The sequence below is a fragment of the Flavobacterium hibernum genome (genome assembly GCF_000832125.1).
Lineage (GTDB): Bacteria > Bacteroidota > Bacteroidia > Flavobacteriales > Flavobacteriaceae > Flavobacterium > Flavobacterium hibernum.
Genome location: NZ_JPRK01000023.1, coordinates 1 through 57,671, shown reverse-complemented (window position 1 = coordinate 57,671; position 57,671 = coordinate 1). Strand labels below are relative to the sequence as shown.

Sequence of the window (57,671 nt, the reverse complement as noted above, 5' to 3'; positions counted from 1 at the left end):
TGTTTCGGCTTTAGAAACTCGTGGTCATTATGATTTTCCTGACGGAATTAAAGCTTGGCCTGTAAAACATGGTGCTCCGTTTGATGGAAATGCAGATTGGACGGTTTCGGCTTACGATCAGGTAAAATCGTATTGGGGCGCAACGCACGAGGAGAACTGGAAAACGATTAAGAAACAAGATTTCATGGCGGGAACTTTTATCTGGACAGGTTTTGATTATATTGGTGAACCAGATCCGTATCCGTTTCCTGCGAGAAGTTCTTATTTTGGAATTGTAGATTTGGCTGGACTTCCAAAAGATGTCTATTATATGTACCAAAGTGAATGGACAACAAAACCTGTTTTGCATATTTTTCCGCATTGGAACTGTAAAGCCGGTCAGGAAATTGATGTTTGGGCGTATTACAATAATGCCGATGAAGTCGAATTATTCTTAAACGGAAAATCTCTCGGAAAAAAATCAAAGCAAAACGACGATCTTCATATTTCATGGAAAGTGAAATTTGAGACAGGAACTTTAAAAGCGATTTCGAGAAAAGACGGTAAAGTAGTTCTCGAAAAGGAAATTCATACAGCAGGCGAAGCTTCAAAAATTGATTTAAAGGCAGATAAAATAACCATCAAAAATGATACTTACGATTTGGTTTATGTAACTGTTTCTACGGTTGACAAAGATGGAAACGTATTACCGAATGCTACCGATTTAATTAATTTTGAAGTTACTGGCGGAGGAAAATTAGTTGGCGTTGATAATGGTTATCAGGCTAATTTAGATTCTTTTAAAGCCAATTCTTGTAAATTGTTTAGTGGTAAATGTATTGCGATTATTCAATCGAACGGAAAAAAAGAGAATATTCAGTTGAAAGCTTCGACAGGGAATGGAATTTCGGTTGGTTCTCTTAATATAAAAGTTGAATAATTAAAATTATAGTATAGATTATCTTTAAAAAGTATCCTTTTAAAAGAGCAAACCCTTTTAAAAGAGCAAACCCTTTGTAAAAGTTTTAAACTTTAACAAAGGGTTTTTTCATAATGTTTGTCATTTCGAGGAACGAGAAATCTCACGCGTTGTTCGATAAAGTGTTGTGTAAGCTCAAGTGCGATTTCTCGTTCCTCGAAATGACAAAATTGTGATGAATTAATCTTAATTTAAGTTTTTCTTAATTGGACTTGTATAATTTATATGGTTTTATTTTTTAGAACTAACTTATCCAGTTTCGGTATTGTACAATTATTTTCCATTTGCCGTTTATCTTTTTTAAGAATATAGCTTGTCCACTTCCGCATCGTCCGCCACATTCGTAATCTAGTTCTACATAAGCATTTTGTTTGTCAGCAGAGAGAATTGGTATTGTCATTTCATAAAATCTTAATCGTTGCCCTTTTTTGCGTGGAATTTTGGTTTTTTCAATTGTGGTCGTATTTAATTTTTCGACTATAGAGTTTCCAATTTTTAGTTTTTCCGGATTTGAATTTTGTTCTAACAGATATAAAGAATCTTTAGATGAAAAAAAGGTGTGCCCTTTTATTTTACTGGGTATTAATAAAGTAATATAAATACCATCAGAAAGAGGAAGTGCTATAAAATCTTTATTATTTTTAGGCGGAATAGATATTTTCAGTTTTCTAAGTTCACTACAAAACATAATAGAATCTTCGCTTTTTGAAAAAACATCTAAACTATCTTGAATTATGATAGCTTCTACAATTTCATTAATATCTTTAGTTTGCTCAATAGCGACGATGGTTTTGTCTTTTTTGTTTTGACAATTGCAGAATGCAAAAATGATAATTGTATAGAGAATTATTTTTTTCATTTACGGTTTAATGTCTTAGTTGAATTTAATCTATTTCGATAGCTTAAAGTAAATGTAAAGAATTAATTTTTGTTGTTTAATAAATAAAAAAAAACATTCCGCTTCAAAACTGAAACGGAATGTCTAATTAAAAAAAAAATCCAAGTAATAACAATTATTATAGTTGTCATTTCTGACAATGTTATTTTTTAGAATACACCAATGTAATGGTTTCCAGGTTTGTTTACTAATTTAGCACCTTTAGTAACTGCTCCTGTTGGAATATCAATAACATAAATGTTTCCGTCTTTTCCAACTGGTGTAACGGCGATGTATAAATCATTTCCATCAACTACAAAACCTTGGTATTGACCAAAATCAATAGCTGAATCATAAGCAATACCTTCTACTTTTGTAACTGTTTTTGCATTTAAGTCAATTCTAGCCACAAAACCTTGTTCTCCTGTTTCTGTTGCAGTATAAAGTGCATAAGCAATTCCGTTTCCAGCATATCTCCAAGCATCGATATAAGATCCTTTTACGCCCAAAGCAGTATCTAAACTAAGAACATAAGAGTTGTCGTATTGGTTGTTTTGGTTGATTTTTAAAATGTAAGAACCATTTTTTGTATCTCTTTGAGTGGCTTGGTAAATGTTTCCATCAGTCCCTACGAAGCTATTAAAACTACGGAAACCACTTGTATCTCCAAAAGCTACTGTAGAAGTAATGATTTGTGGATTCTCTAATGATGGATAATCAACGACTACAGATTTAGAACCTAAACGATCGAAAGTAGTTTCAAGTGCTCCTGTTGCAGGATTCGTTTTACGCATCCAAGTACCAATAATCAATTTGTTTCCTGCTTTGTTCAAAGTTGGAGCATCTAAACGAAATAGGTGATGTCCTTGTGCTTCTTCCTGAGCTGTTAACGGAAGTTCGTATTGTTTAAATCCTGTAATTAAAATGTTTTTTAGGTCTAATGCTAGAACTGTTGCGCTTCCTCTTGTGTATTTATACGTTTTATCTGCATTGGTAACAACCAATGGAGTAGTAATGTTTACAGCTACACCTGTTTTATCTCCGTCAAAAAGTTTTGCCCATCTTGGAGACGTTCCTGCATATTGCGAAATATTTACTGTTGTTCCTGATTGAGTAAAACTCTTAGCTCCGTTAACTTTATAAGTCATGAATTCTCCTCCGTTACTTCCCGTATAAGTAATATTAAAAAGAGTACTTCCGTCTACAGATGATTGCAAACGAGCAGTTCTGTTAGATTGAACCGGCATTCCGCTTTCGTAAACATTAATAGAAAAGTTAGGATCTTTTGCGTTTTTCTTCGTAACAGCATAAACCATAGTTCCACCGTTTCCGTCACCTGGTGCGTCTTGCATCAATGCTCCCGAAACCGTAATCCAACGATCTTGTGTTTCTGGATTTACAGGATCTGTACCTTTTTCGTCATTACTGCTACAAGCTGTAGTTAATGACAATGTGCCTAAAACTAAACCACATGCAAGTAGTTTAAAAGTACTTTTTCTCATATTCATTGTTTTAAAAAAATTAGATATTATAAATTATTTATGGTATAATTCAACTTTATGTAAAAGGCGCGTCCAGGTTTTTGAACGGCATAATTGTCATAAATTTGTTTGTCCAGTATGTTTTTAGCATCAAAACTGACTACAAATTGTTTGTTTGGAAATGCATAACTCAAACCTAAATCCTGTACAAATTGTGCCGGAGTTCTATAACTTTCCAGTTCAAGCCATAGTGTATAAAACGGATCTACATAACCACAGTTGTAGTATACATTCATTTGAGAATTTTCTTGTATCAGATTCTTAAAGTTGTATTGTGCATTTGCATTTATAGTAAAATAAGGCTCGTTTGGTATTTGTTTGTTATAATTATCTAGTTGCCCTCCGTTGTTATCGTATTGCATTTTGAACAACGAATTGAACTTAGACATATTAAAGGACACAAATAATTTGTCTTTATAAACATAATCTACCGAAGCTTCAAAGCCAATAGATTGTGCTTTTCCTAAATTTTCGAAAGGCAATGTTTGTATTGCATCATTTAAACGAGAACTTGTAGTTCGAACAATTTTATCTTTTGTATCTCTTAAGAACCCAGAAGGAGCAAAGGAAATTTTATGTTCATTGATCATATAAGGACCAAATCGTAAACCAACATTCAGGTTATTACTGATCTCTGGTTTTATAGTAGGATTGGCAATTATGTTTTCTCCCGGGCTACCGAAAACTTCATTTTCAGAAGGCATTCGTACTGCTTTTTCTGCCGATGTCAATAACATTATTTTGGGTTGAACCGCATAAGAAACAGCCATTCCATAACCAAAAGTTGTAGTTGTATTTGAGAAAACAGTTTCAGTAACTTTGCTTTGTCCATTTTCAGTTACAATAGTAGGGTCCCTTTTTTCAATCTTTTGTTCGTAGAATTTTCCAAAAACACTAGTTCTAAGGCGAGAGTCAAACGCTTGTAATTCATAGGCTAATGATGAAACCATTTTTTGCAGATCTCGCGTTTCCTGAAACGTTCTTTCCAATTCAGATTTTAATTCATCGTAATCCTCTCTGTCTACCGTGTTGAACATGGTACTGAATATAATTTTGTTATTACGATCCAGATTATAATTAAATCCACCTCTAACACTTAATATATTTCTTTGAATGTGGTTGATCGTTGGCGCACCTTGCTGAGCTCCAAGAGGAGACAAAATTGGTCCGCCATAAAGTCCAATTGCTTTTTCTCCGTTCCAGTTATAATTCCATTTTACAGTATCATTTACAACTTGCTCTCTTTTGCTGTATGCACCCGTTAAGTTGAAGTCAAGACCTTTTATCAGAAAATCTTTTTTATTATAATTTAAAGTCAAAACATTTGCTTCAGATTCGGTAAAACGACCTTTGTACGGTTTTGTCATAAATTGACCGTGTTGTATTTGGTTATAATCCTGAGATCCGTTATAGCCAATTAAAAAAGTATCTGCCCATTTTACATCTGTAAAACCTGCTTCAACTCTTGCTCCGTAAGATCTGTAAGCATCGTTAAATCTTTTGGCTCTAACATATTCATAGCGTCCATTCGGCAGGATATTGTACACAAATTTTCCCCAAACTTCGTAGTCATTATCAGAGTAATTGTAAAAACCGGATCCTTTTACAGTAAAACCAGATTCACCTCTATAAGTTGCGCTTAAATTAGATTGAAAAGTATTAAACGAACCATATGATGCCGATGCGTTTAGCATGTTTTTAGCTCCCTTTTTTAATATTACATTAATTGCACCACCCAAAGCATCATCGGCCAAATGCGCAGGAATAACCCCTTTGTACACTTCGATACGCTCGATTAAAGCCGGTGGAATACTATTTAAATTAAAAGAAGAACCATATGTAGAAATTGGAATTCCATCAATAAAAATTCTAACAGAGTTGCCAGACATTCCGTTTAAGTTATAATCAACGCTAGAACCTAAACCTCCGTTTTGACGAATTCTAACTCCAACAGAGCGATCCAGTAAATCATTGGTTTGTAAATTCCGTTTTGCCGCTTCTTGTGTTTCAATAACATTTACTGCAAAACCTTTATTGATAATCTCCTTTTTTACAGATGTCTTTTGTATCACTACTTCTTTTAAAGCTTTAGGTGAATTTTTCTCAATTATTACATTTATTTGTTGAGATGAACTATTAAGAAGTACATTTACCGTTTTGGTTTTGGCTTCTATGGAAGAAATTTCTAGAACGTAATTTCCGTATGCTAATCCTTTTATTTCAAACTGACCGTCGTTGTCTACAATTACAAAATTTTGAGTTCCTGAAATCAAAACTGATGCTCCAAAAGCCGACTCGGCATTTTCGAAAGTTACTTTTCCGGTAATATTTCCATTTTGAGACCAACCTTGAAAAAAAACGAACAAGAACACAAATAATAAAAACCTCATAACAACTTTACTTATCAATAGAATTGCAAACTTATACCATTGTTTATATTTAATCTAAATAAACGAATTAGAAGATCATTAGAATTACATTAGAATTTCTAATGTTGGATTTTATAACTTTTATGGGGAATATTTTAGTAATTTTGAATTAAATTATTTCTTTATTCAAGTGTTTGTATTGTAGTGAAATATGTTGTTTTTATTAATCAAATACATTTAGTAGTTTAATGAAAGAGTGTTTTTATATAGATGAAGTTTTAGCTTTAAGAACACAGTTTAAAATTGTCTGAGATTACTTTTTTTAGAGACCAAAATTCAATTTACCTCGATTATGCTTTCACACAAAATACTCCATAACGAATTTGATCCTCCCGAAGAATTACAAGATGTAATAAAGTGCTTTTGGTACGAGAAAAGAAATCCCGAAAAGGAACAGTTGAGTTTGGAGGTTTTGCCGGATAGTTATGCCGAAATTATTTTTTATTTTGGAAGTGAATTGAGTATTTCTTACAATGGAGATTTTCAAATTTTGTCGTCGCCATTTATTATGGGTTTGCTTAATCAGCCCTTTACTATAAAGGCAGATAAAGGCTTAGAAATTATTGGCATCAGATGTTTTCCCTGGGCGGTATTTGATTTGCTTGGATTGCCATCTGGAAAAGCAGGATTACAAATATTTGATCATCCAATAGGGAAACTTCAAATGGTATTAAATGAATTGATTGAAGCGAGTAAAATCGATGAAGCAATTGATGTTGTAAAGGAATGTTTTTTGAACCTTAAATCTCAAATTTCGAGCGATAGTATGCTATATAAAGCCGGACTTGCCATGCGAGAGTCTGGCGGAACGTTACCAGTAAGTCAGGTAGCAAATGCTGCACACGCAACGATTCGTACGCTAGAACGCAATTTTAAACAATCGTCTGGTTATACCGTAAAAGATGTTTCGGGTTTAATGCGTTTTGAGCAAGTACGTAATCAATTGTTACTGAATACTGATTTGAATATATCAGCTTTGGCTCATGAATTGGGCTATACAGATCAATCTCATTTAAGCAGAGAATTTAAACGTTATAGTGGCACAACGCCCGCGGCATTTGCAAGAAAGACAAAAAAGGAAATTTCAAACATTGATTTTGTCGCATTTATACAATCTTAAACGAATAGCATTGTAGAATTTTGTACTTCAAAATGAAACGTATAAATAATGTTATTAAAAAATAAAAAGATTGCCATTATTGGAGCAGGACCAGTTGGTCTAACAATGGCAAGATTACTACAACAAAATGGAATCGAGGTAACGGTTTACGAAAGAGACAAAAACGCTCAAACAAGAATTACGGGAGGAACACTCGATTTGCATAAAGGTTCTGGACAAGAAGCTATGAAAAAGGCTGGATTGCTGGAACGTTATTATGAAATGGCGACGCCTATGGGAAGAATTGTGGCTAACGATCAGGCCGAAATTTTGTTTTCTAAAGAAACTACAATCGTAAATCAATATGATAATCCTGAAATTAACAGAAACGATTTACGACAACTTTTACTTAAAAGCCTCGAAAAAGATACGGTTGTTTGGGACAGAAAATTTAAAGATTTTAGAGAAGACAACGGAAAGTGGATTTTGCATTTTGATAATGAATTTACAGCAATTGCTGATTTCGTTATTGTTGCCAATGGCGGAATGTCTAAGGCCAGAAAATATGTTACTGATGCTGAGATTGAATACACCGGAACGCTTATTTTGCAAGGCGACGTAATTGAGGCTGAAACGTCATGTCAGGATTTTTACCAATTGTGTAACCATAACATCTTGATGGTGGCAAAAGACGGTAATTTACTTGTTGCAAACCCAAAGAACGGAAGTGTTTTGAGTTATAGCGTTATTCTGAAAGATCAGGAAGCATTGGGATTGGATTTTGGAAATACAGAAAACATTAAATCCTTTTTATTGAGTAGATTTTCAGATTGGAGTGAATCTTATAAGGATTTATTTCGTTCGACAGCATCATTTGTGGCATGGAAAACAAGAAAAATAACACTAGATACATCTTGGAAAACCAATCGACTATTGCCTATAACACTTATTGGAGATGCCGCGCACATTATGCCGCCTTTTGCCGGACAAGGTGTAAATACTGGATTAATGGATGCTTTGATTTTGTCTGAAAATCTTACAAATGATAAGTTCAGAACCATTGAAGAAGCGATTAAAGACTATGAAGACAGAATGTTTGTGTATGCAAAAGAGGCTCAACTTGAAACATCTTTGAATGAGGAAAAAATGCTTAATCCTGATTTTTCATTCGAAAAATTGTATCAATAAAAGGATTAAAGTTTAGCTTTGAATTTCTTGATTTTAAAGTTTTTTGACTTCACCAATTTTCCGTTATCGGTAATCATTACACAACTGTATTCGGGATATTTTTTAAGTAAAAGCAAACCTTGAGTTTGTCCTAAAACCATAAGCGAAGTGCTTAAACCATTTGCAGTTTCGGCATTTGGACCAAAAACAGATACGCTGCATAAACCTGTGACAGGGTAGCCTGTTGCAGGATTAATAATGTGCGAATATCGTTTTCCGTTAAAAACAACAAACTTTTCATAACTTCCAGATGTTGTTACGGCTCCATTGTTTAAAGGAACTACAGCAAACAAATCATCAGGATGAAAAGGATTTGTCATTCCAATATTCCAGTCTTTGCCGTTAGGTTGTTTTCCCCAAGCCGTCATATCTCCGGATCCGTTAACGATTCCGGCTTTAATGCCTTTTGCCAGCATCATATTTCGGCATTTATCTGTTGCATATCCTTCGCCCAAAGCACCAAATCCAATTTTCATTCCTTTTAATTTTAGGAAAATAGTCGATTGTACAGAATCTAAAATGATATTTTTATAGCCTACTTTTTCGACAGATTTTTTGATGGCTTCCGCCGAAGGCATTTCGGTCATCGAACCATCAAATTTCCAGATTCTGTCCATTGCCGCAAAGCTTACGTCAAAACCACCTTTTGTAGCTTCAGAAAACTGTATTGCTCTTTGTGCTAATTCAAAAACTTCACGATCTACTTTTACAGGTTTAATTCCTGCATTCTGATTGACTTCAGAAACTTGAGAAGTTGATTTCCAATCGGATATTAGATTTTCAATTCGTGTGATTTCGGCAATTACCTCATCGATATTTTGTTCTGCCGAAAGTGAATCTTTTGCAACAATGGTTATGTCAAAACGTCCTCCCATAAGCAAAGTCGTTCTTTTTCGTAAAACTTGTGCGTTACTTGATAAGCTGCACATTATTACAAAAATGAATAAGAGTTTAAGAGTTAATTTTTGAAGTGACATAATTTTTTTAACTTTTTGGGTGTCGTTTTTTCTCTCGCAGATTATGCAGATTCTTATTCCAATCTAAAATCTATAATCTTCAATCTAAAATTAGTAACAATCCGTTAATAACTGACCATTGTTTTTATACTCTAAAATGCTTTTGGTTTCGTTTTCTAAACATAAATGATCAAGAATTGACTCAACATCTTTTTGCATTGCCAATGATCCGCAAATCATGATTACGCCACCTTGTTTCAATAAATCGATAAAAAATGCGGCATCACGTTTAATCAAATCCATTACATAAAAATGTTCTGCTTGTCGTGATAAAGCCAAATGAAAACTTTGAAGTTTTTGCTTCTCCATCATTTCTGATGTAAACTCTTTATAACCTAAAACGGTTTCTGTTTCCATTCTAAACCCAGCATACAAATGAGTTTCTGTTTTAGTTTTATTTTGCTCAATCATTCCAAGAAAAGGAGCAATACCGGTTCCGTTTGAAATTAGCGCAACTTTTGATGCTTTTTCAGGAAAATGAAATGCTTTATTATTGATGATTCTTGCTTTAATAACATTTCCGGGAATCAGATTGTTTAAAAACTCAGAACCTATACCATGCGGATGTAATTTTACAACCAATTGGATATTTCCGGAATGATTTCCAATAGAGTAGAGGCGTTCTCTGGTGTCGTTTGCCGGATAAATGGCAAGTAAATCTCCCGAATTGAATTTTGCTCTCATGTTAGCTCTTAGCGTCACAATAAAAGTTTGTTCCGTTTCAGAAATTAGTGTTTTATTCAAGACCATTAATTTCTGTAAACCTTTTGGAACGTGGTTGTACAATGATGGAGTGGTAGATAATGGAATTCCTGTTTTGGCACTCCATAATTTTATCCAATTTACAAATTCCTCAGCCGATTTATCGTTTACAGTTTGTACGTCTAAGAAACGTTCTGTCCAATTTTGATTGTCTAATGCTGTATCAATTTGATATGCAAAACCACAAAAATCAGGATAAGCTTTTGAACCAAAGCCAACTACAGAATAATTAATTTTTTGTTGTTGACCATCAGGTTTTAAAAGTGAAATAAATTTATTTCCGTTAGACGGCGCATCTCCTAATCCGTGAGTAGAGGAGAAAACAATAATATGTTTTGCCTTTGGAAAAGCGGTAAAACGGTTCAATTCGCAAACAAAAGCTTTTTGTCCGTTGGTAATTAATTGTTTCAAAATTGCATTGGCAAATCGAAGCGAACTTCCGTTCTCTGAGCCTACAAGCAAAATAAATTCGCTTTCATTGGCTTTGAATTTGTTTTTAATACGGCTTGCTCTTCTTTTTAAAGTAATTGCAAAACCAGAATAGATAAAAAAGAGAATATTAATACTTGCAATTGCCAGGATAAAAGCCCAAATTCCATTTGCTCTTCCGGTGTGTAGATCAAGACTTAAATCTGATAATTGAACGGTCATTGCAGTACGTTTTTCAGTAACAATTGCTCCTGTAACCTGATTAACCTCGATTTCTTTGTCTTTTAATTGAATAATGTAATATTCTTCGGGATCATCTGTAAAAGGGAATTCTATTTTTTTTACATCAGCCAAAAGAGTAGTGGCAAAGATTGAAGTTGTTTTTCCTTTTGGAGCTTCTACAGTTTCAGTTTTTTCCTTTTTCTCTTTTTCTTTACCCATGAAAAAGTTAAATCTCTCCAATGATAAATAAGTACCGGAAAGCGCGATAATCAAAATAGGAATAAGAGCTAGTCTTCCTAAAACTACGTGATAATATTGTGCAAAATACTCTTTGATTACTTTAGAGAAAAAATTGCGAATTCCTCTTTGTCGGTTCAAAACCAAAGCAAATCCCGAAATAGCAATTAATAGTAATAAAAAGGAAATAACGCCAACCAAAAAACGGCCTGTTTCATGTAGAAATAATGAACGATGTAAACCGGTTACCCATTGAATAAATTCGCTTTTTTTAATGGGTGTACCCAGTTTTTTTCCGGTTTTTGGATCAATATAAGAATTGATGTCATTCCCGTCGTCATCGATTGCTTGTAAGGTTACAAACTTATTATTATCGACACTTAATTCAGTTATTTCAGGATAGTTTTTTTTGAGAACGGTTAAGGTTTCACCCAAATTTATTTTGTCGAAATTTTCTACTCGGTACGGAAGTGTTTTTTCTTGCATGGCATCAACTGCCAGAATAATTCCGGTTACAGATGCTAATATTAAAAATAAAGAAGAGAACAAAGCCAGAGCCAAGTGTGTGTAACGCCAAAAAGAAAGAGTCATTGAGTGTAATCTATTGAAATGTAATTGCGATGTTTTTGCTACAGATTAAAAAGATTATTTTGGAGTACAAAAAAATCAGTGTAATCTTTTTAATCTGTGGCAACTTTGTCAAAGTTTGGTAAGAATGATAAAGTATTAGATTTTATTTAATCGTACGTATCTAATATAACCTTTACCTTCTGTTTTGTCTGCTAAACCTTCTGTTGTTAAAGGAATTTCAAGATCGCTAACATAGTATTTTTGATCTTCTACTGCCGATTCAAATCTTAATTTGTATCCTTTATTGATTTTAGAATCGTCAATTTCGATTGTAGTAATGCTACGGTCTCCACCTGTTACAGATGCACCCGTTTTTGCGCTGATATCTGCTGGTTTTGACGTTTGAAATTTATTCCATTCTTTCAATGATTTGTACCATTTTTTATCGTCGCCCATTACATAAAGTGTTTTTTCGTAATCTCCTTTAGGACTAATTAACGAAACAACGATATAAGCACCTTCTCCCATGTAATTAGACATTTGAAGCATACATTTGTATTTGCTTTGCGCTGAAGATTGAAATGAGATAAGACAGATTAATGCGCCTGTAAGGGCTATTTTAAATATTGATTTCATATAGAGAATTATAATTGTTTTTTAGTGAAATGTATGATTGCCAAAGACTATTTCTAATCCTTGGCAATTTCTAATTATTATTTTAAAAAATCAACAGAGATGTTGTTTTTAGTTAACGACTCATTTTCTTTTGCCAAAGCATAAGCACTTTCGTCAAATTCAGTATTAATGTCTTTTTTGGCACCAATAGAAATTAGGTATTTCAAAATTGCATCATCTTTTGCAACCATTGCAGCTTTGTGTAAAGCCGTTAAACCATCTTTGTTTTTAGCATTAACATCGATATTTAAACTTGCTAGTTTTTTCAATAAAGTCAAGTCGTTTTTAGCAATAGCAAAGTGGTATAAAGTACTTCCGTCTTTTTGAGCAGCAGCAAGATTTAATCCTTTTTCCTGAAGTAATTTTACTTTAGCATCAAAAGGATCTTTTGCAGCATTTTCTCCACGACCCGCAGGACGGTAAGATTGTACTAAATAAACTCCTAAATTATTTCCGTCTTTATCTTTAACATTAACATCTGCACCTTTACTTAAAAGAGTTGAAACTGCTTCTGGAGTTCCTGATCGTACTGCCATTGTCAATGCCGATTCTCCTTTAAGGTTTTGTAAATTGATGTTTTTTGCTACTGAAAGTAATTTTTCTAAAGAACCATTTTCTCTCGCTCCGGCAGCAATCATAAACGGCGTATTTCCGTCATTGTTTACTTTATTTGCATCTACACCTTTTGCAAGGAAATAATTAATTATTTCAGTTTGGTTTGGTTTATTTGCTAAAATATGAAGCACATTATCTCCTGATTTGCTTGTAGCTGTAGGTTTTAATTTTACATCTTCAACCAAATATTTGTACGTTTCAAGCGTATTAGTTTCTCTACGTGAACCTTGAGCAGCGATAAGAAGCGCATTATCTGTAGCTTTTACTTTTCTGTCTAATAACTTTTTTAAAAGTGCGATGTTTCCAGTTCTTGCAGCATAATCAAAAGCCGTACTTCCGTTAGCATCAACGTCTTTAAGAGACAATCCTTTAGTTATAAAATAATCAGTAAGCGTAAGATCTTTATCAGATGCGATTGCCATTAACAATAAGTTAGCGCCATCAGCGTATTTTTTCTTAGGATCTATACCAGCTTTAAAAAAAGCATCATAAAGAGCCGTATTGGTTTGTCCGCTAGAAGCAGCAAAAGCAAGTGGAGTAGTTCCATGGCTGTCTTCAAGATTAATATCTGAACCTTTAGAAATTAAATATTGAACCAATTCTGTATTTCCTCTATAAGCAGCCCAGTGCAAATAAATACGATTATCGTGAGTAGATTTATTAAGTGGATTTCCCGGTTGGTCTAACAAGAATTTGATACTTGCTAAAGGAGCATCATTATTAATAGCAATAACAGTAGGGTCAAAAGCGTTCGCATTTGGCTGAGCAGGATTATTTCCTTTTTCAATTTCTGCTTTAATTGTATTGACGTCTGGTGCTGATTTCCAAAAAGATTGTTCTAGTAAGATGTTTTTTTGCTGAGCACTAACAAACAAAGAAGCGACTAATGCTAAAGAGATAAAAAAATTCTTTTTCATATTTAGGTATTTATTGTTTTTGAGAGTTTATTGTGGTTGTTTAATGTAATAGATTTAATTTAGAATAGAATTCTATTTAGAATAAATAAAAATAACGCAAATGTAAAAATTAATATTAGTAAATCAAGTTTATTTGGTCAAGAAAACGCCAATTCTAACGTAATTTTAATGTTGGAGTAAAAATTACACTTATACTTTACTGTAAAATGTTTTATTTAGAATTGTGTCACTTTTAGACGCTAAAAAGCCTGATGCGAAAAATAATTTTTCGTATCAGGCTTTTTATTAGAAGTTAGTAAAGTATTGACTTAACTTTTTTGAGTCTTTTTTCTTCCTTCAATATTAGGTAGAAAACCAGTTAAAACCCCAATTAAAGGTAAGAAAGAACAAATTTTAAAAACATATTCTATACTAGTAGTATCGGCTAGTTTTCCTAGAATAGCAGAACCTAATCCGCCCATACCAAAAGCCAATCCGAAGAAAAGTCCAGCAATTAAACCAACTTTACCAGGCACAAGTTCTGTTGCATAAACCAAAATTGCCGAAAAAGCCGATGATATAATTAAACCAATAAGTACAGATAAGATACTTGTCCAGAAAAGGTTGGCGTAAGGTAATAATAAAGTAAACGGAGCAACTCCTAAAATCGAAATCCAGATGATATATTTTCGACCAAAACGATCTCCTAATGGTCCGCCAAATAAAGTTCCTGCTGCTACTGCACCAAGAAATGCAAAAAGATAAACTTGAGATTCTTGTACTGACAAATGGAATTTATCAATTAAATAAAAAGTATAATAACTTGTCATACTTGCCATATAAAAGTATTTTGAAAATATTAGAACCAATAAAATACCCAATGAAATTATAACTTTTTGTTTAGAAAATGCATGATGAGTCTCTTCTGTAACAGTAGATTTATTTAACGCTCTTAGATTTAAATGTTCTTGATACCATTTTGCAATTCTGGAAAGAATTACAATTCCTAGAACAGCAATAATACAGAACCAAATAATATTAAACTGTCCGTAGGGAACAACAATTAACGCTGCCAATAATGGTCCAACGGCACTTCCTGCATTTCCTCCTAATTGAAAAATAGATTGTGCTAATCCTTTTTTTCCTCCTGAGGCCAGATGCGCAACTCTCGAAGCTTCCGGATGAAATATTGACGATCCAATACCAATTAAACTTACAGCAAATAAAAGATTTGTAAAACTAGAAGCGATAGAAACCGCTGCTAAACCAATTAATGTAAAAGCCATCGCAATTGCCAATGAATATGGACGTGGTTTTCTATCGGTATAAAAACCAATAAAGGGCTGTAGAATTGACGCTGTAAGTTGATAGGTTAGGGTAATTAATCCAATTTCGGTAAAGGTTAAACTAAATTTATCTTTTAAAATAGGATAAACTGCCGGAATAACTGCTTGTAATAAGTCATTGATGAAATGCGAAAGACTAATGGCAAATAAAATTGAAAAAACAGTTTGTTGTGCCAACTGTTTCGAATGGTTAATGTTGTTTGTTGAGCTTGTATTTGTCTCCATAATAAAAATAAAAAAAATCAGATCATCTGATGAATTTGGTTAAAAATTAGTAATTACTCTGTCCTACGATTTTTGCGGCTGTATTCCAGGTTTCTTTTTGATCTTTTGCGATAATATTTGTTAAAAGTTGTTCGTGTATATCATACGTTTCTTGAAATACTCTGGTGTCAGGATAAAGATGCAGAAACTCTTTTTTTAAATGCTTTGATACAGATTTATATAAATCAGATAAAATTTCATTTTTAGAAGCCTCGGCAATTGCGATGTGAAATTGAATATCCGCTTCGACACATTCTTCAAGTAAACCTTCGTTGGCAGCTTTCATTCGGTCCGCCAAATGCTGTTTCATTACAAGGATATCATCATCCGTTCTGTTAATCGCAGCTTTTTCAGCAATTTTTAATTCTATTAATTGCCTAACCTCATCTAAATCCTGAAGAGTTGCCCGCATCAGTCTTTTGTCCATCGGTTCCTGAGTGCTGTTAATTTGCTCTACAAAAGTTCCAACACCTTGCTGAATGCGAAGTAAACCAGAATTGGCGAGTATCTTCATCGCTTCTCTAATGGAAGAGCGTCCCACACCAAAACTTTCCATAAGAGCTGCCTCAATTGGAAGTTTTTCGTTGATTTTGTAATACCCCAATGCAATTTGCTCTTCTATTTTAGAAGCAACTTCCTGAGCAAGAGATTTTTTTTGAATTAAGGTTTTCATTTGTCATATCATCTGATGACTGCAAATATAGATAATTATTTTATGAAATGAATTTTTGCATCATTTATTTTTAAGATGCGTAAATTTAGGTAAGTTTAAACAAGATCATATTTATATAAGATTTTAAATTATTCTATAAATCTTTTGAGCTTAATTAATTTATAAATAAAATATTTTAAAACATAATGTCACCCTGAGCGTCCCGAAACTTCGGGAGAAGGCGCTGCTATTGGAACGTGGGCTTCGACTTCGCTCAGCCTGACAAACCAGATCAATTATTTTTTTTAGTATTGTACGTCAGACTGAGTGAATTCGTAGTCTTGCAAAATAATTTAACAAACGTGGGCTTCGACTTCGCTCAGCCTGACAAACTAGATCAATTATGTTTTTAAAGTCTTGCATGTCAGTCTGAGCGAAGTCGAAGACCCGTTCCTATTTGAAGTACTTTCAAGTAAGTTTAGCTAGAACAGAGTGAAATAGACTCAGTCTAACACTCAAAGCTTAATTTCTACAATCAGATCATAGAATTGTTTATAATTCAAGTAATTGTATAACTTTTGAGATAAATTGTATAAAATTTTTTAATTATAATTTTAGAAATTTGATTTAAATGCCCAACTATTAATTTTAAATCTACTAAACATGAGAAAAATAAAATACATCGCTATTCTCCCAAGTCTGTTATTTGCATTCTTTAGTTGTTCAAACGACAAAGAAACCGGTACTAATCCAGGAACTGTAACGGATCCTGTCGAAGGAACTGCTGCAAATACAACTTATAAACCTGCCTTTTCCGGACAAACTCGTATAAATGGTGTTCAAACAACCACACCTTATCAGGCAGATGTAATTACAAGTGCGCTCACAAGTCCGTGGGGAATAAAGGCGCTTCCGGACGGACGTTTATTGGTTACTCAAAAAACGGGTACTATGCGCATTGTTACTGTTGCTGGAGTAGTAAGTAATCCAATTACAGGTATTCCTGCTGTTAACTCTGCGGGTCAGGGAGGTTTATTAGGTTTATGTCTGGATCCTGAATTTGCCACGAACCGAATGATTTATTGGGTTTTCTCTGAAGTAGTTGGAGGCGGAAATAATACTGCTGTAGCAAAAGGTAAATTATCAAACGATGAGAAAACGATAGAAGGCGCAACAGTAATTTATCGTGCAATTCCTGCCAATGCAAGTACGCTTCACTACGGTGGTCGTATACTTTTTGACAAAACAGGAAATCTTGTAGTAAGTACAGGAGAGCGTTCTGTTCTTGAAACGCGACCTTTGGCACAATCACTAACATCTGGTTTAGGAAAAGTGGTCAGAATTACGAAAGACGGACAACCTGCACCTGGAAATCCTTCATTTGGTGTAACGGGTGCTTTACCGGAATTGTATACTTACGGACACAGAAATCCGCAAGGATTGGCACTTAACCCAAATAACGGAGAGATTTGGCTTGCCGAGCACGGACCACGTGGCGGTGACGAAATTAATCGTTTAAAACCCGGTTCTAATTATGGTTGGCCAATTATTACGTACGGAATTGAATATAGCGGAGAAAAAATTGGTGCAGGAATTCAGCAACAAGATGGTATGGAGCAGCCTGTTTATTATTGGGATCCCGTAGTTTCGCCAAGCGGAATGACTTTTTATACCGGTAATCGTGTTCCTGAATGGCAAAATAATCTTTTTATTGGTGCTTTAAGCGGAATGCATATTGTACGTCTTGCGATCGAGAATAATAAAGTAGTGGGAGAGGAAAGACTTTTGGCTTCAGAAAATCAAAGGTTTAGAGATATTACTCAAGGTGTCGACGGAGCTTTATACGCTATTACTGATGGTGGTAAATTGTATAAAATTGACAAGAAATAATTTTCAGGATTTAATCTGAATGAAATAAAATGGCGCTATTTGGCGCCATTTTTTGTTATGCGAAAAACGGTTTAACTATATTTGAATAGATTAAATAATAAAAACGTTTGAAGAATACCATTTCGACATATTCGCTTACACATCATAAAAGTTTGTTTTCGGGCGTAGAGAACGATGAGGATTACTTTTATATTCAGGCGCAAGATCATCCTTATATTAGTGAACCTTACAGAGCAGAAAGTTATGCAGTTGAGTTTCTTAGAAAAGGTAGTATTGTAATGCAAACCCAATTGGAGAAAACGGTTATTCATGCTCCCGCAATTATTGCATTAAGCCCTTCGGTGATTCGGAGTTTTACAAAAGATAGCGACGAAATCTTACTTGATATTCTATTTTTTAAGCAGCAGTTTTTTCTCGAAAATCAGGCGAATATATTTTTTCTGTCGCAATATGAGTTTTTCGAAAATAGCCAAATGCATGTATTTAACCTGGAGCAAAAAGAAACAAAGAAATTCGAACAGGTTTTTAATTTGATTAAAGAAGTTTTTACCTCAAATGCGAATCATAAACCAGCTATTATAAGAAGTTATCTTTATATATTGATTTACGAACTGGATGGAATTAAACAAATCTTTTCTACTGAAAAGGTTCAGAATCCAATATTCGAAAGATTCAAACAACTTTTGTTCAAAGATTTTTTAAGTCAAAGATCTGTACAATATTATGCTGATTCTTTGAATGTAAGCCGTAAATATTTATCTGAAATTATTAAAACGAACAGTGGAAAAACGGCGAGTAATTGGATTGATGATATTGTGATTCTTGAGGCTAAAGTTTTGTTGCAGAACAAAGATTTGACAATTAACCAAATAAGCGACATTTTAAATTTTTTGAATCAGTCTATTTTTGGTCGGTTTTTTAAAAATCGTGAAGGTATTTCTCCTTTAGAATACCGAAAAAAACTTCCGACTTAATGAACAAAGTTGCCGACATTTTGCTCTTTACTTTAAATGAAAATCTGCCCAATTTTGCTTAAAAAAGTAAAGCATGGTTAAAGTTGCAAAATTTGTAGTTATCATTAATGATAATGTGGTGTGGATGGAAAATAAAGCCATTCAGTTTTATTCTGATTTATTTGGTCAAAAAGCATTAGGCAAAAAATATGTTGAAGAATATCTTTCGCATCAAAAGTTATTCAAAATCCAAAATGATTTTTCGGTTGAAATGTTAATGGTTTACGATGGAGATAATCCGTTGTCTTTTATGAAGCTGAATTCATCCAGACTTTCAAATCAAAATCTTGGAGCCAATAAAGCAATTGGTATCGAGCATATTGTTTACTTTAATCCAGACGAAGCTGAAGCACTTTTTAAACGTGCAGAAGAAGTGGCAACGCAAAGAAAACATGATTTAATTTGGGTAAAAGTTCTTGCAATAGATGCCGCTTTAATCGAAGTGTTGCAATCTCTTAATTATAAGACGTTCGATTTTGAAGAAATCATTAGTGAAGAACCTCATAAAGAACTCATTTATTTTAGAAAATCAGTTTAATGAATTTTTTGGATCGTTTATTTAATAGATTCGATTATTTTTTCGCGATGGCTCAAACCCCATTGTACCAGAGTTTCAGTAACCGGAAGTACAGATTTCCCGTATTCAGTAATAGCATATACAACCGTAATTGGTCGTGTCTGCTGTTCTGTTCTGGAAATTAGTAAATTGGTTTCGAGCTCTTTTAATTCCTTGCTTAGCATCTTAGCAGAAATACCATCGATTTCGCGTTGCATCTTCTTAAAATTAATAATTTGATGTGTTCTGTTGGTTAAGAAACGCAAAATCATCAATTTCCATTTTCCGCCCAAAACATCCAGACTATCACGCATTGCCATTAATTCTTCGGAGCAATTGGCTTCTCTAAGCGTACCATTATCGTTAATTTTTGCCATAGTAGTTTCTCTTGGGTAACCGGTTACCTCGGGTTAACCTATAGCAAAAATAAGAGATTTCTATTCTAATTTAGTACTCCTAAAAGAATAAAAATGAAAGCAATCGTTTTACATCAAAATGGAGAATTTTATCTGGAAGAGATAAATGTACCACAACCTCAAAACCACGAGGTACAGGTAAAAATAAGTGCCTCAGGATTTAATCCCGTAGATTATCAAATGACGGAGAATGCTATGGAACGCAAGTTATTGCATTCGCCAATATTAGGTCGGGAATTTTCTGGAATCGTATCGGCGGTTGGTAATGCTGTAACTAGTTTTAAAATAGGAGATGCTGTTTTTTGCGGTTCCGGAAGCATGGGTTCAAATGGCACGTACGCAGAATATATTTGTGTTCCTGAAACAATTATTATGCAATTGCCTGCAACAATTTCTTTGCAACAAGCCGCAGGAATACCTTCGGTTGGACTTACGGCTTTGCAGTCTATTAATAGAATGAATGCTAAGGTAAATGATTCTATTTTTATAACTGGAGCTGCTGGCGGAGTAGGCAATATGCTTCTTAAATTATTACTTGCAAAGGGATATCATAATCTAATTGTTACTGCCGGAAATGAGAGCAGTATTGCGTCGTTGCTCCATATAGGTATAAACTACGAGCAGATTATTAATTATAAAAATGTTGCAGTTTACGAAACGGCTTTGGCATTAAATAACAACAAACCTTTTGATTTTGTAGTGGATTTGGTTGGAAATGAAATTGCTGTTGTAGCCGCTAAACTTTTAAAAGCTAACGGAACTTATGTTGACGTAACTAATTTTTCGACTTCAGATTCTCGTGAAATTCTTTTTAGTAAAGGAGCAACCATCTTGAATATCTCGAACTATGTATATGGGAAAGAAAAAAGATATGATTATTATAAAAACGGATTAAGCGAATTAGCTTCTTTATTGAATCAAAAAGTTATTACTCCGCCAGATATTGAGGTAATTGGTAATTTGGAAGTAGAAACTGTTCTAAAAGCGCACACTATACTTAGAGAGAATAAAACGAATGGAAAGAAATTAATAATGCAAATACAATAAATTTATGAGAGCAATCCCGAGAAGAATCGTAACAGGATTACGAAATGGAAAATCAATAATTGAAAATGATGCGATAGTATCTAATGTCTCAGAACATTTTCCGGGTTTAATAATTTCCGATATTTGGTCAACAGCTAGTATACCTGTAAAGTTGGATGTTGAAAATGTTATCGAAAATACTGCTTTTCCAAACACCCCTGTAAACGGAAGTTATTTTAGATATGTTCAGATTCCGCCAGATTCTGCCCTTGGGATTGTCGCTAAAGAAGGTCAGCCGCATCCCTTAATGCATCAAACCGATACGCTCGATTATATTGTAATTCTTTCGGGAGAAATTTATCTTATTGTTGATTAGGATGAAACGCTTTTACAAGCCGGAGATATTGTTGTACAAAGAGGAACAAATCATGCTTGGAGCAATCGATCTGATTTTCCTTGTATTCAACTGGCGATATTGCTTGATGCTTCAGAAAGGAAGTAGCTAACTCTAGCTTTATAAAAGTTGATAACTTACAAACTTTGATAATACTTATTTATTTGTTTCTATTCGTAATCTTGTCACTCTGAGCGAAGTCGAAGAGCATCACGTAATTCGACAAAGAATATCGATTTTGATTGTGCCCTTCGACTTCGCTCAAGGTGACATTTAGTTTTGCGATTTTTAAGGTGTTTCACATTTTTGCATATATTTATACTTGAATAAGACTTGTATTTAATAAACTCCAATAGCTTAAAATCATAAATAAATCAATAATATTAATACTAGAAATCAAAGTTGTATGAAAACAATATGTTCAAATTGTGAAGCAGAAAATGATATAAATTCAAAATATTGTTCTGTCTGTGGGTTTAAATTGCCTGTTTTAGAAAAGGAAGCTATAGCTTCTTCAATAGAGAAAAAGAAAGCTGATAAACCTGAAAGAAAATTTAATTTGAAAACCTTTTTAGGATTTGTAGCTGGTTTTATTGTGATGTTTTTTGTAATGCAGCTTCCATTTAAACCGTCTAGTGACACATCTGTTGATAAGGTATTAGTTCAAGCAGCAAATAAAGTGAATAAAAATTGCCCGATGAATGTTGACGCGAATACAACTTTAAAAAATGCTGTGGCTTTACCAAACAAAACGCTTCAGTATAATTATGTTTTAGTTGGAATCACTAAAGCGGATGTTAAAATAGATACAGTTCGAAAATATATTTTTCCGCGTATTTTAGAAGACGTGAGAAACAATCCGCAATTAAAATCGTTCAGAGATAATGAAGTTACTATTAAATACAATTATACAGATTCAAATGGAGCATTTTTAACAGAGTATGTTGTTACGCCAGAAATGTACGAAAACTAACTTTTAAATCTAAAAATCGAAAACAATATTCAGCCTGTTGTATTTTTGGATTCTCTAAATATTTGTCAATAATTTAGATGTATTAGTCTATTATATTGATAGGATAATAAAAGATTTAATGTTTTTTGTTTTAAAATTCAAAATATCTCTTTAAATTTGCCGCAGCAATGAAAAACAATAACCAGTATACAATTCATTTTAGCAACAACATGATAATGTGTTGTAATACTATTATGCAATGGTATGAACTGGCTTATATATAGAAAGTAAAATTATTTATTTCGAAAGCCTTTCATGATCAATTGAAAGGCTTTTTGATTTTAAATTTTACATTTTCAGAAGCTATAAAAATTATGTCGGCGAATTTTCCTGACTTAACTTGAATTAAAGAAATGATTGAATTAAAAAATGTCACCAAAAATTTTCATCAGAAAAACCGAATTGTTTCGGCTCTATCAGATGTTTCACTTAAAGTTCCGCAAGGGAAAATCTTTGGTGTAATTGGCACTTCGGGAGCAGGGAAAAGCACATTAATTCGATGTGTCAACTTGCTCGAAAGACCAACTTCGGGAGAAATTATAGTAGACGGAAAATCGTTAATGCAATTGTCGAATGCGCAACTTGCTATTGAAAGAAGACAAATTGGGATGATTTTTCAGCATTTCAATTTACTTTCATCACGTACTGTTTTTGATAACGTAGCCTTTCCTTTAGAACTTGTTGGAACTTCAAAATCCGAAATCAAGACACGAGTTCTGGAACTATTAGATTTAGTAGGTTTAAAAGAAAAAGCAAATGATTATCCGGCGAGTCTTTCCGGAGGTCAAAAACAAAGAGTTGCGATTGCCAGAACTTTGGCGAATAATCCAAAAGTATTGTTGTGTGATGAAGCTACAAGTGCATTAGATCCTGCAACTACGCGATCGATTCTAAATTTATTGAAGGATATTAATCGTCGCCTGAACATTACTGTTTTGTTGATTACGCACCAAATGGAAGTCGTTAAATCGATTTGCGATGAAGTTGCCGTAATTAGTCATGGAAAGTTAATAGAACAGGGAAGTGTTGGAGAAATTTTTGCAGATCCAAAACATGAATTAACAAAAGAATTTATCGCATCGTCATTGCATCTGGATATTCCAAGAGTATATCAGGAAAGATTGCAAAAAGTAGATGGTGAAGGTTTGTGTCCGTTGCTAAGGCTCGAAATGACAGGAAAATCAGTTAATGAACCTGTAATCTCCGAAGTTTCTCGATTATTTGATACTGACTTTAAAATTGTCAGCGCGCAAATGGATCAGGCCGGAGATGTTAATTTTGGCGTAATGTTAATCGAATTATCGGGTAAACGCGAAAATTACGAAGCTGCAATCGAATATTTTATTTCTAAACATATTAAAACAGAAATCATAGGTTATGTCTGAAACGATTATTGAATTATTATTAAAAGGAACTTTAGAAACCATTGTAATGACCTTTGTATCGGGCTTTTTTGGCTTTTTACTAGGACTTCCAACTGGAGTTTTACTTTTCCTGACCCGAAAAAATCAAATATTAGAACAACCGGTTTTAAATAGAACTTTATCTGTTTTGGTAAATATTTTCCGTTCGATTCCATTCATCATATTAATTGTTTGGATGATCCCTTTTACACGTGCTTTAGTAGGAACTTCTATTGGTGTTAGTGCAGCATTAGTTCCGTTAAGTATTGGTGCAGCACCTTTTATTGCAAGGCTTGTAGAGAACAGTCTTTTGGGTTTACCTTCAGGATTAATTGAAGCTGCAAGAGCTTTAGGAGCAACGCCTTTGCAAATTGTATATAAAGTGTTACTTCCAGAAGCTTTACCATCTTTAATCAACGCGGCATCTATCACATTAATTACACTTGTAGGTTATTCTGCAATGGGTGGAGCAGTTGGAGCAGGAGGTTTAGGACAAGTTGGTTATCAATACGGATATATTGGTTATGATGCTGTAACGATGAACTCGGTACTTGCTTTACTGGTACTTTTGGTATTCATAATTCAGTTTGCCGGAGATGCTTTATCAAAACGATTTGACCACAGATAAATATCAATTAAAAATTAAGAATTAAAAGTAAAAGAATATTGTTATGAAAATGAATATTTTAAAAATTGCTGGAGTTTTGGCTTTAGCGCTTGTTTTATCAAATTGCGGAAAAAGTAAAAATAATGATCCGCATTATATAAAAGTTGGAGTTGCTTCAGGACCTGAATTAAAAGTGGCGGAAGCGGCTAAAAAAGTAGCAAAAGAAAAATTTGGATTAGAAGTAGAATTGGTTGCTTTTAACGATTATGTAATTCCAAACGAAGCTTTAAGTCAAGGCGATATTGATGCAAATGCTTTTCAGCACAAACCTTATCTTGACGAACAATCAAAACAACGTGGTTACAAATTAGCAATTATCGGAAAAACGTTTGTTTATCCAATCGCTGCTTATTCTAAAAAGATCAAAAACCTTTCTGAATTAAAAAATGAAAGTACTATAATCATTCCAAACGATCCTACAAATGGAGGACGTTCGTTATTGCTTTTAGAGAAAAATGGTTTATTAAAGCTTCGTCCAAATGTTGGTTTGTTACCTAAAGTAACAGATATAGTAGCGAATCCTAAAAACTTAAAAATATTAGAGTTAGAAGCGCCACAATTGCCACGCGCGTTAGACGATCAAAATGTAACGATTGCCATTATCAACAATACTTTTGCTTCGCAAGCAGGATTGGTTCCGGCACGTGATGCTTTGTTTGTTGAGGATAAAGATTCTCCTTATGTTAACTTAGTGGTAAGTAGAGAAGACAATAAAAACGAAGAGAAAGTAAAACAGTTTTTGCAGGCTTTTCAATCAGCAGAAGTAGAGCAGGCTGCCGTTCGCGAGTTTAAAGGCGGAGCAGTAAAAGGATGGTAATAAAGTAGTATTACAATTCAGTTTACTTTTCTAGTATAAAGAATAAAACCGCCAGTAATTTGGCGGTTTTTTTGTATTTGATTAGAGCGCTGCAGCGGCTTCTAAAATTAAGTGGGTTATTTCTTTTGGATGTGTTGCCAAAGAAAGATGTCCTGAATCGAGATGAATTGTTTTTTTAGGGTTTATTCTCTCTGCCATTTCTTTTTGAGTTTGTGGCGGAATCATATTGTCGTTGTTCGAAATTTGATACCAAGATGGTTTTGTTTTCCATGCCGGTTCACCAGATTGGTCTCCAAAACATTGTCCGTGTATGGCTTTTTGTGATAAAGACAATATCAATGAAGATTCATTATCTAAATCCTGACAGAAAGCGTCATGAAATTCATCGTATTTAATCCATAAAAAACCTTTTGAATCTGGATAAATACTTGCACCGCCTGAACCTGGTCTTTTGCCTAAAAGCGCACCTAAACTATCTCCTGCATCTGGTGCAAATGCTGCGATGAAAACTAATCCTGCTACTTTTTCGTGATTTCCTGCTCCAGAAATTACGGCTCCTCCGTATGAATGTCCTACTAATAAAACTTTTCCATCCTGAGCATCAATTAAATCTTTGGTTTTATTGATATCATCTTGCAAAGACGTTAGCGGATTTTGAACGCTACGAACTTTGTAACCTTCTTTTACTAATGCCGGAATTACATGTCTCCAATGCGAACCATCTCCCCAAGCACCGTGAACTAAAACAATTGTCAAATCTTTTGTTGCCATAATTTTTACTTTTTAAATTGTTAATAAGACAAAATTACCCACTAGAAATTCAATAGACGTTCACTTAAGTTAACTAATGCGTTTACGTATTCTGCTTAGAGATTGTGGAGTAATGCCTAAATAGCTTGCAACGTGCTTTTGATTGATTTCTTGAAAAATTAATGGGTTTTCATTTAATAAATTCGTGTACCGTTTTTCGGGCGTAAAGTATAGTAAGTCTTCTATTCGTTTCTTGGCGTCGATGTAGAGTTTTTCTTTTGTTTTTCGACCAAATTCCTGCCAATAAATTCCTTTTTTGTATAAGGCTTTTAAATCATCTTTATGTAATAGGAATAATTCTGATTTGTGAATGGCTTGTATGTTTAATTTTGATTTTTTGTCAAATAATAAACTTTCGTAGTCCGTGAAGAATTGATTGTTAAAGTGAAAATTAAAACTTATCTCATTTCCGTTTTCTCCACTATGAAAACTTCTTAGCGTTCCGTTTTTAATAAAACCAATATATTCGCATTTTTCGTCTTGTTGCAAAAAGAAATCTGATTTTTCAAGTGTAGTGCTTTTTAAAACGGAAAAAAGATCATCAAAATGTTCCTGATCCACTTGAAACAAATTGCCATATTTTTGAAAATTATCAGACATTCTATTCTTTTTTAATGTCTGTTAAAGATAAAACAATTTGGTGATTTTTTAGCTTTTAAAATGAATTGTAACGACTTTCTCAAAACGACCATGATGACTAATGGATACATCTTGAATTGTATTTGATGAGGAATTTATCACATACGGAATACCATTCTCATCTTTAATAATGTTTTTATTTTCGATCTCAATTACATTCTTAAAATCAGAGATAAAATTTACGGCTATAGTATTAATGCTTTCTTGAGTGAGAATCGTTTTGGTATAATAAACATTCTCTTCACAATTTACTTTCCCAAGAATACAATCTTGATTTTGAGAAGTTATTGTACAAGCGAATTGTTGTGGTATATATCTACGCAGTTTAGTTTTTCGATTATAAATTTTATAAGCGGCTTCTTTCATGCTCCAAAGCATCCAAATCATTGTTTCGGGATTTTGAGCATTTGAGATTAATAGTTGTTCTTGGGGTGCAAAGATTTTTTGCGCCAAACCTTTGCGTTGCCAATTGCTTTCGAGACGTGATTGTTTAATATCTATGATATCATTACCAATCATTTTGCGGCAAGTTTGGTTGTTATAATTTCTACTGCGGTTTTTACGTCGAGCATATGTTCCATATCGGTATTGTCAATTACGACATTAAAAGTTTCTTCGATATCAAGTACAATATCTACCAAATTAGCCGAATTGATGCCTAAATCATTAATAAAATCAGTTTCTTCTGTAAGATTATCGAAAGCTTCTGTTTTTGTTGTGTATGGCTTTATAATTACCTTTAATTGAGCGATAAGTTCTTCTTTGTTCATTTGGGATATGAGTTATGAGTTATTAGTTAAGAGTTATGGATTATTAGTTGTGGGTTACAATAAAAATTTTTTAAAAATGATGCAGGCGTTAACATCGCCAAAACCAAAACTTGCTTTGGCAATTATATTGGGTTGAATATTTAATGTTTTTAATGGTATTTTGTTTGGATCAATAAGCGCAGTAATTTCAGGATGGAGATCATCACAATTAATATTGCCAAATATAAAACCTTCATGAAGTTGTAAAATTGTGGCAATACTTTCGACACTTCCGGCTGCACTTAAACAATGTCCAGTCATATTTTTAAGTGAGTTAATGTATGGGAAATCATTTGCGCTTCTTCCTAAAGCTTTTGTCCAATTCTCAATTTCAAGACTGTCTTTTGTAGTTGCGGTAAGATGACCATTTATAGCATCAATTTCATAAGCAGAAATTCCTGCATTGTTTAGTGCCGTAGTAATACATTTTTGCACGGCAGTACTATTTGGCGCAGTCATACTTCCGTTTCCTCTTTGTCCGCCAGAGTTTACATTTCCGCCCAAAATTTCGGCATAAATAGTTGCGCCACGTTCTAAGGCGCTTTCTAAATCTTCTATAACCAAAGCACCAGCGCCACTACCAGGCACAAATCCTGCTGCCGAGGCGCTCATTGGGCGAGAACCTTGCTCCGGATTATCATTATATTTAGAACTGCAAACACGCAAAGCATCAAATCCTGCCCAAATGTAAGGACCGCTATCACCAGTACTTCCTGCTAGTATGCGTTTGGCTTGTCCGGCTTGTATACGATCGTAAGCCATTAAAATTGCTTCTGTACCTGTTGCGCAGGCCGATGAATTTGTTGTAACCTGATTTCCGAGTCCAAGTTTACCACCAAGGTAAGCACTTACACCACTATTCATGGTTTGTGCTACTACAGTGCTACCCAATTTTCGGACTTGCAATTCGTCTATTTTGTAAATGCTTTCGCGGAATTTATCAATACCAGATGTTCCCGAGCCAAAAATAGTTCCGCTATCCCAATCAGGATTTTCATTGTTTTCTATTGGCAATCCTGCATTTTTCCAAGCTTCTATACCTGCAATAACGCCGTACAAAATACCGGTACTGTTAAAACCCCGAAGTTCGAGTTCTGTAAAATATTCTAATTTAAGTTCGTCTGATATTTGTGGCTGACCCGCAATTTGACAAGAAAATTGTAACTCCTGCAATTGCGCATCATGCCGAATTCCCGATATTCCATTTTTTATGGCATGACTAAATGCAGGAATGCCAACTCCGTTGGGAGCAGCAACTCCTAAACCTGTTATTACGGCTCGTTTATTCATAACTTATTAGTTATCATACCAGCCAAAATGCCTTTGCAAACTTCTTGTCCGGATTCGTTTTTCATAATGACATCACATTTTAGTTTGCCAAATCTAAAGAATGATTTTTGAGAGGTTACTGTTACTTTTTCGTTTGGATATACAGGTTTTAAAAACTGCATATCTGCCGATGTAAATGCTATTACGGTATCTTTATTAAAGGTATCACCCAATAAGTAAATACCAAGACAAACCATTCCTATTTGCGCCATGGTTTCTGTCAGGATTACGCCTGGAGTTAAAGGATTATCTTTAAAATGACCTTTGTAAAAATCCAAATCTTCATTATAAGTATAGGTTCCTATCGCGCTATTTTCGTCTACATGAAGCAATTCATCTACAAATAGAAAAGGCTTGCTGTAGGGTAACTTTGCAATAATATTTTCGAATGCCATAATTTGTTTTGTTTAATTAGGTTGATGCGTAATTGAACGCTGATGCAACGGATTTACTTCGTAAAGACACGGATAAAAACGGATTTTATCTTTTTAATCTAAAGATGTAAAATGTTTCAGCGATTCAATCGTAAAAAATCTGTTCTTATCCGCGTCTTCGCGATAGCGAATCTGTGTGATCCGTGTCTAAATTATACATGACAATAATCAAATTGAACGTGGATGAAACGGATTTACTTCGTAAAGACACGGATTAAAACTGATTTTATTTTTTTAGTCTAAATATGTAAAATGTTTCAACGATTCAATCGTAAAAAAATCTGTTCTTATCTGCGTTTTCGCGATAGCGAATCTGTAAAATCTGTGTCTAAATTATACATGACAATAATCAAATTGAACGCGGATGAAACGGATTTACTTGTAAAGACACGGATAAAAACGGATTTTATCTTTTTAGTCTAAAGATGTAAAATGTTTCAACGATTCAATCGTAAAAAAATCTGTTCTTATCCGCGTTTTCGCGATAGCGAATCTGTCTAATCTGCGTTCTATCTATTACCATTGCAATAAAACGCGTTGCGCTGAAAATCCCGGTCCAAAACTTAACATTAATCCTTTTTCTCCTGATTTTGGATTTCTATCCATAATTTGCTCTAAAACATATAAGACCGTTGCACTCGACATATTGCCGTATTGTTTAAGAACTTCTTTTGTATCATTGATGTTTTTCCCTAATCCCGAAAAAAGAGCTTCGACGGTTGTAATGATCTTTTTTCCACCGGGATGAAAGATCATGTGTTCGATGTCTTTAATTTCTAAATTGTTTTTTTGCAGGAACGGATGGATAATATCACCAAAGTGCGATGCAATTGTATCTGGAACTTCGATATCCAAAACCATTTGCAAACCGCTATTGGTGAGTTTAAAGCCCATCATATGTTCGGCATCATAAAAATGATACATTTGTTCATCAAGTATTTCAGGGCCATAATCTTCTTCATAAGAGGATAAAAGACAGCAAGCAGCTCCATCACCAAAAATTGCTGCACTAACTATATTAGGCATCGAAAAATCATTTAGCTGAAAAGTTGCTGTTGGCGATTCTACAGCTATTACGGCGGCACGTTTACCGGGATTGGCTTTTAAGAAGTTCTTTGCATAAATAATTCCGGAAATTCCGGCAGCACAACCCATTTCGGTAACCGGAAGACGCACGATATCTTGCCTCAATTTCATTTTATTGATAAGATAGGCATCTAATGACGGAATCATTATTCCGGTACAACTTACCGTGATTATGTAATCGAGTGTTTGCGGATCCCAATTTGCTTTAGCAAGTGCTTTTTCTAATACTTGTTCGCCTAGAATAATCACTTCCCGAGTATATATATCGTTTTTGTCTTGAAATGAAGTGGCTGTAAAAACTTCGACCGGATCCATGATCGAGTATCGTTTGTCTACAGCGGCACCTTCAAATATCTTTTTTACTTTTTTTATAAATCGGTCGTCTTGTCCGTGAAGCCATTCCTCCAACATTGGGAGTATATCTGCCGTTTCACGGGAATATTTTGGTAGTTGCTTGGCAACAGTTATTATTTTTACACTCATGTTTTAGCAATTAACCATTGGTAACGAAAAGCCCATTTCCAGCTGATGGTATAGTTTTTTAAATTTGTTTTTTGGGAGAATTCCTCTAGTTCCTTTTTTTTAAATCCTCTTAAAATAGACACCAATCCATCTTCACGCGACATTTTGTTTAGATTAAAAATAACACCTATGATTTTAAAAAGTCGGTAAGCTAATTTACTACGATGTAAATCGTTAATAATAATGCCAATAGTAGCATTGTTATTAAAGGTAGTAATTATATTTAATATTTGTTCATTGGTAAAATGGTGTAAGGTGAGCGTGCATAAAACTATATCATATTTAAGATTGATAAAATCTTCGGTAAAAATATCCACACATAGATATTCGATATTCGAATATTCAGACGAAAGTGTTTTAGCATAATTGATCGTAAATTCATTAGCATCTATGCCTATAAGTTTAAAATTGAGTTTGTTTTTTTGACCAAATTTAGCCAGCATTCGCAACATGTCACCATTGCCACAACCTATATCTGCAATTACAATTGTTTGATGTGTATTGGAGTTATTTAATAATTTTTTTATACCGTGAAGCGTAAGTTTATTACCGCCTAATAACTGATTAATACTGGCAATTTTATCTAATGCCTCTTGCAATTCTTCTCCTTCAAGAGAAAAATCGTCCATTATTTCGGTTTCCAGAGTTCTATAATCCGTGTTTATTCCCATTTAATTGATTGCTATAGTTTTGCCATGTGTTTGCTTAATTATGCTGCGCATTATTCCTGGAAATGATGCTACTATTGAAACAAGCGTATTAGTAACGGTTTTGTTGGTTAAGATTTGCGCCAGAATCCTGCCCATGTAAATTCTTTTTCCAAAATGAATATTCCATTCTTTGGTATATTTTTTTTCTAATGATTCACGGGACATTTTTTTATTCGAATAATAATCTAAAACTAATTCTGAAGCTATTTTGGCACTATGAATTGCCATTGCCATTCCGTTGCCACAAAGCGGATGAATAAGTCCTGCGGTATCGCCAATCATTAAAATATGGTTTTCGACAGGTTGCTTTTTGTCAAAAGAAATTTGACTTATGGTGATGGGTTTATCAAATAGAAGTGTACTATTTTTAAAAACAGTTTTAAGATGTTTGTTTTTATAAAGTACGTTTTGCTGATAATCTTCTATATTTTTATAACGTTTGAAGGTAGCATAATCGGCCAAATAACAAATGTTTATACTATTATTCTCGACTTTAGAAACACCGCAATAACCACCATTAAAGTTATGGAGTGCGACAAGATCATTATCTAAATTACCAGAATAATGTGCTTTTACGGCCAACCAAGGTGATTTTTTATGGATAAAATCTCGATCTAATACCTGATCGATGTTGGAACGTTTACCAAAAGCACCCAATACTATTTTAGTCGTTAAAATTTTATTTGGAGTTATAACAGTAAAAACATCATTATCAAAAGAAACATTGGTAACGGTTTCTTTAATAATTGTACAATTGTTTTCTAGTGCTTTTTGATATAAAAAATGATCTAGTGCATAACGGCTAATGCCAAATCCGCCAAGAGGAAGTTTTGCCGTAGCGACTTTTCCTGTATTTGTAGTAAACTCGAATTGGGTTATGTTTGTAGGATTGAGTTTTGAAACATCTGCACCAAGCCATAACAAATAAGGCAAAATTTCATTAGAGATGTATTCTCCGCAAACCTTGTGTCGGGGATAATCGGATTTCTCAATCAGGATTACTTTTAACCCTTTTTGAGAAAGATGTATAGCTGATGTTAAGCCAGCAAGTCCTCCGCCAATAATTAGTACATCGGGATTTGTTTCCATGTAACTAATTTAGTCATTAAATCTCACATAATGTTTAAGGGGAGGAAACTAAGTTTATCTCAATAAAATAAAATGAGAGCTCAATAGTATTAGATTTTGAGAATAACTAAAAAAAATCTCCCAGTTTCATAAGGTGTGAAACTGGGAGATAGTAAAAAAAATAAAACACAATCTTTAGAACGAATATCTAAGTCCAAGCTGTCCTTGGAATCTTGAAGCTAATTGATCTATAGTATAAGGAGTCGACGTAGGTTTTTGGAAAGTGTAAGTTGGATCACCAGTAGCAACTCCGCCTATGTTTCCAGATTTTGTTAACCCAAGATTAGCCGTTGAATTGTATGTATTTGGAACGAAGTAACTTCTTCCCCAATCTTTATTGATTAAGTTTCCAATATTTGCGATGCTAAATGAAATTTGTAATGTACCTGCTTCATCGATTCTAATTTCATCCATTACTTTCAAATCTGCCTGAATGTTCCATGGTGTAGTGGCACCATTTCTTTCTGTAAAGTTTCCTCTTCTGCTTTTCAAGTAATCATTTCCGTTAATGAAAGCTTCGTAATTTGCTACTTGTTGTGCGGCTGTAGCCGATGGAACTCCTGCTGAACTTACTCCAATGTATTTAGCAGCTTCTGTTGCATCTTTAAAAATATATGCTAATCCTGCTGCTTGTCCTGTTCCTGCAATTGTAGAGTTTACAAATCCCCAAGAAAATGGATTTCCAGATTGAGCATTAAAATATACGTTTGCAGAGAAAGTATTATTATCTGCTACTTTTACAGCGTATCCAACATTCGAAACAATTCTGTGTTTGATGTTAAAGTTAGAAGTTGCCAATTGAGGATCATTTGGTGTTAATGATTGGTTCATTTGGAAGTTACTTTCCATAGAGTTACGAATTCCGTTTGTAATATCTTTAGAATCTCCGTAAGTATACGCTACCATAAAGTTAAGACCAAAATCGTATGTTTTTGTAATCATCTCTGTTATGCTATATCTGTATCCTTTATTAGTGTTTGATAATAAATAAGCATTTGAAAATGCAGAATTGATATTGGCTGCATAAATTGGCATTTGGTGATTAGTATCGTAAGAGAAATAAGTTGGGTTATCTGTCTTGTTTACTTGTTGAAATTCTAGATCACGAATTACTTTTGTATAAATAGCTTCAGTTGTAAATTTATATCCGTTGAAGATTTTATCTATAGCAAGAGAGTTTCTTAAAACAGCCGGCATTTTAAATTTATTGTCAACTAAATCTGCCTGAACTTTTGGAGTAGCATCGTGATATCCGTTTAAACCATTTGCTGCTAATGGATCTCCGGCCGCAGCAACTTGTGCAGGAGTTAAATTGTTTTTGTCATAACTTCCGTAACCAACACCATCATTGTAATAAGCATATCCTAACCATGCAAACGGAATTCTACCTGTAAATACTCCAGATCCACCTCTTAAAACTAAGGTTTTGTCTTCGTCTACATTGTAAGTAAATCCAATTCTAGGTGAAACTAATGCTGTACTAAAAAAGTTGTTTTTGATTTGATTTAATGGAGTGTATGTATACGTAGTTCCATAGTTTGGATCATTTGGAGAGTTTTGTACTTGCGCGCTCAATTTTGGTTTGTTTGGCAAGTCAGTATAATCAACTCTCACACCAGGAGTAATTTTTAATTTATTACCAATTCTAATTTCATCTTGTACGTAAACGCTGTATAAGTTAATTTTGAATTTAGCATATGGATTATTAAAAATCTCATCTCTTGTTGAACCATCAAACGGATAAGTTCCACGAACACGAGTAGGTAATTTACCAAAAAAGTCTGCTAATGATTTGTATGAAACCCTTCCGTTAAGAGCATTTACAAAACCGTAATTAATATCGTAGAATTCGTTGTGTGTACCAAATAATAAAGTATGGTTTCCTGTTTTGTAAGTAAGGTTATCAGTGATTTCGGCAGTGTTTTGTTTCATGTTAAAAACAGTTGCTTCACGGTCGTTTCCTAAGAAAATTGTTCCGCCATTGTAACCAATTTCTGTTTGAGGAAACATTGTATTACTTGATTTTGGATCACGATAATCTTTAATGGCTGAATAACTTGCAATAAATGAGTTTGACCATTGACTGTTAAAATGACTTTTAAGTTCTAAAACGGTACTAATAGATTGATTTTTTTGTGTAAAATCCATACTAGAGAACCTAAAGTTTGCTGCATCACGCTCTAAATTTGTAGCTTGAGAAACTACTGTATTGTTTCTTAACGAAAGAGAGTTTTTGTCGTTAATTTTCCAATCTAATTTGTTGAAGAATTTTTGACTCTTAGCAAAGTTATTGTATGAACCATAAGTTCCAGGATCAAATCCGTAGTTTGTTTTAACAAAATTCGAAATTTGTTGAGCAGTAGCGTTATCAACCAATGAAGTTAGTTTTCCGCTAGAGTCTGTTGATCCTGCATTGTAAAACAAAGGGTCAGTTCTCTCAGCATATTCCATATTAGTAAAGAAAAACAATTTGTCTTTTACAATAGGTAAACCTAATCTAAAACCAATTTGATAATCACCAAAAGAGTTTGGCATTTTAGATCCGTCACCTGCATTATTTCGTCCAGTTATAGCAGCATTTCTTCCGTAGCTGTAAATAGATCCGCTTACTGTGTTTGTACCGCTACGAGTAACAGCATTTACACTTCCTCCTAAAAAGTTTCCTAGTTTAATATCATAAGGAGCAATATAAACCTGAATATCCTGTATAGCATCTAAACTGATAGAGTTCGAGCGCGTACTGCTTCCTGGCATTCCAGAAGTTCCTGATTGACCTCCTAATGATGGACTAAAACCAATTGCATCATTATTGATAGAACCGTCAATCGTTACGTTGTTATATCTAAAGTTCGTACCTGCAAATGAGTTATTAGAACTTTGTGGAACTAACTTAGTAACATCTTGTATTCCTCTGTTAATTACCGGTAAGCCATTAATTTGTTTTTCGTTAATACCAGTTCCATTATTTTTAGAAGAGGGTTTAGAACTCGTAATTACAACTTCTTCCAAAACATTATTATCAGCTTTGCTTACTGCAATTGTTGGTAAATCATTATCACCAAGCGCTAAATGTATTTGGGCATTAGAATAATCTTTAGTGGCTGCACTTTTAATTTCTAATTCGTAAGGACCACCGGCATTTAAATTTTCGAAACTAAATCTACCTTGTTTATCAGTTTTAGCTTTATAAAGTGAGTTTGTAGGCAAATGTGTTAAAGTAACCTCAGCGTCAATAAGTGGGCTTGTACCATCGTTAACTTTGGCAGATAATGATGAGGTTGTAATTTGAGCAAAAATGTTCCCCATAACAAGAAGCATTAATGCCGTAAAAAAGAGTTTTAGTTTTGTCATGTTGTTATTAGTTTTTATTTGACAAAGAAACTCAGTTTGTTTCGATCATATTTAACGCTTTTGTTAACTTAAAATCATAAAAATTTACATTGTTAACTTAGAATTACGAATGTGTATTTTATGCAAAGATAGTTTAGCTCTTTAAAATCAATGTTTTGCATAAGTTGTTAGAAATAAAAGAATTAAAGCTGAATTTAAAGTAGATTAGAGAAAGATTAGAGTGTTATGTAAATGTTATCGAAAGGGAAAAACGATAATCTTGGAGATTTATATAACAACTTAAAAAATGTAATTATGTTGTGTTTAAAGTCTCCAATAGATTTAAAGTTCACATAGGATTGAATAGCGTTCAACTTTAGTTGAATGAAGAATAAAGTAAAGTAAAAAGGCTTTAGCCAAAGTGTTACTTATTCGGCTAAAGCCTTTTTGTATTCAATTTTTGTTCTCCAGCTTAAGCTGGAGGCAATTCAAATAACATTGTGTTATTAATAAATCAGCACATTTTTGTCATCCTGAGCGAAGTCGAAGGATACAGAAGTAACTCCGTACAGGAAATCTCCAATCTTTGTCGAGCTTCTTTGTGTCCTTCGACTTCGCTCAGGATGACATATTGTTGCGTAAAGATTATTTGCGCATAGTAAACCCGACAGGTTTTATCCCGAGGCTTCGGGACTGTCGGGTTTCGTTTCTTAAGCTTTGACTAAATCTGCGTGACATAAAAAAAATCCAAATATATATTAAGGAAACACCAAAGAAAAGGAAGTTCCCTTTTCAAGTTCAGAATCTACAATTAAAGTGATATTATGAAGTTTGAGTATTTGCATTGTTATAAAAAGTCCTAAGCCTTGTCCTTGAATATGTCGTGTACGATCGCTTCTATAAAAGAGATCAAAAATTGAATTTTTATCGTCGTCAGAAATTCCGGGGCCATGATCTACAATTTTTATCAGCAATTTTTCATTCTTAGATAAAGCAAAAATTTCTACTGGTGCAGGAGATGAAAATTTAATAGCATTATCTAATATATTGTAGAGTGCAATAAAAAGCATGTGTTTGTTTGCATGTACAGAAAGTAAATCTTCGCGATTAGCAATAGCATCAAAATTGACCGAAACTTTATTATTCGGATATTCAATAGCTTTCTTTTCCAGAACATTCCATAATATTTCGTCTATTCTAACAGTTTCCATTTGTTGAGGTTCTGAAAGTTCCAGTCCCGATAAAACTAAAAGTCCTTCTAAAGTAGATTTTAAATGTAAAGTATCTTTTTTTAGTGAACTTAAAATTTCTTCATATTGTTCGTTAGTTCGAGGTTGTTGTAGTGACACGTCAATATCGCCAATAATAATAGTAAGCGGAGTTTTTAGTTCGTGCGAGGCATTTTTTAGAAAGTTATTCTGAATCATGATTCCGCTTTCAAGCCTTTCTAAAAGATAATTAAAGGTTGTAATGAGTTCTTTAATTTCATCTTTTCCGCTTGTTTGCGGCACTTCTAATCTTGAATGAAGATTTTCGGTCGTTATCGTATTTACTTTTGCAATAACTTCTTCAAAAGGACGAAAAGTTTGTTTGGATAAAAATGTTCCTAAGAAAAAATTTAAAGGGATTCCAACCAAATAAAATAAAATAAACATTAAACCAAGAGCGTCAAGCTGTTTATTACCAGCATGATCAATTCCAGAAACCACAATGATAAAATCTCCCTGGTTATCTTTATAAAAAAGCCCAACAAACTGTCTGCCGTCTATAGTGAAATTAAGAATCTTATTTTTCACTATCGCATTTAGATGCTGTTCATCTAAATTAATATCAATATTATCGCGCACAAAAAGCTTCTTAGTTTTGGCATCGTAAACGCGTATTGATTCATTATTGATTTTATTATACTGAATTTCAATTTGACGATATCGTTCGCTGTTAATGTCTTTGATCTCATCTCTTTCAAAATGAAAAAGCGAAGCCGTTACAGCGTGATCTTCGAGATTATCAAAATAAAGATCTTTCATATGACTTCTAAAAAGAAGAAAAGCACCAGTCATAAGAAGTCCCACTGTAAAAGCAAAAAGCAATGTAGAATTTACAGACAACTTATTTTTTAGATTCATGACTCTTTGTTTTTGAGCATATATCCCGTTCCTTTTATCGTATGAATAAGCGGAGTAGGGAAGTTCTTGTCGATTTTATTTCGCAAATAATTAATATAAACGTCAACCGTGTTCGATGTAGTTTCAAAATCGATATTCCAAACTGCTTGTGCAATAGATATTCTGGATAAAGCTTTTTCGCGATTTTTCATAAAAAAGATCAAAAGCTTTAGTTCTCTGGACGAAAGATTAAGCTCTTTGCCATCTCGCGAAGCACTTTGTTCTTTCATATTAATTTCGACACCAGCATAAGATTGAAAATCCAAAATTCCGTTGCTAAATTCCGTACGGCGAAGCTGAGCATTTATTCGGGCAAGTAATTCTTCAAACAAAAAAGGTTTAGCCAAATAATCGTCGGCACCGGATTGTAATCCTTTTACTTTTTCGTGTGGCGTATCGAGCGCACTCAGAATAAGTATGGGAACAATTATTTTTCTACTTCTTAAAACTTCGCAAACTTCAAATCCGGTAATATCCGGAAGCATAATATCGAGAATAATAATGCTATATTCATTTTCCATAACCTCTTTAATTGCATCAAAACCTTTTGTAATAGTTTTGACTTCATAAAGATTTTCCTCAAGACCTCTTGTAATGAAAGAAGCGACCCTTGGATCGTCTTCAACCAGTAATACTTTATTCATAGCCGAATATAATTGAAGTGTTTATCATAAATTAAGTAATGCAATAGTTAGAAGTTTTTGGTATTGAAGTTACTTTTTGACCATTTAATTCCAGTAGTGTATTCTCTATCATTTGAGACATTGCATCCAGAGCAAGATCGTTGGGCTGTAAACCAAACGGATTTTCTAATTCATCGGCAATTGCTTCCAGAGCTACAAAAGTATAGGCAATAAATACTATTATAAAAGGTGTAATCCAACCCATAGTTTCAAGAAAACCAAAAGAGAGTAAGAAACAATAAATATAAACGGTTCGATGTAACAATACACTGTAAGTATAAGGTATTGGAGTACTTGCGATTCGCTCGCATCCGCCTACAATATCAGATAGTTTGTTGAGGTTATCCTCAAAAGCCAATTGAGTTATGCTGTCTATTTTGTTTTCTGCCTTTGCATTTTTTACCCAAATCCCTAATTCTCTTAATATAATTATAGGTTTATATTGTACATCTTTAAGTTGTTCAACTAATTGTTTTGGTAATAATCGATTTAAATCCTGATCCGGATTCGTTTCTCTAAGTTGATGCTTTAAACTGTAAACAAATGCTGTGAGCAAATTAATAAAGTCTTGACGTTTAGCATCGTAATCAGGATCGTTAATAAGTGTAATGCTTTGTCTGGCCAGAGATCTTGTATCATTAAGCAATGCGCCCCAAAGTTTTCGACCTTCCCAAAACCTGTCATAACTTACGCTGTTTCTAAAACCCAAAAATATAGCAAGCGCAATGCCAAAAAGCGTAAAAATAGCAGGATTTATATGTAAATTATATGCTATTAAGTAAGGCTTAAAATAAACAACTGAAAACGAAAATAAGAGTAGTAACAAAAGGCGAGGAAGAAGTTGCGGCAAAACAGAACCTCTCCATTCAAAGAGCATTTTAAACCAGGTATTCTTTTTCTTTATAATCATTGGGAGTGATCAAATTTAATGTTATAAAAGTAATTAAAAGTATGACCTCACGCAATACATGCATAAAAATTACAAATGATTTTTCTCCCCAAACAAAAAGTTAATCTTCAAGAAGACAAATCTCAAAAGTTGTCTTTTCGTTTTCGCGTTTATAAGTAATATAACCGCCATGAGCTTCGATAATATTTTTAGATAAAGTCAATCCAATTCCGGCACCTTCAGTTCTGGTCGTGAAAAATGGCAGAAATATTTTGTTTTCGATTTCACTTTCAATTCCAGTTCCGTTATCTGTAATTTTTATAAAAGTTCGGTTTTCTTTTGCTTCCGCCGAAATTGAAATCTTTTTTTCGGAAGCATCTTTTACCGCATAAATGCAATTGGTTAAAAGATTGATTAAAACCTGTTCTATTTGCTGTGCATCGACATTTATGTATCGTTTGAATGGAATCGCATTTACTACCTCAATCTGGTTTTCTTTAAACAACGGATTCATGATCTCGATCGTAAGATCGATGAGGTCGTGTAGTTCTATTTTTTCCTTTTTAGGAGAAGGAAGCATCGCCAGTTTTCGATACCCTTCGACAAATTTTTGTAAATGATCGCTTCGTCTTAGCATGGTTTCGACGCTATTTTTGACATCTTCTAAATCTTCTGCCGATAATGTGTCCTGCTCGACCAAATCTTGTAGATTTTGGCAAATAGAACGAATGGGTGTTATGGAATTTAAAAGTTCATGCGAAATCACTTTCATTAAATTAACCCAAGCATCTTTCTCTTTTTTCTCGACTACATTTTGTATGGAATCGAGTAAAACAATAAAATAATCTTTTTCTAAAATCTCTGTTCGTGATGCCTGCAAAACAAAAGTTTGCATATTTTGCTCATTAATACGAATTTCTACTGCTGTTTTTATTTCCTGAAAATTATCTTCTTCGATAATCTCGCATAATGCGGGCAATTGATTTTTAAGATATTTCCATTTTGAAACTTTTGGCACACTAAAATGGCTCGAAAAATAATCGTTCATCAAAAAAATATCCCAGTCATTTTCCTGCTTTTGCAAAATAATAATTCCAGTTTCAATATTATTAAGGATAGAACGGTAGATAATATCTTTAGAAACCTGTTCGTTTCGCTTGTTCTTTAAATTATCATACAAATGAAACAAATGGTCGTAACTCTTGTTGAAGTTCTGTTTTGAAAAGTCTGATGTAAAATCGTTTTGCAAGATTGAAGCAATCGTTTTATCATAAAGCAAAATAAAATTGCGAACATAAAAATACATTTCGCGAATGAGCAGAAAAACAAAAAAAAGTCCAAATACTCCCGTAAACGCCAATCCTATTTTAAAGAAGTAAATAGAAATTTCGATAACCACCACAATTGCGATTAAGCGCAGAAATATAAGTTTGTAAGTTTTAAGTTCTTTAAACATATCAATTAATGCTAATATTATATTTTTCTAAACGTCGGTACAATGAACCTCTTGAAAGGCCAAGTTCTTCGGCAGTTTTACTAATATTATTATTGTTTTTAAGCAACGCTTTTTCAACCGCAGCTTTTTCTACAGATGAAAGCTGAATGTCGTCCGGGTTTTCGTCATAAGCAGTTATCGTTTCCAAATCTAAGTCCGAAACAGTAATTTTGTTGTTTTCGCAAAGAATAACCGCACGTTCAATTTTATTCTCCATTTCACGAATGTTTCCGTTCCATGCGTGCTTTTCAATTTGTTCCAGCACTTTTTTATCAAAAGTAATTTCGTCTCTGCTATACTTTTCAATCATTTTATCCAAAAGATATTCGGCCAACGGAATTTTATCTTCATTGCGCTCTCGAAGTGGCGGCAAAACTATTTCCATTGTATTAATACGATAATATAAATCTTCTCTAAAACTCTTATCTGCAACTTCCAGTTTCAAGTTTAAATTGGTTGCCGTAATAATACGAACATTTAAAGGTCTCGCTTTTGTTTCTCCTAACCGTGTTACGGTTTTTGTTTGAATAACCTGCAAAAGTTTTGATTGTAAGTGAAGCGGAACATTACCAATTTCATCTAAAAATATAGTTCCGTTTTGAGCCATTTCAAAACGTCCCGGCGTGTCTATTTTAGCATCCGTAAATGCGCCTTTGGCATAACCAAACAATTCGCTTTCGAAAATATTCGAATTTAAAGAACCTAAATCGACGGCAACAAAAGGACTATTTTTTCTTTCGGACTGGCTAAAAATATGATGTGCCAAAACAAACTTTCCGGTTCCGTTTTCTCCAAGTATTAAAACATTAGCATCAGTTTTCGCAACTTTATCGGCAAGAGAATAGGCTTTTTTTATAATTTCTGACGAGCCAACAAAAAAGTCATTTTCAACCTCAATACTTTTCGTTTTCTTCTGTTCCTTTCTGGCTTTATCGACCGCTTGTTTTACAGATTCCAGTAGTTTTTTGTTTTCCCACGGTTTTAAGATATAATCAAAAGCACCATTTTTTAAACCTTCAACAGCCGTTTCTACTTTTCCAAAAGCCGTCATTAAAATGACAACAGTTTTTGGCGAAAGCGTTTTTATTTCTTTTAATAAATACAAACCTTCTCGTCCGTCTTCAAAACCAATTCTGTAATTCATGTCGAGCAAAACAACATCGATCGCTTTTTTTGACAGTAATTCGACAATGTTTTTTGGATTATTGAGCGTATAAATCTCTTCAAAATACTTTTTCAGGAACACTTTCGACGCAAAAAGGATGTCTTCCTGATCATCGATGATTAAAATTGTGGCATTCGTTTTTTTCATTGTTGTTCGGTTTTGGACGAAAGCTGTCCAATTATGGACACTTTAAATTTCTTTTTAAAAATAAAAACGTAAAAATAAGGCTGTTACAGTTTTTAAGTTTTTGGCACGAAAATCACATTATGACTGGTAAATCATCAAACATGAATCTTATTATTGATGGTAAAAGTAACAAAAATAGATATCTAACAACGATATTGTTAATTATCTTCGTTTCGAGATAAGTTTCTTTTCCATCGGTAATAAAAATTATTTAAAAACATCAATCTTAAAACAATCATTATGATCAAAATTGAAAAACTTTCGAAAGTATTTAGAACCGAAGAAATAGAAACAAATGCTTTAAGCGAAATTTCATTAACCATTAATCAGGGCGATTTCGTTTCGATTATGGGACCATCGGGAAGCGGAAAATCGACTTTATTAAATATTATTGGATTATTAGACAGTGCTTCTGGCGGCAGTTACAAGTTACTTGGCGAGGAAATGGTTGGAACCAAAGAGAAAGCAAAATCAAAAGCCAGAAAAGAAAACATAGGTTTTATTTTTCAGAATTTTAATTTGATTGACGAACTTTCGGTTTTCGACAATATCGAATTGCCTTTGATTTACAATAATGTTCCGTCATCTGAAAGAAAGAAAAAAGTAGAGGAAATCGCAAAGATATTGGGTATTTCGCATCGTTTGAAACATTTTCCGCAACAACTTTCGGGAGGTCAGCAACAACGTGTGGCCGTGGCTAGAGCTTTAATTAATGATCCAAAAATTATTCTTGCCGATGAGCCTACAGGAAATCTTGATAGTAAAAATGGTAATGAGGTAATGGAATTACTTACAGATCTTCATGCTAGTGGTTCAACAATTTTAATGGTAACGCACTCTGATTATGATGCTTCGTTTTCGCAAAAAACAATTTTAATGAAAGACGGGGTTATTCTTTCGGAAAAATTAAATAATAGAAATGTCGACGTTTTTGCAGCAAACTTAAATAATTAAGATCATGCTAAAAAACTGGATTAACATATTTATATACCATATCAAAAACAATAAGTTCTTTACAGCGCTTAATGTTTTGGGTTTGAGTATTGGAATCGCAGGATTAATTTTTGCGATTTTGTATTGGAACGAAGAACATTCGTACGACAAATGGAATCCTGATAAAGACAGAATCTTTTTGTTGGTAAACCAAATGGATGAAACTAGATTTTGGGCATCAAGTTCATCTCCTGCTGGCGCGGCGATAAAAGAGAAAACTCCAGAAGTTGAGGATTATTGCTATTTGACTGGTGATTATACCAATGAGATTATCAGGTTTAGAGATAAAAAAATACAGTCGGACAAAATTGTAAGCGCTCAGAAAAATTTCTTTACATTTTTTCCTTTTGATTTTGTCGAGGGAAATAGAGCAAAAGCATTGCCTGACGAAAATAGCATTTGCTTATCTGAAGATCTGGCCTTAAAATTTTTTGGAAATGAAAGCGCTTTGGGTAAAGAAGTTGTTTTACAGAATAAAAAATTACTGGTAAGAGGGGTTTATAAATTAGACAAAAAATCGTCTTATAATCCGTCGTGTGTCGTAAACTTTGTAGATTATGGTTTAAGAGAAACGTTAGGGCAGTGGGGAAATTTTCAGCTTGTTTTATTAATTAAAGCTCGAAATGCCAATGCGATTTCTGATATAATCAGAAATCTTGATAAATTATATTACACCAATCTCACCGTACGTTTTGCAAAATTCAACGGTATGTCTCCGGAAGAATATGTAAAAAAATATGGTGTTCCTAAACCGCATTTAGAGTCGTTAGCGTCGCTTCGTTTGCATACTAAAACGGGTGGTTTAGTCGAAGGAAAAGGGAATTATCAATTTCTGTTGATAATGCTTGGTTTATCTGTTTTAATACTAATTCTTTCGATAGTAAATTACATCAATTCTGCCACCGCGAATGCCATAAAAAGAGCAAAAGAAGTGGGAGTTCGTAAAATTATTGGAGCATCAAAAACAAATATTATACAACAGTTTGTTTTTGAAACGGTGTTAATTGTATTGTTTGCCATTTTAATATCGCTTGTAATTGTAGAACTATCATTGCCTTATTATAATAGTTTTTTAGAAAAAACATTAACCATAGAAGGCAGTCAGTTTTACATGCAACTTATTATCATATTTTTTGTAACTGTGGGTGTTGCAGGAATTATTCCAGCGATTTATGTTTCAAATTTTGAGGTTTTACAAGTTTTAAAAGGGAATTTCGGTCGCAGTAAAAGAGGGATTTGGCTTCGCAACGGAATGCTGATTCTTCAATTTACGATAGCTTCATTTTTTACTATTGGTTCGTATATCGTGTACAGTCAGATTGAGCACATGAACAAAAAGGATTTAGGTTTTAAAGCCAGTAACATTCTGGATATTTCGTACCGAAATACTTATAGTGACAATGATAAAACAACCAAAGTAAACAGATTCAATCAATACTTATTGATTAAGAATGAATTGTCGCATATTAAAGGCGTTAAAAAAGTAGCCGGAAGCGGATTCGTTTTTGGTGGCGGCGTTTCGACTACAAGCTATCTCTATAAAGATACCGAGGTAGATGGTAATAACATTATAGTTGATTTTGGCTTTTTGGAAATGCTGAATATTAAAATGGCAAAAGGGAGATATTTTAGTCCAAAATTTGCTCAGGATACCGTAAGTACAATGCTAATTAACGAAACGGCTTTAAAACAATTAAATGAAAAGGATCCTATAGGTAAAGTAATAAAATGGGGAGACAAAGATGTTACAATTGTTGGAGTTGTAAAAGATTTTAACCTTGGAAATCCAGGTGATCCAATTCCTCCAATGTCATTTTTTCATTTCAAAACATTTCCTTGGTTTGTAAATTCGTTAAACAATATTTATGTTGACGTAGATGCGTCGAACACAGAGCAAACGTTGGCTGATATCGAAAAGTTTTGGTCTAAAAATGTCGATCAGGATTATCCTTTTACGTATGATTTTGTCGAAAAAGAATACAGTAGATCATACAGCAATTATATTAAACAAAAGGAGCTGTTTTCATTATTGAATATAATTGTGATTATCATTGCGCTTTTTGGTTTGTTTTCATTGGCTTCATTTTCTATCGAAAGAAGAATGAAAGAAATCGCGATTAGAAAAACACTAGGAGCAGAGACGAATATTTTACTAAAAGAGCTTTCTAAGCAATATGTATTGCATTGTATTATAGGATTTTTGTTTGCTTTGTTTCCTACTTATTATTTCTTGAGCAAATGGCTGGAAAACTTTTCGTACAGAATTAGTATTTCTATTTATCCGTTTTTAATTGGATTTACAACTTTACTTGTATTAACACTTTTTGTTGTGCTTACAAGAGCTTATCAGGCGACTAAAATTGATATTCTTAAGTATTTAAAGTACGAATAAGATGCTGAAAAATTGGACCAACATATTTATATACCACATCAAGAACAACAAATTCTTTTCGGCTTTGAATGTTTTGGGGTTGAGTATTGGAATTGCAGGATTAATTTTTGCGACACTGTATTGGAACGAAGAGCATTCGTATGACAAATGGAATCCTGAGAAAGACAGAATTTACTCGGTCATGAATGATATTGGTGGCGGGAATATTTGGACTGTAAATCCAACAACGACCGCCCCATTATTAAAAATGGTTTCATCAGACCTTGATAGTTATTGTTACACGCAATGTTTGTACACCAAAGAAACTGTTGCCTACAAAGGTAAAAGGGAATTATTTGACAAGATCTACACCGCACAAAGTAATTTTTTTACATTTTTTCCTTACGAATTTATTCATGGTAACGGAAAAACGGCGCTTAAGGATATTAACAGTATTGCCTTGTCTGAAAAAACAGCTTTCAGATTATTTGGAAACGAAAATCCAATGGGCAAACAAGTACGTTTCCTGAGTAAGTTATTTGTAGTGCGAGGTGTTTATCGATTAAATCAGACTTCATCTGTAATGCCGGACTTGGTTACTACTGTAATCGAAGAAGATTTAGAAAAGAACAGAGGAAAGTGGAGTTATGATTATGGGTTAATAATTAAGCTAAAGAACCAAGGTAATCCTGATGCAATTGTAAAAGATCTGGACCATATTTTTATGGAAAACTGTTTAAAAGTATCTGCAAAAGAAGAAGGATTAACGGTAAAAGAGTACATAAAAACGTATGGCGAGCCTGTAAAAGCAAGTTTACTTTCGTTACCTAATACCAGAATGCATTTGGGTAATGATCCTTTTCCGGAAGGAAGCGCAAACTTGAGATTCTTGCAAATTCTGATGGGATTATCTGTACTAATCTTGTTGCTTTCGATTGTTAATTATATCAATTTGGCTACAGCCAATGCGGTAAAAAGAGCAAAAGAAGTAGGAGTAAGAAAAATTGTTGGCGCAGGAAAAAAACAAATCATCGTACAATTTGTATTTGAAACTGCTTTGATTACACTGTTTTCACTTTTACTTGCATTGGTAATTGTTGAACTTTCGTTACCATTTTACAACACGCTTTTGCATAAAAATCTAATTCTGGAGGGAACTCAGTTTTATTTGCAGCTAATCGTAATTTTTATAATTGTCATTATTGTTTCCGGAGTTTTGCCCGCTATTTATGTTTCTAATTTTGAACCGTTAAAGGTACTGAAAGGAAATTTTTCGCGTAGCAAAAACGGAATTTGGCTAAGAAACGGTATGCTGGTTTTGCAATTTGCTATCACTACTTTTTTTATCATTGGTTCGTTTATCGTAAACCGACAGGTAAAATATATGATCGATAAGGATTTAGGATTTAATGGTTCGCAAATTATTGACGTAGTTTTTAAACCGCAAGAAGGCAAAGATCAATATGCAAGATATAAAGTAATCAAAGAGCAAGCGCTTAAAATAAAAGGTGTAGAGGCTGTTTCGGCAGGATTATTTTCGATTGGAAGTAACGAAAATACCTGGGATAGTTATTCCTATAAAAATAATAAGGGAATGCTAATTCAGCGTATGGGAGTTGATTTTGGTGTATTGGATATGCTTGGAATTAAAATTGTAAAAGGAAGAGATTTAAGCGAACGGTTTTCATCGGATACAGTAACAAATGTTTTATTAAATGAAAGAGCTGTAAAAGTAATGCAGGAGAAAAACCCAATAGATAAAACAATCAATTGGAAAGGTAAAAATTATAAGGTTGTAGGAGTTGTAAAAGACTTTAATTATTTTGGATTGGAAAGCCAAATTAGCCCTATGATTTTTGTTCACTTAACAGCAAAAGGAATAAACAGCCAGGAGTTGCACAATATTTCGATTAAAATTGCTCCTGAAGAAATGTCTAAAACAATTGCCAATCTGGATAAATTTTGGAGCACTAAAGTAGATGCCGAATATCCTTTTGAATACAATTTTGTAGATAAAAATTACGCTAGAAATTATCAAAAATATGAGAGTCAAAGAGATCTGTTTTCTTTATTAAACGTGATTGTAATTCTAATTGCTGTTTTTGGATTATTTGCTTTGGCTTCTTTTTCAATGGAACGTAGATTTCGTGAAATCGCGATTCGAAAAACGTTAGGAGCAGAGACAAATGTTTTATTAAAAGAATTGTCAAAGCAATATGTAGCGTTCTGTTTCATAGGTTTTGTTATCGGCATAATTCCGGCTTATCTTTTATTGCGAAAATGGCTTGAAGATTTTGCTTTTAGAATCGGTATTCCGTTGCTTCCTTTTCTTGTGGCGCTTGTGTTTTTATTGTTTTTGACCTTAACAATTGTTTTGGCAAAAGCTTATCAGGTTACCAAAATCGATGTTTTAAAATACCTCAAATATGAATAAAAGATGTAATGTCTATTTTAAATTAACCATTAACTAAAACCATGATACTAAACTATATTAATATATTTATTTACCAGTTAAAGCATAATAAACTGTTTTCTTTTCTTAATATTTTAGGATTGTCAATCGGAATTTCAGGATTGATTTTTGCTTTGCTGTATTGGAACGACGAGCAGAGTTACAATGAATGGAATTCTGAAAAAGAGAATGTTTATCAGGTTTTGGTTAAACTAAGCGATATGCCCGCCCTGTCAGATTGTGCGGTATTCCTGAAGCCGGCTTTAGACCAAGATCCAAATGTCAAATCGATACTATATGCTGATAGTTGGTATCAAAATGATAAAATTATTTACAAAGGAAAAAAGGAGTTTGTAGATAAAATTATCAATGTCGAACAAAATTTCTTTTCTTTTTTTCCTTTCAAAATTATTAAAGGTGATGCAGTTTCGGCTATAAAAGATGATTCGAGTATTGCTATTTCTGATATTACGGCTAAAAGGATTTTTGGAAATGAAAACCCCATTGGAAAACAAATAAAATGTTTTGACCAGCTGTTTTCTGTAAGGGCCGTGTACCATATTCCAGGAAATTCTTCGATTGCGCCAAATGTCATCATTAATAAAATGAAGCAATATACAACTGCCGGATTGAATGGCCCGTTTGTTTTAAAGTTATTATTAAAAGTAAAGGACCCCTCAAAAGTTGATCTTACAAGACAAAGACTCGAAAGAATTTATAACCACGATTTTATTGCGATAATTGCCAAAGAAGCAGGCTTTACAGTCGAAGTTATGGCTAAAAAAGTAGGTCATTTTACGGTTATTCTTGAACCTTTATCAAAAGCCAGATTACATTCGATAATAGATGGTTATCCTGAAACACGAGGAAATTATCAGTTTTTAATAATCATGATGGGTCTGTCTCTTTTGATTCTCGTTTTGTCGATTGTTAATTACATCAATCTCGCAACTGCTAATGCTGTAAAGCGTGCAAAAGAAGTTGGAGTACGTAAAATTTCGGGTGCATCAAAAGGCGATATTGTAACTCAGTTTCTTTTTGAAACGGTTTTAACCACGACTTTTTCTATTTTACTGGCGCTAGTAATTGTAGAGTTGACTTTACCGTATTATAACAATTTTTTAAACAAAAACATTGTACTTCTTGCCAGTCAGTTTTACATGCAATTGATATTGATTTTTATCATTACAATTTTGACTGCAGGTTTATTTCCTGCTATTTATATATCCAATTTCGAAACTTTTAAAGTTTTGAAAGGAAATTTTGAAAGAAGTAAAAATGGTATCTGGCTGCGCAACGGAATGCTTATTTTTCAGTTCGCCATTGCTGCCTTTTTTATTATTGGCTCAAATATCGTATACCAGCAAATTAAATTTTTACAGAATAAAGATTTAGGTTTTAAGGGCGATCAGGTAATTTCGGTTTCTTTAAATTTTCCATCGGTTGATTATCAGGGAGAAAATGCAGCTCAAAACATTTACAACAAATACAACATCATAAAACAGCAGCTCAGCAAAATTAAAGGTGTCGAACAAGTCTCGACAGGTCTTATTACGTTTGATGGATCAGACAATTCTATATCTGGGGTTTTATACAATAATGAACTTTTTAAACAACGCGTTATTCCTTTAGATTTTGGCATGTTTGAAATGTTGAACATCAAAATAATTAAGGGAAGAAATTTTGACAGAAAACTGGCTTCAGATACTATAAATTCTGTGATTATAAACGAAAGTGCATTAAAATTAATGAATATTAAAGATCCTATTGGCAAGGAACTTTTAATTCGAGAGCAGAAAGTAAAAATAATTGGTATTGTTCAGGATTTCCACTTATTAAGTCCAGAAGTAGAAGTGCCGCCAATTGCTTTTTACAATATAAAAATGTTTGGTATGACACAGAACATTAACAAAGTTTATGCAAAACTAAAATCAGACGATCTTGGAAACACTATTGCGAACATAGAAAAGTTATGGTCGAAAGTCGATACCGAATATCCGTTTAAATATGATTTTGTAGACAAAGAATATGCAAGAACTTATGAAACTTATACGAAGCAAAAAAGCTTGTTTTCGCTTTTAAATATTGTTGTAATTGCAATAGCACTTTTTGGTTTATTAGCGTTGGCATCGTATTCTATACAAAGGCGAATGAAAGAAATCGCGATAAGAAAAACTCTTGGAGCCGATACAAAAGTTTTGCTAAGAGAGTTATCCAAACAATATGTTTTGTATTGTATAATAGGTTTTTTAATTGCCGTATTTCCTGTTTATTATCTATTGACCAAATGGTTAGAAAACTTCGCTTTTAGAATCGATATTTCACTATTTCCGTTTATTATAGGATTTGTTGTGCTATTGTTTTTGACATTAATAATTGTATTGTCCAGAGCATATGTGGCAACAAAATCGGATATTTTGCAGTATTTGAAATACGAATAGATTAAAAAAAAAACTAAACCTCCAAGATGATTTTATTTTGGAGGTTTTTTGCTTTTATAGAGGATTTGGATGTTTTGTGCAATGAAATTTTTAATGTAAATTTTGACTAATAAAATAAATTGTAGTTCTTAATAAATAATTATCTTTAAAATTAATATCACTTTATTTTATTATAAACTTAGTACTTTAAAAACGGAATAATTCATGAAGATAATTTTTACTAAAACAATGTTGTTTTTAATGTTCCTGACTTTTTTTTCATGCGAAACTAAAAAGCAAAAGGAAGAACCAAAACCTTATAAAGCGGGAGTAATTTTATCTTTTGATGATGCTTATGTAGACGAGTGGTTTGAAGCCGATCAGGCTTTGAAAAAGTACGGATGGAAAGCTACTTTTAATGTTTGCAAGATAGATTCGCTTGGTGAACCTCAAATTAAAAAATTGCTTCAAATGCAAAAAGAAGGTCACGAAATTGCAGGTCATGGTTATCATCATTACAATGCTGTTAAGTTTGTAAAAAAGAACGGACTGGATGCTTACATGAATCAGGAAATATACCCAATGATTACTTCGATGAAGAATAAAGGGTTTAATGTTACTTCATTTGCCTATCCGTACGGAATGCGATCTGATGCTCTGGACCATGCATTATCTAGTAAATTTAAAATTATTAGAGGTAGAGCTTTTGGCGGTGAAATCCCTGAAAAACAAGACAGTTATTTTAATAACTCAAAAATTGTGTTTGCATTTGATATCGACAATAGTCATATTCATTTTAGTATTCCGTACGTTTTAGAGTTGCTGGATTACGCAAAAAAACACAATAAAATATTGCTTTTATGCGGTCATAGACCCGTTAAAAATGTATCTAAAAATTATGAAGTTAAAATCGAAACGTTAGAGTTTGTTTGCAAATACATGAAGCTAAATGATCTAAAATTCTACACTTTAAATGACCTAGATACTTTAATTCCGCAAAAGTAATATTGCTTTAAAAACTAACTTAAAAGAGTTTTTTTATTGTAGAGTATCAACTATTTTTTCTTTCTTCCTAACCAGATCAAGAGTCCGGTAATAGGTAAAGTTACAGCAAAAAGACAGACCAAAAAGGCAATTATTTTGGTCGTGTAACCATAAATACTACCGGTATGAATAGGGTACATTAAACGCTTTAATTTATCTCCATTCGAAAAAGATTCGTAAGGTCTTACTTCGATATTCTTGGCCGTATATTTATCAAAATAAGCAGCGCTTGATTGAAACGGAATTGTTTTTTCTAAATTTTCTTTAAGTACCGTAATGCTGTTAATAGTATCAATAGGCATTCTAATTTGTATATTTCCTGTATAAGGAAAAATGCTATCTGTTTTGTCGTAAATACTTTGGTAAAAAGTAGTTTTGTCTAACTTAGGATCTATTTTTGTTGGATTTTTGACTTTGGCAGAAAGTTTTGGTTTTGAGCCATCGGCAAGGTAAACTATACCATTTTGGAACCAATCAAAAGCAAAGTTTAAGCCACTTAACGAAATGATTAACAGAATTAAAAAACTATAGAATCCAAAAGTAGAATGAAAATCCCAATTGACTCTTTTAAAAGACGCTTTCCATTTTACTGTTAATCGTTGTTTTAAGTTTTTTATTTTTTTAGGCCACCATAAAACAATACCCGAGAGGAGCATAAAAACAAAAATCAAGCAAGAAGTTCCCATGATTATTTTGCCTGAATCTCCCAACAATAATTGCCTGTGTAGAGACAAAAGGAAAACAAAAAAACGGCTTTCCTGAGGCGTATTTGCGAGAACTTTTCCGGTGTAAGGATCAAACGAAAAAAATTGCGCTTTTTTATCGGCATCTTTTGCAATAATCTGTATTGTTCGGGCAGGATCATTAAAAGTATAAATGCGGGTAATCTTTTTTATCGAATATTGTTTCTCGAGAACATCAGTACAAAAATCAATAGTTTTCTTTGTGTTTCCTATAGTCGAAACATTGTAAAATTCTGGATTTACTAACTGATCAATTTCTTTTTCAAAAACCAATAAACTTCCTGTAAGCGCGGCAATAAAAACGATTAAACCAGACCCAAGTCCTAACCATAAGTGCAACAGGCCAATATTCTTTTTAAATGTTTTCTTCATACAAGGAGGACTTATGTTTTATGATCGATTATAGAAATTTTAAAATAGAAACTAAAATCGTAGTTTGAATCGGTTGCAAATTTATACTTATTAAGACTAATTCTATTTAGAAATTAAAAAAAAATCTTTTATAAAGTGAATATTTTGGTTTTTGTTTTAGAATCCTGTATGTCAAGATGAGTATTCCAAAACTCAGATATCAGATAGCGCGGATTTGCAAATCCGCGTCGGATATGTTTATTTTAGCAAGAAAAATATAAGTTTCTTTCATTATAATCGCAACTTTTCTATATATGGATTTTCTACGACCTCTAGGATATATTTATTAACTTCTATTATTGTTAACACTTTGGATTTAATTTGTTTGCAGTAATTTTTCCTGTTTTTAAAAATCTTTCAAAAAGTAAATAATATAAGCCGATGAAGATTCCAAACAGAAAGACTAACAAAAAATTTAATAGACTAACCTCATTTTTCTGAATTTTAATATATTCGTCTATTTGAGCAGCGGTTATTCAGCTAGTCTTGCAGCTAAATATTCTGAGTTACGAACAGTGGCTATCTTTTCAATAGTTTCTACATTGCGATTGTGAATAAAAAAAAATTCTTTTCCCGAATTTATATTATTCACATTGTCTTCAAAACTATTAATAAGTAGAATAGATTTTTTCAGTATGTTAACTTCTCTCTCTGTAATCATTGTTTTTTATTAATATCATTTGCTGGCGTGAACATCATGTTTACAAGCACATTATTATTTTAATCTACTAGCATGAAAAGGTTATCAAACTAGAGTTCAAGTATTTTTATTTTTAATCTTGGTAGTTTATTTACCAGGACCACCTATTCCAGCTTTATTCCATATTTCTTCATCTAAAAAATCGCCATTTTTATCATATTTTCTAATTTCCGTAGTATCGGGAGTTTCAATTGTTATTTTTTTCTCACCATTTGCTGTAATCATCACTATTTCAATAATGTCTCCGCAATAATAAACATCACTATCTGTAATTAGATTGTCTGTTGAATCATATGTAGTAGCTTTATATATAAATCCATCTCTAACGAGGTATTTAGTTGTGAAAATTTTACCACGTTTTAAATACTTTTCATCAAGTTTTCCATCAATTTTGCCAGCCTTATTTACTGAGAATTTTGTAAAAAGATCATCGTATTTAATTATATAATTCCCTTCTTTTAATATTGTGTCTCGGGCAAGATCATAGCGGTTTTTATATTTAGTGGCTAAAACCGAAAATTTAAAAGTTACTGAATTAGGTCTAACCTGAAAATTCTCTCTATTTAGAGGTAAATAATCAATATTTTTTTCTTGAGAGAAAACGAACTGTTGTGTTAAAAACACAAAGGCAATTATAAATTTCATTTTTTTCAATCTTTAATTTATTCAGCAAAATATGGTACTATATTTTGCTGAATTATTATTATTTTAAATTCTGCTTTTTAGCGCGATAAACTTTGTAAAGTCTTTTACCAATCGATTTTTTTGCTTACATAGAAAAAACTTCCATCCTTTTTCATTGTCCCGCTCCCGCACGAATCCTTTCGTGTGGCACACCCTAATTAGTGATGAAAGAAATATTAAGTTTATGATTTCTGCTCATTTGTAATGCATTAAACGTTTATATAGAAAATTAGAATTTGACCTTACATATCGCCATACGAAAGGATTCGTGCGGGAGCGGGGGCAAATCAAGCCCAAAGTGATCCCACAAAATCACATCATATTTTGCTATATAATGATCTTCTTTAACTAATTACATTTGTAGATTATAGTATCTGGTTTAAAATGATCTCCCCATTCATTGTATAGACGTAATTTACCTACCCATTTTGTTGAATCAGTTTTACAATGAGATAAACTGAATGAAGCTATCAAATCCTTGTTATACATGGAAAGTACTTGAGCTCCAAAACCATCATATTCTTCATTTTCTAAAAAATATTTTGTATTTGAGGTATATTTGTAGAAATCAATATAATATTCCCTTTTTTTAATTTTTGAAGGATTCTTTATTAAAAATAAAATAATCTCCTTTTTTATTAAAGAATCATCTTTTGGAGGATCCTTTAATAAAAAAAGGCTAGGATAAACATTCGATTGTATAAATTCTGTTTTTCTTTCACAAGAAATACAAAATATAAAAGTCAATAATAGCAATATTGTTTTCTTCATCTTTTAAATTTTAGGTTCACGCCATAAATCATCACGCATTCTTTGATTTACTCCTTTAGCTTCAATAATTATTTACATTTATAAATTATAGTATCTGGTTTGTAAAAATCCCCGTATTTATTATCAAATTGTAATTCTCCAACTAGTCTTTTCTCATTGTTTTTACATTTGGAAATTGAAAAGATTGCAATCCTATAATTATTATAAAAATTTAGTTGTTGTTCTCCTAAACTTAAACCAGAAGGATTGTCTTCTCCATGATCCAAAAAATATTTAGTATCTGAATTATAAATATAAAAATCTATTCTATTTATTTTATTTTTATATTTTGGAGGATTCTTTAGTAAAAAATCTTTTACTAGTTTTTTTACCAAAGAATCTTCTTGCGGAGGATTTTTTAGCAAAAATAAATCTGCTATTGTTTTAGATTTTATAAATTCTGTTTTCTTCGTACAAGAAAAAAATAATAGCATAATTGTAATTATAATTAATGTCTTTTTCATATTTTAAAATTTAATCACACTTATAAAGAACAATATCAGAGCTACCTGGTTTATTATAAAAACTTAATATACCAGATGTTTTTGTTGTATCATTTTCACATTTTGAAATAAAAAAAGTTGCTAATTTTGCTTCATGATCGTACATTGATATTTCTTCACTTAAAAAACCCCAGGATCTTCTCTATTATCCAAAAAATACTTGGTATTGGAAGTATATTTATAAAACATTTTTGAAAAACTATTTTTTTTGGGAGGATTTTTTACTAAAAAAAGATTTAATCGTACTTTAGATTGTACAAATTCCGTTTTTCTTTCGCAAGAAATACAAAATATAAAAATCATTACTAGTAATATTGTTTTCTTCATCTTTTAAATTTTAGGTTCACGCCATAAATCATCACGCATTTTTTGATTTACTCCTTCAGCTTCAATAATTATTTACATTTATAAATTATTGTGTCTGATTTAAAAAAATTCCCCCATTGATTATAAAATTTTAATTCACCAACTAATTTTGTAGAATCATCTTTACATTGTGAGATAACAAAATAGGCTATTTTTTCATCATTATAAAAACTTAGTTGTTCTTCTCCCAAACTTAGCCCAGTTGGATCATCTTCTTTATTGTTTAAGAAATATTTTGTATCAGATGTATATTTATAAAAATTAGCATGACCAAATTTGTTTTTCACTTCGGGGGGATTTTTTAGCAAAAAATTAACTATCATTTTTTTTACTAAAGAATCATCTTCTGGAAGATCCTTTAATAAAAAAAGCGTTGAATAAATATTGGATTTGATAATCTCTGTTTTCTTTTCTCCGCAAGAAATTATTATTAATATAAATAATATCAATATTATCTTTTTCATAAATTTAAAATTTAGGTTCAAGCCACAAATCATCTCGCATTTTTTGATTTAATTCTTTGGCTTTTTGTTCTCTTTTTTCTGTAGCTAACTCATCTCTTAATTTTGTTTTTTCATCTATTCCTTCTAGTAAGCTCCCTTGAAATTCTTTTTGAAATTTAATTTTGGTTAAGAAAGGCTTGTAACCACGTAAATGTTGTAATACAAACCAAGATATAAAGGTTTCGTTTACACTAGGAATAATATTAAAAATCTTTTCCATATCAGGTAAATCCAGTCCAAAATGATCCCACAAAATAACCTCGTATTTTGCTGTATAATTGTTACCTTCAAAAAGCAACTCTTTTAATAGAACTTCGGCAGCCCAAATGTCATTTAGTGCAATGGTTAGCCCATCCGTGGCTTTTATAGGCGCTTCATGTAAAGCTCCATAAGAATAAGTCGGTTTGCTGAAAATTTTGTTTCTTTTGCTTCGTTCGCCTTTTGAATTAAAAAAAAGATTTTCTACACCAATTTTTTTTGCAAAATATGGCTCAACATCTTCAACTTCTTCCAGCTTAGAAAGATTATTTTTTAACTGTTCAGCAATATAATCTTCTACCTTCTGACAATATTCATCGGTTTCGCTTCGTGCTAATGCATGTTTGGTCATTATTGGGCTTTCGAAAATACCGCCTTCGCTTCTTTTAAATTTTGCAATAAGCTGGTCGAGATTGTCTTGCATTTCGCCTCTTGCAAAATATAACTCAGCAGTATTTTTAAATGTAAAAAACAACAATTCATCTGATATATTATCAAATAATCTCACATCTAAACCTGAATTATATACTGGAACTTTAAAGGAAAAATCTGTCCAGGGAATTTTAAATTGTGGAGAATAAAATGTATTGTAACACTCTTGGGTCGAGTAATATGCTTTTTTGTTTTTGTTGCGTTGTTGCAGTGCTTTTTTATAAGAAACAGCATTTGGCATATCAATTTTAAGTTTGTCAATTTTAGTTTTTGATAATTCTTCAAGTTTCGTTCCGGTGTTAGGAGTTTCATCTTCTACTAATTTTTCATATAAACTACTATTGTCATCGTTTGAGAATAAGCGATGCGTAAAATTATCGAAACCAAAAGTTTGATATTGATTTTTATACTTTTGTACAATTTCAGGTTGGTAAATTGGCTTTTCTTTTTTGTATCCAGTGCCATAACACATATCTTCGGCAACATCTGTTCCTTTAGCATTAAGTCCCGGCATTTTATAACGATCTATTACCAGAGTTCCAAGTTTGAGGTAATTAACAATGCGAGTGGGTAATTCGACATTTTCTATGCC

At 32.9% G+C, this 57,671-nt stretch carries 49 protein-coding genes (1 of these 49 running past the window's edge); 17 read left to right on the top strand and 32 right to left on the bottom strand.

Annotated elements, in window-relative coordinates:
• Positions 1-919 carry the end of a sugar-binding domain-containing protein gene (locus IW18_RS21045; protein ID WP_041520170.1) on the top strand. Its footprint begins 1,511 nt before the window's first position, so the window shows 919 of its 2,430 coding nt (coding positions 1,512-2,430); the start codon falls outside the window, past its left edge; its stop codon occupies positions 917-919.
• A gap of 283 nt (positions 920-1,202) precedes the next feature.
• Here IW18_RS21045 and IW18_RS21040 read toward each other — a convergent pair whose 3' ends face one another.
• The 3 genes from IW18_RS21040 to IW18_RS21030 all read right to left on the bottom strand — a co-directional run bounded on the left by IW18_RS21040 (position 1,203) and on the right by IW18_RS21030 (position 5,766).
• Positions 1,203-1,817: a hypothetical protein gene (locus tag IW18_RS21040; protein WP_041520169.1), complete on the bottom strand. Its 615-nt coding sequence runs from the start codon at positions 1,815-1,817 to the stop codon at positions 1,203-1,205.
• Positions 1,818-2,005: 188 nt separating this feature from the next.
• On the bottom strand, positions 2,006-3,337 hold the full coding sequence (locus IW18_RS21035; protein ID WP_041520245.1) for a hypothetical protein: 1,332 nt from the start codon (positions 3,335-3,337) through the stop codon (positions 2,006-2,008).
• Between the two features lie 26 nt (positions 3,338-3,363).
• Positions 3,364-5,766: a TonB-dependent receptor gene (locus IW18_RS21030; RefSeq protein WP_041520168.1), complete on the bottom strand. Its 2,403-nt coding sequence runs from the start codon at positions 5,764-5,766 to the stop codon at positions 3,364-3,366.
• Positions 5,767-6,097: 331 nt separating this feature from the next.
• On the opposite strand from IW18_RS21030, the gene IW18_RS21025 reads away from it, so the two are divergent.
• Positions 6,098-6,925, top strand: coding sequence for an AraC family transcriptional regulator (locus IW18_RS21025; RefSeq protein ID WP_041520167.1), 828 nt, complete (start codon positions 6,098-6,100; stop codon positions 6,923-6,925).
• A gap of 48 nt (positions 6,926-6,973) precedes the next feature.
• Complete coding sequence (locus IW18_RS21020) at positions 6,974-8,092, top strand: FAD-dependent oxidoreductase (protein ID WP_089081907.1); 1,119 nt, start codon at positions 6,974-6,976, stop codon at positions 8,090-8,092.
• A gap of 5 nt (positions 8,093-8,097) precedes the next feature.
• Here the strand turns inward: IW18_RS21020 and IW18_RS21015 are convergent, their stop codons facing one another.
• From IW18_RS21015 to IW18_RS20990, 6 genes are all read right to left on the bottom strand, one after another.
• A complete protein-coding gene (locus tag IW18_RS21015; protein ID WP_041520165.1) occupies positions 8,098-9,108 on the bottom strand; it encodes an FAD:protein FMN transferase in 1,011 nt (336 codons plus the stop codon).
• Positions 9,109-9,198: 90 nt separating this feature from the next.
• The gene (locus IW18_RS21010; RefSeq protein WP_041520164.1) at positions 9,199-11,388 is read right to left on the bottom strand and encodes a PepSY domain-containing protein; all 2,190 of its coding nucleotides are present in this window, start codon (positions 11,386-11,388) and stop codon (positions 9,199-9,201) included.
• A 135-nt stretch (positions 11,389-11,523) separates the two neighbouring features.
• Positions 11,524-12,003, bottom strand: a complete 480-nt coding sequence (locus IW18_RS21005; RefSeq protein WP_041520163.1) for a DUF2271 domain-containing protein — start codon at positions 12,001-12,003, stop codon at positions 11,524-11,526.
• A 77-nt stretch (positions 12,004-12,080) separates the two neighbouring features.
• Complete coding sequence (locus IW18_RS21000; protein ID WP_041520162.1) at positions 12,081-13,574, bottom strand: ankyrin repeat domain-containing protein; 1,494 nt, start codon at positions 13,572-13,574, stop codon at positions 12,081-12,083.
• Positions 13,575-13,882: 308 nt separating this feature from the next.
• Positions 13,883-15,124 (bottom strand): MFS transporter, encoded by a 1,242-nt coding sequence (locus IW18_RS20995; RefSeq protein ID WP_041520161.1) that lies wholly within the window; start codon positions 15,122-15,124, stop codon positions 13,883-13,885.
• 46 nt (positions 15,125-15,170) lie between these two features.
• Positions 15,171-15,836: a FadR/GntR family transcriptional regulator gene (locus IW18_RS20990; RefSeq protein WP_041520160.1), complete on the bottom strand. Its 666-nt coding sequence runs from the start codon at positions 15,834-15,836 to the stop codon at positions 15,171-15,173.
• A 642-nt stretch (positions 15,837-16,478) separates the two neighbouring features.
• Here IW18_RS20990 and IW18_RS20985 point away from each other — a divergent pair.
• From IW18_RS20985 to IW18_RS20975, 3 genes are all read left to right on the top strand, one after another.
• Positions 16,479-17,705, top strand: a complete 1,227-nt coding sequence (locus IW18_RS20985; protein WP_041520159.1) for a PQQ-dependent sugar dehydrogenase — start codon at positions 16,479-16,481, stop codon at positions 17,703-17,705.
• A 107-nt stretch (positions 17,706-17,812) separates the two neighbouring features.
• Positions 17,813-18,679 (top strand): helix-turn-helix domain-containing protein, encoded by an 867-nt coding sequence (locus IW18_RS20980; protein WP_041520158.1) that lies wholly within the window; start codon positions 17,813-17,815, stop codon positions 18,677-18,679.
• Between the two features lie 73 nt (positions 18,680-18,752).
• Positions 18,753-19,256 (top strand): hypothetical protein, encoded by a 504-nt coding sequence (locus tag IW18_RS20975; RefSeq protein ID WP_041520157.1) that lies wholly within the window; start codon positions 18,753-18,755, stop codon positions 19,254-19,256.
• A gap of 17 nt (positions 19,257-19,273) precedes the next feature.
• Here IW18_RS20975 and IW18_RS20970 read toward each other — a convergent pair whose 3' ends face one another.
• Positions 19,274-19,651: a winged helix-turn-helix transcriptional regulator gene (locus IW18_RS20970; RefSeq protein ID WP_041520156.1), complete on the bottom strand. Its 378-nt coding sequence runs from the start codon at positions 19,649-19,651 to the stop codon at positions 19,274-19,276.
• A 93-nt stretch (positions 19,652-19,744) separates the two neighbouring features.
• On the opposite strand from IW18_RS20970, the gene IW18_RS20965 reads away from it, so the two are divergent.
• The 6 genes from IW18_RS20965 to metQ all read left to right on the top strand — a co-directional run bounded on the left by IW18_RS20965 (position 19,745) and on the right by metQ (position 25,009).
• Positions 19,745-20,737 (top strand): quinone oxidoreductase family protein, encoded by a 993-nt coding sequence (locus tag IW18_RS20965; RefSeq protein ID WP_041520155.1) that lies wholly within the window; start codon positions 19,745-19,747, stop codon positions 20,735-20,737.
• A gap of 4 nt (positions 20,738-20,741) precedes the next feature.
• A complete protein-coding gene (locus tag IW18_RS20960; RefSeq protein WP_240475589.1) occupies positions 20,742-21,092 on the top strand; it encodes a cupin domain-containing protein in 351 nt (116 codons plus the stop codon).
• A gap of 424 nt (positions 21,093-21,516) precedes the next feature.
• Entirely contained in the window at positions 21,517-22,083 is a 567-nt protein-coding gene (locus IW18_RS20955; protein WP_041520154.1) for a zinc ribbon domain-containing protein, read from the top strand.
• A gap of 392 nt (positions 22,084-22,475) precedes the next feature.
• Positions 22,476-23,507, top strand: a complete 1,032-nt coding sequence (gene metN / locus IW18_RS20950) for a methionine ABC transporter ATP-binding protein MetN (protein WP_041520153.1) — start codon at positions 22,476-22,478, stop codon at positions 23,505-23,507.
• On the top strand, positions 23,500-24,153 hold the full coding sequence (metI, locus tag IW18_RS20945) for a methionine ABC transporter permease MetI (protein WP_041520152.1): 654 nt from the start codon (positions 23,500-23,502) through the stop codon (positions 24,151-24,153). Before metN ends, metI begins: the two co-directional genes overlap by 8 nt.
• Before the next feature lie 43 nt (positions 24,154-24,196).
• Positions 24,197-25,009 carry a methionine ABC transporter substrate-binding lipoprotein MetQ gene (gene metQ / locus IW18_RS20940; protein ID WP_041520151.1) on the top strand — a complete coding sequence of 271 codons (813 nt, stop codon included), beginning with the start codon at positions 24,197-24,199 and terminating at the stop codon, positions 25,007-25,009.
• Between the two features lie 81 nt (positions 25,010-25,090).
• On the opposite strand, the gene IW18_RS20935 is transcribed toward metQ, so the two are convergent.
• From IW18_RS20935 to IW18_RS20865, 15 genes are all read right to left on the bottom strand, one after another.
• Positions 25,091-25,780: an alpha/beta fold hydrolase gene (locus IW18_RS20935; protein ID WP_041520150.1), complete on the bottom strand. Its 690-nt coding sequence runs from the start codon at positions 25,778-25,780 to the stop codon at positions 25,091-25,093.
• A gap of 69 nt (positions 25,781-25,849) precedes the next feature.
• Complete coding sequence (locus tag IW18_RS20930; protein ID WP_052480262.1) at positions 25,850-26,419, bottom strand: Crp/Fnr family transcriptional regulator; 570 nt, start codon at positions 26,417-26,419, stop codon at positions 25,850-25,852.
• A gap of 48 nt (positions 26,420-26,467) precedes the next feature.
• Positions 26,468-26,977, bottom strand: a complete 510-nt coding sequence (locus IW18_RS20925; RefSeq protein ID WP_041520149.1) for a 4'-phosphopantetheinyl transferase superfamily protein — start codon at positions 26,975-26,977, stop codon at positions 26,468-26,470.
• Positions 26,974-27,228: an acyl carrier protein gene (locus IW18_RS20920; RefSeq protein WP_041520148.1), complete on the bottom strand. Its 255-nt coding sequence runs from the start codon at positions 27,226-27,228 to the stop codon at positions 26,974-26,976. The genes IW18_RS20925 and IW18_RS20920 overlap by 4 nt, the downstream gene beginning before the upstream one ends.
• A 54-nt stretch (positions 27,229-27,282) precedes the next feature.
• Entirely contained in the window at positions 27,283-28,557 is a 1,275-nt protein-coding gene (locus tag IW18_RS20915) for a beta-ketoacyl-[acyl-carrier-protein] synthase family protein (protein WP_041520147.1), read from the bottom strand.
• A complete protein-coding gene (locus tag IW18_RS20910; protein ID WP_041520146.1) occupies positions 28,554-28,991 on the bottom strand; it encodes a 3-hydroxyacyl-ACP dehydratase FabZ family protein in 438 nt (145 codons plus the stop codon). The genes IW18_RS20915 and IW18_RS20910 overlap by 4 nt, the downstream gene beginning before the upstream one ends.
• A gap of 555 nt (positions 28,992-29,546) precedes the next feature.
• A complete protein-coding gene (locus IW18_RS20905) occupies positions 29,547-30,599 on the bottom strand; it encodes a type III polyketide synthase (RefSeq protein WP_041520145.1) in 1,053 nt (350 codons plus the stop codon).
• Positions 30,596-31,309: a methyltransferase domain-containing protein gene (locus IW18_RS20900; RefSeq protein WP_041520144.1), complete on the bottom strand. Its 714-nt coding sequence runs from the start codon at positions 31,307-31,309 to the stop codon at positions 30,596-30,598. The genes IW18_RS20905 and IW18_RS20900 overlap by 4 nt, the downstream gene beginning before the upstream one ends.
• Positions 31,310-32,437 (bottom strand): NAD(P)/FAD-dependent oxidoreductase, encoded by a 1,128-nt coding sequence (locus IW18_RS20895; RefSeq protein WP_041520143.1) that lies wholly within the window; start codon positions 32,435-32,437, stop codon positions 31,310-31,312.
• Between the two features lie 174 nt (positions 32,438-32,611).
• Positions 32,612-35,827 (bottom strand): TonB-dependent receptor, encoded by a 3,216-nt coding sequence (locus IW18_RS20890; RefSeq protein ID WP_041520142.1) that lies wholly within the window; start codon positions 35,825-35,827, stop codon positions 32,612-32,614.
• A gap of 737 nt (positions 35,828-36,564) precedes the next feature.
• Positions 36,565-37,932, bottom strand: a complete 1,368-nt coding sequence (locus IW18_RS20885) for an ATP-binding protein (RefSeq protein WP_240475588.1) — start codon at positions 37,930-37,932, stop codon at positions 36,565-36,567.
• Entirely contained in the window at positions 37,929-38,615 is a 687-nt protein-coding gene (locus IW18_RS20880) for a response regulator transcription factor (protein WP_041520140.1), read from the bottom strand. Before IW18_RS20880 ends, IW18_RS20885 begins: the two co-directional genes overlap by 4 nt.
• A gap of 31 nt (positions 38,616-38,646) precedes the next feature.
• A complete protein-coding gene (locus tag IW18_RS20875) occupies positions 38,647-39,564 on the bottom strand; it encodes a bestrophin family protein (protein ID WP_041520139.1) in 918 nt (305 codons plus the stop codon).
• A gap of 100 nt (positions 39,565-39,664) precedes the next feature.
• The gene (locus IW18_RS20870) at positions 39,665-40,999 is read right to left on the bottom strand and encodes a sensor histidine kinase (RefSeq protein WP_041520138.1); all 1,335 of its coding nucleotides are present in this window, start codon (positions 40,997-40,999) and stop codon (positions 39,665-39,667) included.
• Between the two features lies 1 nt (position 41,000).
• The gene (locus tag IW18_RS20865) at positions 41,001-42,350 is read right to left on the bottom strand and encodes a sigma-54-dependent transcriptional regulator (RefSeq protein ID WP_041520137.1); all 1,350 of its coding nucleotides are present in this window, start codon (positions 42,348-42,350) and stop codon (positions 41,001-41,003) included.
• Positions 42,351-42,629: 279 nt separating this feature from the next.
• On the opposite strand from IW18_RS20865, the gene IW18_RS20860 reads away from it, so the two are divergent.
• The 5 genes from IW18_RS20860 (at position 42,630) to IW18_RS20840 (ending at position 51,630) form a co-directional block, all read left to right on the top strand.
• The gene (locus IW18_RS20860) at positions 42,630-43,343 is read left to right on the top strand and encodes an ABC transporter ATP-binding protein (protein ID WP_041520136.1); all 714 of its coding nucleotides are present in this window, start codon (positions 42,630-42,632) and stop codon (positions 43,341-43,343) included.
• 4 nt (positions 43,344-43,347) lie between these two features.
• On the top strand, positions 43,348-45,774 hold the full coding sequence (locus IW18_RS20855) for an ABC transporter permease (protein WP_041520135.1): 2,427 nt from the start codon (positions 43,348-43,350) through the stop codon (positions 45,772-45,774).
• Between the two features lies 1 nt (position 45,775).
• Positions 45,776-48,187, top strand: a complete 2,412-nt coding sequence (locus IW18_RS20850) for an ABC transporter permease (RefSeq protein WP_041520134.1) — start codon at positions 45,776-45,778, stop codon at positions 48,185-48,187.
• A gap of 41 nt (positions 48,188-48,228) precedes the next feature.
• Positions 48,229-50,646: an ABC transporter permease gene (locus IW18_RS20845; RefSeq protein WP_041520133.1), complete on the top strand. Its 2,418-nt coding sequence runs from the start codon at positions 48,229-48,231 to the stop codon at positions 50,644-50,646.
• Positions 50,647-50,850: 204 nt separating this feature from the next.
• Positions 50,851-51,630 (top strand): polysaccharide deacetylase family protein, encoded by a 780-nt coding sequence (locus IW18_RS20840; protein WP_041520132.1) that lies wholly within the window; start codon positions 50,851-50,853, stop codon positions 51,628-51,630.
• Between the two features lie 50 nt (positions 51,631-51,680).
• Here IW18_RS20840 and IW18_RS20835 read toward each other — a convergent pair whose 3' ends face one another.
• The 7 genes from IW18_RS20835 to IW18_RS20800 all read right to left on the bottom strand — a co-directional run.
• Positions 51,681-52,784, bottom strand: coding sequence for a PepSY-associated TM helix domain-containing protein (locus IW18_RS20835; protein WP_041520131.1), 1,104 nt, complete (start codon positions 52,782-52,784; stop codon positions 51,681-51,683).
• Positions 52,785-53,295: 511 nt separating this feature from the next.
• Positions 53,296-53,484, bottom strand: coding sequence for a hypothetical protein (locus IW18_RS20830; protein ID WP_041520130.1), 189 nt, complete (start codon positions 53,482-53,484; stop codon positions 53,296-53,298).
• A gap of 126 nt (positions 53,485-53,610) precedes the next feature.
• Positions 53,611-54,168: a hypothetical protein gene (locus tag IW18_RS20825; protein ID WP_041520129.1), complete on the bottom strand. Its 558-nt coding sequence runs from the start codon at positions 54,166-54,168 to the stop codon at positions 53,611-53,613.
• A gap of 387 nt (positions 54,169-54,555) precedes the next feature.
• On the bottom strand, positions 54,556-54,978 hold the full coding sequence (locus IW18_RS20820) for a hypothetical protein (RefSeq protein WP_041520128.1): 423 nt from the start codon (positions 54,976-54,978) through the stop codon (positions 54,556-54,558).
• Between the two features lie 68 nt (positions 54,979-55,046).
• Complete coding sequence (locus IW18_RS22800) at positions 55,047-55,481, bottom strand: hypothetical protein (RefSeq protein WP_052480261.1); 435 nt, start codon at positions 55,479-55,481, stop codon at positions 55,047-55,049.
• A 434-nt stretch (positions 55,482-55,915) separates the two neighbouring features.
• Positions 55,916-56,350: a hypothetical protein gene (locus tag IW18_RS22795; protein WP_052480260.1), complete on the bottom strand. Its 435-nt coding sequence runs from the start codon at positions 56,348-56,350 to the stop codon at positions 55,916-55,918.
• Between the two features lie 4 nt (positions 56,351-56,354).
• Positions 56,355-57,671: DUF3289 family protein (locus tag IW18_RS20800; protein ID WP_041520126.1), on the bottom strand; the 1,317-nt coding region annotated here is incomplete at its 5' end.

Bases quoted from the DNA above. Each gene is read 5' to 3' on its own strand.
- IW18_RS20915 (WP_041520147.1), bottom strand. From the start codon at position 28,557: ATGAATAAACGAGCCGTAATAACAGGTTTAGGAGTTGCTGCTCCCAAC.
- metQ (WP_041520151.1), top strand. From the start codon at position 24,197: ATGAAAATGAATATTTTAAAAATTGCTGGAGTTTTGGCTTTAGCGCTT.
- IW18_RS20865 (WP_041520137.1), bottom strand. From the start codon at position 42,350: ATGAAAAAAACGAATGCCACAATTTTAATCATCGATGATCAGGAAGAC.
- metI (WP_041520152.1), top strand. From the start codon at position 23,500: ATGTCTGAAACGATTATTGAATTATTATTAAAAGGAACTTTAGAAACC.
- IW18_RS21005 (WP_041520163.1), bottom strand. From the start codon at position 12,003: ATGAAATCAATATTTAAAATAGCCCTTACAGGCGCATTAATCTGTCTT.
- IW18_RS20930 (WP_052480262.1), bottom strand. From the start codon at position 26,419: ATGTCTGATAATTTTCAAAAATATGGCAATTTGTTTCAAGTGGATCAG.
- IW18_RS20845 (WP_041520133.1), top strand. From the start codon at position 48,229: ATGATACTAAACTATATTAATATATTTATTTACCAGTTAAAGCATAAT.
- IW18_RS21035 (WP_041520245.1), bottom strand. From the start codon at position 3,337: ATGAGAAAAAGTACTTTTAAACTACTTGCATGTGGTTTAGTTTTAGGC.
- IW18_RS21000 (WP_041520162.1), bottom strand. From the start codon at position 13,574: ATGAAAAAGAATTTTTTTATCTCTTTAGCATTAGTCGCTTCTTTGTTT.
- IW18_RS20885 (WP_240475588.1), bottom strand. From the start codon at position 37,932: ATGAATCTAAAAAATAAGTTGTCTGTAAATTCTACATTGCTTTTTGCT.
- IW18_RS21010 (WP_041520164.1), bottom strand. From the start codon at position 11,388: ATGACTCTTTCTTTTTGGCGTTACACACACTTGGCTCTGGCTTTGTTC.
- IW18_RS20895 (WP_041520143.1), bottom strand. From the start codon at position 32,437: ATGGAAACAAATCCCGATGTACTAATTATTGGCGGAGGACTTGCTGGC.
- IW18_RS20870 (WP_041520138.1), bottom strand. From the start codon at position 40,999: ATGTTTAAAGAACTTAAAACTTACAAACTTATATTTCTGCGCTTAATC.
- IW18_RS20955 (WP_041520154.1), top strand. From the start codon at position 21,517: ATGAAAACAATATGTTCAAATTGTGAAGCAGAAAATGATATAAATTCA.
- IW18_RS20905 (WP_041520145.1), bottom strand. From the start codon at position 30,599: ATGAGTGTAAAAATAATAACTGTTGCCAAGCAACTACCAAAATATTCC.
- IW18_RS20820 (WP_041520128.1), bottom strand. From the start codon at position 54,978: ATGAAGAAAACAATATTGCTATTATTGACTTTTATATTTTGTATTTCT.
- IW18_RS20970 (WP_041520156.1), bottom strand. From the start codon at position 19,651: ATGGCAAAAATTAACGATAATGGTACGCTTAGAGAAGCCAATTGCTCC.
- IW18_RS21030 (WP_041520168.1), bottom strand. From the start codon at position 5,766: ATGAGGTTTTTATTATTTGTGTTCTTGTTCGTTTTTTTTCAAGGTTGG.
- IW18_RS20840 (WP_041520132.1), top strand. From the start codon at position 50,851: ATGAAGATAATTTTTACTAAAACAATGTTGTTTTTAATGTTCCTGACT.
- IW18_RS20860 (WP_041520136.1), top strand. From the start codon at position 42,630: ATGATCAAAATTGAAAAACTTTCGAAAGTATTTAGAACCGAAGAAATA.
- IW18_RS22795 (WP_052480260.1), bottom strand. From the start codon at position 56,350: ATGAAAAAGATAATATTGATATTATTTATATTAATAATAATTTCTTGC.
- IW18_RS20875 (WP_041520139.1), bottom strand. From the start codon at position 39,564: ATGATTATAAAGAAAAAGAATACCTGGTTTAAAATGCTCTTTGAATGG.
- IW18_RS20965 (WP_041520155.1), top strand. From the start codon at position 19,745: ATGAAAGCAATCGTTTTACATCAAAATGGAGAATTTTATCTGGAAGAG.
- IW18_RS20880 (WP_041520140.1), bottom strand. From the start codon at position 38,615: ATGAATAAAGTATTACTGGTTGAAGACGATCCAAGGGTCGCTTCTTTC.
- IW18_RS20925 (WP_041520149.1), bottom strand. From the start codon at position 26,977: ATGATTGGTAATGATATCATAGATATTAAACAATCACGTCTCGAAAGC.
- IW18_RS21040 (WP_041520169.1), bottom strand. From the start codon at position 1,817: ATGAAAAAAATAATTCTCTATACAATTATCATTTTTGCATTCTGCAAT.
- IW18_RS22800 (WP_052480261.1), bottom strand. From the start codon at position 55,481: ATGAAAAAGACATTAATTATAATTACAATTATGCTATTATTTTTTTCT.
- IW18_RS20835 (WP_041520131.1), bottom strand. From the start codon at position 52,784: ATGAAGAAAACATTTAAAAAGAATATTGGCCTGTTGCACTTATGGTTA.
- IW18_RS20975 (WP_041520157.1), top strand. From the start codon at position 18,753: ATGGTTAAAGTTGCAAAATTTGTAGTTATCATTAATGATAATGTGGTG.
- IW18_RS20910 (WP_041520146.1), bottom strand. From the start codon at position 28,991: ATGGCATTCGAAAATATTATTGCAAAGTTACCCTACAGCAAGCCTTTT.
- metN (WP_041520153.1), top strand. From the start codon at position 22,476: ATGATTGAATTAAAAAATGTCACCAAAAATTTTCATCAGAAAAACCGA.
- IW18_RS20995 (WP_041520161.1), bottom strand. From the start codon at position 15,124: ATGGAGACAAATACAAGCTCAACAAACAACATTAACCATTCGAAACAG.
- IW18_RS21025 (WP_041520167.1), top strand. From the start codon at position 6,098: ATGCTTTCACACAAAATACTCCATAACGAATTTGATCCTCCCGAAGAA.
- IW18_RS20900 (WP_041520144.1), bottom strand. From the start codon at position 31,309: ATGGGAATAAACACGGATTATAGAACTCTGGAAACCGAAATAATGGAC.
- IW18_RS20985 (WP_041520159.1), top strand. From the start codon at position 16,479: ATGAGAAAAATAAAATACATCGCTATTCTCCCAAGTCTGTTATTTGCA.
- IW18_RS21015 (WP_041520165.1), bottom strand. From the start codon at position 9,108: ATGTCACTTCAAAAATTAACTCTTAAACTCTTATTCATTTTTGTAATA.
- IW18_RS20855 (WP_041520135.1), top strand. From the start codon at position 43,348: ATGCTAAAAAACTGGATTAACATATTTATATACCATATCAAAAACAAT.
- IW18_RS20830 (WP_041520130.1), bottom strand. From the start codon at position 53,484: ATGATTACAGAGAGAGAAGTTAACATACTGAAAAAATCTATTCTACTT.
- IW18_RS21020 (WP_089081907.1), top strand. From the start codon at position 6,974: ATGTTATTAAAAAATAAAAAGATTGCCATTATTGGAGCAGGACCAGTT.
- IW18_RS20850 (WP_041520134.1), top strand. From the start codon at position 45,776: ATGCTGAAAAATTGGACCAACATATTTATATACCACATCAAGAACAAC.
- IW18_RS20920 (WP_041520148.1), bottom strand. From the start codon at position 27,228: ATGAACAAAGAAGAACTTATCGCTCAATTAAAGGTAATTATAAAGCCA.
- IW18_RS20890 (WP_041520142.1), bottom strand. From the start codon at position 35,827: ATGACAAAACTAAAACTCTTTTTTACGGCATTAATGCTTCTTGTTATG.
- IW18_RS20935 (WP_041520150.1), bottom strand. From the start codon at position 25,780: ATGGCAACAAAAGATTTGACAATTGTTTTAGTTCACGGTGCTTGGGGA.
- IW18_RS20960 (WP_240475589.1), top strand. From the start codon at position 20,742: ATGAGAGCAATCCCGAGAAGAATCGTAACAGGATTACGAAATGGAAAA.
- IW18_RS20825 (WP_041520129.1), bottom strand. From the start codon at position 54,168: ATGAAATTTATAATTGCCTTTGTGTTTTTAACACAACAGTTCGTTTTC.
- IW18_RS20990 (WP_041520160.1), bottom strand. From the start codon at position 15,836: ATGAAAACCTTAATTCAAAAAAAATCTCTTGCTCAGGAAGTTGCTTCT.